Origin of the sequence: Aquisphaera insulae (genome assembly GCF_011064615.1) — a bacterium.
In the GTDB taxonomy this organism is placed as follows: Bacteria; Planctomycetota; Planctomycetia; order Isosphaerales; family Isosphaeraceae; genus Aquisphaera; species Aquisphaera insulae.
On the sequence record NZ_JAALJH010000051.1, the window covers coordinates 1 to 57671 of the forward strand.

The 57671-nt window shown below is 68.8% G+C and carries 39 protein-coding genes (1 of these 39 running past the window's edge); 18 read left to right on the forward strand and 21 right to left on the reverse strand.

Annotated features, from left to right (window positions below; all coding sequences use genetic code 11):
* Window positions 1–639: 639 nt before the first annotated feature.
* On the forward strand, window positions 640–2004 hold the full coding sequence (locus tag G6O54_RS23415) for a retropepsin-like aspartic protease (protein ID WP_165228640.1): 1365 nt from the start codon (window positions 640–642) through the stop codon (window positions 2002–2004).
* Between the two features lie 307 nt (window positions 2005–2311).
* Here the strand turns inward: G6O54_RS23415 and G6O54_RS23420 are convergent, their stop codons facing one another.
* From G6O54_RS23420 to G6O54_RS23475, 12 genes are all read right to left on the reverse strand, one after another.
* On the reverse strand, window positions 2312–5740 hold the full coding sequence (locus G6O54_RS23420) for a protein kinase domain-containing protein (RefSeq protein WP_165228642.1): 3429 nt from the start codon (window positions 5738–5740) through the stop codon (window positions 2312–2314).
* A 15-nt stretch (window positions 5741–5755) separates the two neighbouring features.
* Window positions 5756–6304 (reverse strand): sigma-70 family RNA polymerase sigma factor, encoded by a 549-nt coding sequence (locus G6O54_RS23425; protein WP_165228644.1) that lies wholly within the window; start codon window positions 6302–6304, stop codon window positions 5756–5758.
* Between the two features lie 102 nt (window positions 6305–6406).
* Entirely contained in the window at window positions 6407–8335 is a 1929-nt protein-coding gene (locus G6O54_RS23430) for a hypothetical protein (protein ID WP_165228646.1), read from the reverse strand.
* A gap of 189 nt (window positions 8336–8524) precedes the next feature.
* Window positions 8525–9415 (reverse strand): hypothetical protein, encoded by an 891-nt coding sequence (locus G6O54_RS23435; RefSeq protein WP_165228648.1) that lies wholly within the window; start codon window positions 9413–9415, stop codon window positions 8525–8527.
* 117 nt (window positions 9416–9532) lie between these two features.
* Window positions 9533–12484, reverse strand: coding sequence for a beta-galactosidase GalB (gene galB / locus G6O54_RS23440; RefSeq protein ID WP_165228650.1), 2952 nt, complete (start codon window positions 12482–12484; stop codon window positions 9533–9535).
* Between the two features lie 92 nt (window positions 12485–12576).
* Window positions 12577–14541 carry a tetratricopeptide repeat protein gene (locus G6O54_RS38555; RefSeq protein ID WP_261357717.1) on the reverse strand — a complete coding sequence of 655 codons (1965 nt, stop codon included), beginning with the start codon at window positions 14539–14541 and terminating at the stop codon, window positions 12577–12579.
* 229 nt (window positions 14542–14770) lie between these two features.
* Window positions 14771–15724, reverse strand: coding sequence for a hypothetical protein (locus G6O54_RS23450; protein WP_165228654.1), 954 nt, complete (start codon window positions 15722–15724; stop codon window positions 14771–14773).
* Between the two features lie 244 nt (window positions 15725–15968).
* Window positions 15969–16925, reverse strand: coding sequence for a hypothetical protein (locus G6O54_RS23455; RefSeq protein ID WP_165228656.1), 957 nt, complete (start codon window positions 16923–16925; stop codon window positions 15969–15971).
* A gap of 125 nt (window positions 16926–17050) precedes the next feature.
* Entirely contained in the window at window positions 17051–19951 is a 2901-nt protein-coding gene (locus G6O54_RS23460; RefSeq protein ID WP_165228658.1) for a serine/threonine-protein kinase, read from the reverse strand.
* Window positions 19952–19996: 45 nt separating this feature from the next.
* Window positions 19997–20560 (reverse strand): sigma-70 family RNA polymerase sigma factor, encoded by a 564-nt coding sequence (locus G6O54_RS23465; protein ID WP_165228660.1) that lies wholly within the window; start codon window positions 20558–20560, stop codon window positions 19997–19999.
* A gap of 384 nt (window positions 20561–20944) precedes the next feature.
* Window positions 20945–22552 (reverse strand): sensor histidine kinase, encoded by a 1608-nt coding sequence (locus G6O54_RS23470; protein ID WP_165228662.1) that lies wholly within the window; start codon window positions 22550–22552, stop codon window positions 20945–20947.
* An 89-nt stretch (window positions 22553–22641) separates the two neighbouring features.
* Window positions 22642–23334, reverse strand: coding sequence for an HAD family hydrolase (locus G6O54_RS23475; protein WP_165228664.1), 693 nt, complete (start codon window positions 23332–23334; stop codon window positions 22642–22644).
* A gap of 330 nt (window positions 23335–23664) precedes the next feature.
* On the opposite strand from G6O54_RS23475, the gene G6O54_RS23480 reads away from it, so the two are divergent.
* The 3 genes from G6O54_RS23480 (at window position 23665) to G6O54_RS23490 (ending at window position 25759) form a co-directional block, all read left to right on the forward strand.
* The gene (locus G6O54_RS23480) at window positions 23665–24678 is read left to right on the forward strand and encodes a sugar phosphate isomerase/epimerase family protein (RefSeq protein WP_165228666.1); all 1014 of its coding nucleotides are present in this window, start codon (window positions 23665–23667) and stop codon (window positions 24676–24678) included.
* Window positions 24679–24896: 218 nt separating this feature from the next.
* The gene (locus G6O54_RS23485) at window positions 24897–25235 is read left to right on the forward strand and encodes a hypothetical protein (RefSeq protein ID WP_165228668.1); all 339 of its coding nucleotides are present in this window, start codon (window positions 24897–24899) and stop codon (window positions 25233–25235) included.
* A 125-nt stretch (window positions 25236–25360) separates the two neighbouring features.
* The gene (locus G6O54_RS23490) at window positions 25361–25759 is read left to right on the forward strand and encodes a hypothetical protein (RefSeq protein WP_165228670.1); all 399 of its coding nucleotides are present in this window, start codon (window positions 25361–25363) and stop codon (window positions 25757–25759) included.
* A 24-nt stretch (window positions 25760–25783) separates the two neighbouring features.
* Here the strand turns inward: G6O54_RS23490 and G6O54_RS23495 are convergent, their stop codons facing one another.
* Window positions 25784–26542, reverse strand: coding sequence for a hypothetical protein (locus G6O54_RS23495; protein WP_165228672.1), 759 nt, complete (start codon window positions 26540–26542; stop codon window positions 25784–25786).
* A gap of 282 nt (window positions 26543–26824) precedes the next feature.
* Between G6O54_RS23495 and G6O54_RS23500 the strand changes: the two genes are divergently transcribed.
* Complete coding sequence (locus G6O54_RS23500) at window positions 26825–27016, forward strand: hypothetical protein (protein WP_165228638.1); 192 nt, start codon at window positions 26825–26827, stop codon at window positions 27014–27016.
* A gap of 110 nt (window positions 27017–27126) precedes the next feature.
* Here the strand turns inward: G6O54_RS23500 and G6O54_RS23505 are convergent, their stop codons facing one another.
* Complete coding sequence (locus G6O54_RS23505; protein WP_165228674.1) at window positions 27127–28083, reverse strand: S1/P1 nuclease; 957 nt, start codon at window positions 28081–28083, stop codon at window positions 27127–27129.
* A 139-nt stretch (window positions 28084–28222) separates the two neighbouring features.
* On the opposite strand from G6O54_RS23505, the gene G6O54_RS37400 reads away from it, so the two are divergent.
* Both G6O54_RS37400 and G6O54_RS23515 read left to right on the forward strand, forming a co-directional pair.
* Window positions 28223–30466 (forward strand): SEC-C domain-containing protein, encoded by a 2244-nt coding sequence (locus G6O54_RS37400; RefSeq protein WP_205679011.1) that lies wholly within the window; start codon window positions 28223–28225, stop codon window positions 30464–30466.
* Window positions 30467–30512: 46 nt separating this feature from the next.
* On the forward strand, window positions 30513–32270 hold the full coding sequence (locus G6O54_RS23515) for a tetratricopeptide repeat protein (RefSeq protein WP_165228676.1): 1758 nt from the start codon (window positions 30513–30515) through the stop codon (window positions 32268–32270).
* Between the two features lie 145 nt (window positions 32271–32415).
* Here the strand turns inward: G6O54_RS23515 and G6O54_RS23520 are convergent, their stop codons facing one another.
* Window positions 32416–32829 carry an immunity 22 family protein gene (locus tag G6O54_RS23520; protein WP_165228678.1) on the reverse strand — a complete coding sequence of 138 codons (414 nt, stop codon included), beginning with the start codon at window positions 32827–32829 and terminating at the stop codon, window positions 32416–32418.
* Window positions 32830–33072: 243 nt separating this feature from the next.
* On the opposite strand from G6O54_RS23520, the gene G6O54_RS23525 reads away from it, so the two are divergent.
* From G6O54_RS23525 to G6O54_RS23555, 7 genes are all read left to right on the forward strand, one after another.
* Complete coding sequence (locus G6O54_RS23525) at window positions 33073–35769, forward strand: beta-L-arabinofuranosidase domain-containing protein (RefSeq protein WP_165228680.1); 2697 nt, start codon at window positions 33073–33075, stop codon at window positions 35767–35769.
* 209 nt (window positions 35770–35978) lie between these two features.
* Window positions 35979–36551, forward strand: coding sequence for a YceI family protein (locus G6O54_RS23530; protein WP_165228682.1), 573 nt, complete (start codon window positions 35979–35981; stop codon window positions 36549–36551).
* Window positions 36552–36597: 46 nt separating this feature from the next.
* The gene (locus tag G6O54_RS23535; RefSeq protein WP_165228684.1) at window positions 36598–37494 is read left to right on the forward strand and encodes a hypothetical protein; all 897 of its coding nucleotides are present in this window, start codon (window positions 36598–36600) and stop codon (window positions 37492–37494) included.
* A gap of 456 nt (window positions 37495–37950) precedes the next feature.
* Window positions 37951–38787 carry an alpha/beta fold hydrolase gene (locus tag G6O54_RS23540; protein ID WP_165228686.1) on the forward strand — a complete coding sequence of 279 codons (837 nt, stop codon included), beginning with the start codon at window positions 37951–37953 and terminating at the stop codon, window positions 38785–38787.
* 451 nt (window positions 38788–39238) lie between these two features.
* Window positions 39239–40255, forward strand: a complete 1017-nt coding sequence (locus G6O54_RS23545; protein ID WP_165228688.1) for an aspartate-semialdehyde dehydrogenase — start codon at window positions 39239–39241, stop codon at window positions 40253–40255.
* 22 nt (window positions 40256–40277) lie between these two features.
* The gene (gene truA / locus G6O54_RS23550) at window positions 40278–41027 is read left to right on the forward strand and encodes a tRNA pseudouridine(38-40) synthase TruA (protein ID WP_165228690.1); all 750 of its coding nucleotides are present in this window, start codon (window positions 40278–40280) and stop codon (window positions 41025–41027) included.
* A gap of 112 nt (window positions 41028–41139) precedes the next feature.
* Window positions 41140–42309: a glycosyltransferase family 4 protein gene (locus tag G6O54_RS23555; protein WP_165228692.1), complete on the forward strand. Its 1170-nt coding sequence runs from the start codon at window positions 41140–41142 to the stop codon at window positions 42307–42309.
* Here the strand turns inward: G6O54_RS23555 and G6O54_RS23560 are convergent.
* Entirely contained in the window at window positions 42265–44025 is a 1761-nt protein-coding gene (locus G6O54_RS23560) for an ArnT family glycosyltransferase (RefSeq protein WP_250847031.1), read from the reverse strand. The two genes, G6O54_RS23555 and G6O54_RS23560, sit on opposite strands and share 45 nt — an antisense overlap.
* Window positions 44026–44221: 196 nt before the next feature.
* Here G6O54_RS23560 and G6O54_RS23565 point away from each other — a divergent pair, with 196 nt between their 5' ends.
* Window positions 44222–45550 carry a radical SAM protein gene (locus G6O54_RS23565; RefSeq protein ID WP_165228694.1) on the forward strand — a complete coding sequence of 443 codons (1329 nt, stop codon included), beginning with the start codon at window positions 44222–44224 and terminating at the stop codon, window positions 45548–45550.
* 87 nt (window positions 45551–45637) lie between these two features.
* Here G6O54_RS23565 and G6O54_RS23570 read toward each other — a convergent pair whose 3' ends face one another.
* The 3 genes from G6O54_RS23570 to G6O54_RS23580 form a co-directional block, all read right to left on the reverse strand.
* The gene (locus tag G6O54_RS23570) at window positions 45638–46777 is read right to left on the reverse strand and encodes a VWA domain-containing protein (protein ID WP_165228696.1); all 1140 of its coding nucleotides are present in this window, start codon (window positions 46775–46777) and stop codon (window positions 45638–45640) included.
* Between the two features lie 46 nt (window positions 46778–46823).
* Complete coding sequence (locus G6O54_RS23575) at window positions 46824–48263, reverse strand: sigma 54-interacting transcriptional regulator (RefSeq protein WP_165228698.1); 1440 nt, start codon at window positions 48261–48263, stop codon at window positions 46824–46826.
* Window positions 48264–48516: 253 nt separating this feature from the next.
* The gene (locus tag G6O54_RS23580) at window positions 48517–49509 is read right to left on the reverse strand and encodes a ribose-phosphate diphosphokinase (RefSeq protein WP_165228700.1); all 993 of its coding nucleotides are present in this window, start codon (window positions 49507–49509) and stop codon (window positions 48517–48519) included.
* A 383-nt stretch (window positions 49510–49892) separates the two neighbouring features.
* Between G6O54_RS23580 and G6O54_RS23585 the strand changes: the two genes are divergently transcribed.
* The 3 genes from G6O54_RS23585 (at window position 49893) to G6O54_RS23595 (ending at window position 54044) form a co-directional block, all read left to right on the forward strand.
* Window positions 49893–51464, forward strand: a complete 1572-nt coding sequence (locus G6O54_RS23585) for a thioredoxin-like domain-containing protein (protein ID WP_250847032.1) — start codon at window positions 49893–49895, stop codon at window positions 51462–51464.
* 190 nt (window positions 51465–51654) lie between these two features.
* Window positions 51655–52551, forward strand: coding sequence for a bile acid:sodium symporter family protein (locus G6O54_RS23590; protein ID WP_165228704.1), 897 nt, complete (start codon window positions 51655–51657; stop codon window positions 52549–52551).
* Window positions 52552–52628: 77 nt separating this feature from the next.
* The gene (locus tag G6O54_RS23595) at window positions 52629–54044 is read left to right on the forward strand and encodes a DUF1254 domain-containing protein (protein WP_205679012.1); all 1416 of its coding nucleotides are present in this window, start codon (window positions 52629–52631) and stop codon (window positions 54042–54044) included.
* A gap of 19 nt (window positions 54045–54063) precedes the next feature.
* On the opposite strand, the gene G6O54_RS23600 is transcribed toward G6O54_RS23595, so the two are convergent.
* Together G6O54_RS23600 and G6O54_RS23605 are read right to left on the reverse strand one after the other, a co-directional pair.
* Window positions 54064–56952 (reverse strand): Hsp70 family protein, encoded by a 2889-nt coding sequence (locus G6O54_RS23600; protein WP_165228708.1) that lies wholly within the window; start codon window positions 56950–56952, stop codon window positions 54064–54066.
* Between the two features lie 90 nt (window positions 56953–57042).
* Window positions 57043–57671 carry the 3' portion of an EcsC family protein gene (locus G6O54_RS23605; protein ID WP_165228710.1) on the reverse strand. It continues 421 nt past the right edge of the window, so 629 of the gene's 1050 nt are visible here — the last part of the coding sequence; its start codon lies off the right edge, out of view; the stop codon is at window positions 57043–57045.

Consider the following 57671-nt stretch of genomic DNA (forward strand, 5'->3'; position numbering starts at 1 on the left):
TCGAAGACACCCGCCGATACCAACGTTGACCCACTACTGGGTTCGATGCCGGCCGCGGCCGACGAACTGGACGCCATCGTCGCGGCGACGAGGAAGAGCCGGCGTGAGGAGTCATGGCGGATCACCCCCGGGAATTGAAGCCAAGCTCGACACCGACGTGCTGTCGGAAGTCATCAATCACCTACCGCGAACAAGCCAATGGGTGGCTGTGGAGGAGCGAAGCGACCCCACGGCTCGCGGGCATCTGCTTTCCCCCCAGGCCGTCCCCCCGGCCCCGATCGAGCGATCCATTCGCTGCCAGGAGTCGGGTCCACGGCGCGCAAGCCGTGGGGTCGCTTCGCTCCTCCGCAACAACCGGGGCGGTGCCCGGCCACCCGACGGCCCGTGAGCCTGGGTTGCGGGGAGGCGATGGCTTGCGGGCCGTGGGGTCGCTTCGCTCCTCCACAGCCACCCCTTTGCTTGCGGAGCCCATGGGGAGCCACCCAGTCGCTTGCTCGCGGGGGCGATGCATCGGCCCGATCGATCTTTCCCTTTCCTCGGGCCCGGTCGTGGAATAGAGTTATGGGGAGGACTCCGGGTCGGGCGTCCACCTCGGCCTGGTCCGATCATGCTCAAGGATCTGTCGCGGGAGCGTCGGCGATGATCGACAGTCGTTCCGTCACTCGGTTCGCGATCCTCGTTTCGCTGGGAATCGCCGCCTCCGCCGCGGCCCAGGAGCCGAAGGCCACGCCCGCGCCGGACCAGCCCGCGGCCGCCCAGGGCAGCCCGGAAGAGACCCTCAAGGGCCTGTTGCTCAAGCGAACCGGCACGACCTGGATCCTGAGCGACGAGACGTCGGTCCTCAAGGACATCCGGGACGCCCGCGACCTGTATCGCAGGGTCGCCCAGGGGATGATGAACCAGCAGCAGGTCGCGGCCGAGGCCGGACGCCAGAAGATGGAGATGGGCCAGCTCCGCGAGCAGAGCAGCCTCCTTCAACAGCAGGTGACCCAGTACGATCAGCAGCTTGCCCAGACGCCCGGCGGGAACCCGCTCTACGACGCCCAGAGGGACCAGCTCAACAACGAGCGCAACCAGGTGGTGGGCGCCCTCAACCAGTTGAACAACCGGCTCAACCAGCTCGAGCGCGAGGACCGGGATAAGGACAGGAACCGCGACCAGGACCCCGCCCTGCTGCTCAACGCCGAGGTCTCCGAGGCCCGCGAGAAATACATGCAGTCGGTCTACGACCTCCGCAAGTCGGTGGATGCGCTCCTGAGCAAGTACTCCGAACTGGCGAAGAAGCCGGAGGTCAACCAGGCGCTGGAGGCCATCTCCGCGTCCACCAAGTCGAAGCACCGGCTCGGCCCGTCCAAGCCCCTGCTCGAGGCGATCAAGCAGCTCGAGAAGGCCGAGGGCTCGGTGCAGAGCGACTCGATCACGCTGCACAAGGAGAGCGGCGTCTATCACCTCTACGCCAACCTGAACAAGGTCCCCACCAAGATGGTGTTCGACACCGGCGCGGGACTCACCACGATCTCGGCGAAGCTCGCCCAGAAGATCGGCGTCAAGCCGCTGCCGACCGATCAGCCGGTCACCCTCAAGACGGCCGACGGGACCGAGATCCAGACCAAGATCCAGACGATTCCCTCGATCCGGGTGGGCAAGTTCTCGGTCGCCAACGTCGAATGCGCCGTGATGCCCGAGGACAAGGGGGACGTGGATCCGCTCCTCGGCCAGAGCTTCTTCAAGCACTTCAACGTCGACTTCCGCCCCGATGCCGGCCGGCTCAGCCTGAAGCGGCTCCAGACCGAGACCGACGCCGAGAACAAGGCCGTCGCCGGATCCGGCACCGAGTTCGGCTCCGAGCCGTCCGCGACGGCTCCCGCCACCGGCAAGGGCACCACGAAGGGCCGCAAGCCGGCCCGACCGTCCCGGCCGACCCTCCGCGGGAAGAAGCCGGCGACGCCGAAGGCGGCGACCCCGGCCGGCTCCTCGGACGGGGCCGAACCGGCGCCGAATTGAGCGAGGCCGGCGGACTGGGCTGCGAGTCAGCGGAGACGTTCGGCCAATACTTTCAGGACCTCGTCGAGCTTCTTCTCGAGGGATTCGACCCTCGTCCGAAGTACGATGACCTCGTCCCACCGAACGATCGAGGATCCTTCTGGCTCACGATTCGGAGGGAGCGAGGCCAACCCCTGCCCCGAGAAAATCGCCTCGAGGCTCCGATTCAGAGATCCGCTTCCGGGATTCGCCATGGGATCGCCCTCGCACCCGATTCGTCCCTTTCCGACGTGTAGTGCGTGCGAAGGCGATCCGGCAATCCTCTTTTCTACGGATTTCTCGAAACCTCACGCTCGGGCGTCGAGGTCGGCGAAGCGTCCAGCTCGTCCGTCTCCCAGACCCGAACCACACCATCGGCCGAGGCTGAGCCGAGCCTGCGGCCGTCCGGGCTGAATTCCAGGCCATGGATCCGGTCGCGATGGCCCTTCAATGCAAGGACCTCGCGACCGGTCTCCGGGTCCCAGACCCGGATCACGCGGTCGCCCCCCGCGGAGGCCAGCCGCGAGCCGTCGGGAAGGTAAGCCAGGGCCAGGATCCAGTTCGTGTGGCCGGCGAGGGTTTGAAGGTGCAGCCCGGCGTCCAGGTCCCAGAGCTCGACCGTGCCTTCGGCCCCGGCCGCGGCGACGACCCGATCGTCGGGGCGGATCGCCAGGGCGTGGATCGGTTGGGCGTCCTTCGCCGGCCCCAGCGTGCGGACGAGCTGGCCGCCGACGTGGTCCCAGACGCGGATCAGGCCGTCGCTGCCGGCGGAAAGGAGGCGGTCTCCCTTGCGGGTGAAGGCCAGGGCATGGATCGAGCCGATCGGACCGGTGAGCGACCGAAGCGTCGAGCCCGTCGCGGCGTCGCGGACGGCGATCGAGCGGGGTCGGCCGTCCGCCGCGGGCATCTTCCCCGAAGGCGCCTGGACGACCCGGAGCGGATCGCCGCCGCCGGTGGCCAGGATCGAGCCGGTCGGGTCGAAGGCCAGGCTCGCGATGCCCTCCTCCGGCTCGTCCACGGCCGCGATCTCCTCGAGGGTCGCCGCGTCACGGAGCCGCAGCCGGCGGTCGGTCCCGGCGATGGCGAGGAGGCGCCCGTCCGGGCTGTACCGGACGGCCAGCGTGGCGTACCAGCCGGACGGCGGCTCGCGGCGGACCGCGCCGGTATTCAGGTCCCAGACGGCCAGCGATCGCTTCGATCCGCCGACGGCCAGCGTCGATCCCGAGGGATGAAAGGCGAGGCCCCCCACCCAGCTCGGGGCTTCCGATCCCGACGCGGCGAACGGTGACGGCGACAGCACCCGCTCGCCCGGCTCGTTCTCGAGGTCCCAGACCTTGATGCAGGCGTCCTGGCTGGCCGAGGCGAGGCGCCGGCCGTCGGGGCTGAACCGGACGCTGAAAACGGGAGCGGCATGGCCATGGAAGCTGGCGAGGGGCGCGCCTGTGCGCGCGTCCCAGATCCGGACGCTTCGATCCAGGCACCCGGTGGCGATCCGGAGCCCGTCCGGGCTGAACACCAGGCCGTCCACGCGGTTGCCGAAACCGTCGAAAGAGAGCCGCTCGGCCCCGGTTTTCGCGTCCCAGACCCGCACCCTCCGATCCTCTCCGGCCGAGGCGACGACCGGATCCCGGGGATGGAAGGCCACGGCCCGGACGACGCCGGAGTGGCCGCGGAAGACCGTCGTCGAGCCCTCCCCCGCGCCGTCCACGCTCCAGATTCGAACCGTCCCGTCCTGTCCCGCCGAGGCGAGGCTCTTCCCATCCGGACTGAACGCGACACCGAGGACCGGCCCTTCATGGCCCCGAAAGACCCGATCCGGGGCGATCGAGGCGGCCGGACCGAGCATGAGGTTCCAGAGACGGACCGTGCCATCCTCGCCCGAGGAAGCCAGCCGGGTCCCGTCGTCGGAGAAGGCGACGCCGGCGGCCCACCCCGTGTGGCCGTTCAGGACGGCGATCGTGGAGCCGTCGGCGAGGTCGTAGACGCCCACCGACCCGGCCGCGCGGGCGACGGCGAGCCGTGTCCCCGACCGATCGAACGCCAGCCCGTAGCTGGTGCCGTCATGCCCGGGAATCCGCCGGATGGCGCGGCCGGCCTGCGCGTCCCAGAGGAAGAGGCCCGCGGGCTCTCCGACGCAGGTCACCTGCGTCCCATCGGGCTTGAACGAGGTGCTGCAAAGAAACCCGTTGTGCCCCCGGAGCGTGGCCAGCTCGGAGTGGAATCGCCGCCGAAGGTGCCGCCATTCCCAGTTCCGCAGCGGACCGGGGCAATGGTCGAGGATCGCATCGGCGCGGATCGGGTCGTCCTGCTCCCAGGCCCGCTCCGCCGCGGCGATGAGCTCGGAGGCCGAGGCCCTGGCCGCCTGGCCCAGCCCCGCTTCGGCCTGAATCCGGCGCGATGCCTCGGACTGACGATCGCGCTCCGCCCGGTCGGCCGCCGCCTGCCCCCGGACCGCCAGGATGATGGCGAGCGAGGCGATCGCCGTCAGCGCCAGCGACGCGGCGACCGCGGGCCTGCGGCGAGTCCAGCGCGCGATCCGCTCCGGGAGAGAGGCCCTGCGGGCGCGGATCGGCCGGTCCGCAAGCCAGTGCTCCAGGTCCTCGGCGAGTGCCTCCGCCGAGGGATAACGGTCCCCGGGCGACTTCTCCAGGCAGGCCGCGGCGATGGTCTCGAGGTCGCGGGGGATCCGCGGGTCGATCGTCCTCAGCCGCGGTGCGTCCTGCTCCCGGACGAGCCGGAGCGTCGCCATCACCGACTCCCCGCGGAACGGCGGCCGGCCCGCCAGGAGCTCGAACAGGATGGCCCCCAGCGCATGGACATCCGCCGCGGTGGTGACCGTACGGCTCTTCCCTTCGGCCTGCTCGGGCGCCATGTATCCGGGCGTCCCGACGACCGACCCGGTCGTGGTCAGCCCGGCCGCCCCCTCGTCGACCATGGACTTTGCCAGCCCGAAGTCGGCCACGACCGGCGTCCACTGCGCGGGCGAGTCCGAGGCCCGGCCTGCCAGCAGGACATTGGCCGGCTTCAGGTCGCGGTGGAGGATCCCGTGCCGATGCGCGTAGTGGACGGCCCGCGCGATGTCCGCCACCAGCTTCGCCGCGGCCCGGGGCTCGCCCCGGAAACGGCCCATCCACGCGGCCAGGCTCGCCCCCTCGACTAGCTTCATGCTGAAGTAGTGATGCCCCTCCTGCTCGCCGATCTCGTGTATCGGGACGATGTTCGGGTGGTCCAGCCGGGCGGCGGCCTCCGCCTCGAGGCGGAACCGCATCAGGTCGTCCCTGGTCGCAAGCCGCCCGGCGCGGATCATCTTGAGCGCGATCACCCGATTGAGGCTCACCTGTTTGGCGCGATAGACGATCCCCATCCCGCCCTCGGCGATGACATCGATGAGCTCGTAATCTCCGAAATAGCGGATCGTCCCCGGGGCTGGTCGGGGCTCATCGATCGGCGGATGGCGGCGGGTGTCGGGGCTCCCCGGCGTCAGGTGTCTCGTGCTCGCCGGGAAGGGGAGGACGTCGGGCGCGTGCCGATCCAGGTGATCGAGATTGGCGAAAAACGACGCGAGCTCGGCGGCAAGCTCCGGCTCCCGGCCCATGATCGCCGCGCGGTCGGGCTCCTCGCCCCGCTCGAGGGCCTCGAGGTAGGCGGCGATCGCCTCGTTGAGCCTTCGCTCCCGATCGATTTCATCGCCAGGCAGGCTGGCCGGGACGCTCGTCATGGCTGGCTCCGCGACTCAATCCTCGTCCAGGTTCGCCCGCAGGGCCTTCAGCCCTCGATGGAGCAGTCCGGCCACGGCGGGCCGCGTGGTGCCGATGGCCTCGGCGATCTCGGCGAGCGTGAGCCCCTGGAGATGATGCATCTCCACGGCTCGCCGCTGGTTCTCCGGCAGCATGTCGAGGGCCCGGGCAACGGCGAGCATCCGCTCGTGCCGCATTAGCTTCCGGCTGGGCGAGGGCTCGTCGTCGGCGAGGCAAGCCGCCAGCCTCGAGGACGACTCGTCGAGCCCGGCCCCGATCGGGCTCTCGCGGCGGACGTCGCGCTTCCGGGTGCTGAGCCGGCGAAGCCCGTCCGCCAGGTTGTGGCCGAGGATCGCCCGGAGCCAGGCGGCGGCCTCCTCCCGGGTGCGCCCGCGCGGGTCCACGGAAAGCTCCCGAAAGGCCTCCAGGAGCGTCTGCTGGACCACGCCGGAGACGTCCAGGCGATCGCGAAGCGCCGGGCCCACCTGCGACCTTGCCAGGACGTTCAGGTAGGCCCGGAACCGCTCGAGATCATCGGCCGTCATGGGCTCGGGGTTGGAGGGCATCACGAAAGGCCGCCGCCTTCGGGTTGAGATGAGCGAGGATGCGTTCCAGTGTAATGCACCCTCCCCGAGCTTCCCAGGCAATCATCGCGGGCTGGCGTTCTGGACCGCGACGGCCGGCCGATCCTCGATCGACGACCAGAGCGGATCGACGCGATCGGCCCGGCCGAGCTCCTCGTGGATGTAGGCCAGCTCCATCCGGGCGGTCCGTTCGTCGGCGATGCTCATGGCCGGCCCTCCCGGCGAGAGCCGCTCCTCCAGCGATGCGATCGACGCCTCCGCGGCCCCGGCCCGGTGGAGGCATCGCGCGTAGGCCCGGCCGACCCACCAGTCGCGGAACCAGGCCACGTTCTGCGGCTCGAGCTTGCCGCAATAGGCGCTCGATCGCTTCCGCATGCAGGCCTCATACGCGGCGGCCGCGGAGCGATCGACGCCCGTCCCTTCCAGGGCCGCGGCCCGGATCTCCTCGGGGGGCGCGGCGATCTCGCCCAGGTTGGCCTCGATGAGTGCGTTGGTGGCCCTCGCGGTCAGCTCGTTGAGGATCGCCACGCCGTGGGAATGGGCCTCCTGGTCCTGGCCGATCTCGCGGAGCAGGCGGGCGAGCTGGGCCCTCGCCTCCAGCGCGTTCGGCGAGGACTTCCGTCCGCTCTCGGCGTGATTCACGGCCGATCGCAGCGCGGTGACCAGCTCGGTCTTCAGCAGCGCCCGGCACGCCTGGCGAACGGGATCGCTCTTCGTCGTCCGCAGGACGCGTCGGAGGACCGGCTCGGCGTAGCGGCCCTGGTCGGACAGGAACCGGAACGCCCGCTCGCGGAGGGCCGCATCCGGGCTCGTGAGATCCTCCACAGCGAGCTCGGCCTTCCGTTCGCGGTCGGCGGACAGGAGCTCGATCCGCCCGACCATGACCCGGACGATCTGCTTCGGCCTCGGCGTGATTCCCATCGGGATGAACGCGTCGGTCCAGGCCTGGGGCAGCACGAAGAGGAGGCGGATGCCTTCGGACTGGAAGTAGCTGGAGGTCCAGGTATTGACCATCGCGCGGGCTTCCTTCTCGTACAGGCCCGCCGCGGTCAGGCGCCCCGCCAGGTCATCGGCGATCGACCGGGTGAACTCGTCGAGCGGCCGGGCCTCGGTCATGGCGGGGATCACGCCCGCCGCGGATGTGCCCGGTGCGAGCAACGGCAGGTGTCGATAGGCCGCGCGGCCGTTCTCGACCCGGACGATGAAGACATCTCGGATGCCCTCGGCCAGGGTGGGCACGCTCTCGACGGCGATCCGCCCGCCGGAGCTCTCCTCGAACTTCACGGGCAGGCGGGCCTCGCCAAGTCCCCGGTAGAAGAGATACTTTTCGAATTCAGGAACCGCGGGCGTCCGCGCCGAATTCAGGGCCCGGACATAGGCGGCGTCCACGTTGCGGGCGAAGTTCCAGAGGGAATCCTCGGATGTTGCGGGGAGCGAGGGAGACTCGGGATCCCGTCGCTCGAGGAGCTCCTCCGCGATCTTTCGGGGGATGACGTCCACGTTCCAGCAGATCCGGCCGTTGGCCACCTTGTCCCCGCGCTGGGCGTGCTCCGCCAGCGACGGCACGACGCGCTGGGCCTGGGGATACCACTGCGTCCAGACCCCCTTCGGGAAGTTCACGCCGACCTGCACCCGCTGGGGCGTGTCGGTGTAGAAGTAGATCACCGGCGTCTCCCCCTTGAGGAAGATCGACGGCATCCGAAGCTGGTCTCGACTCCGGGCATGCACGAAGGGGGGCAGGGCGTGCTCCTCGTGGTACATGCCGTCCAGCGACGTGCCGTCGGAGCCGCTCATGGCGAGGAAGGTGCCCCACTCGTGGACGATGAGGTCCGAACCGGGCGCGGGCTCCGGCCGCTTCTGGCCGGTGGCCTTCTCCTTCTCCTTTTCCTCGACCCGGAATCCAGCCGGCCGGGCCGCCGGAACCAGGACCATCGGGGCCGCCAGCGCGGCCACCAGGGCCGTCCCCAAGGCCAGTTTCTTGATCGCGATCATCGGTCTCCCCCCATCGCGAGCGACACATCAAGGGCGGCGGACGCGCCGCCGAGAGTGGTCGCGGAACGATCTTCTACCCGTAGAGGCGTGGCCGGGAGGGAATCGGAGCGCGGCGGGGGGATTTTCCGGTGGCCGTGTCGGGGGATTACCGCAGACGAGGCACCCCCGATCGCCGGACGGAGCCGGCTCCTAGGGGCGGTGTTTTTCGCCTGCTCGGACCTTGACGAGATGGCCTCGGAAGGACTTCAGGCTCGTGCAGGTCGCCGCGGCCCTGTTGAGTGCGCTCAGCGTATCGGCATCGTGGATGGCATCTAGATCCGGTCGCAACTCCAGGGCACCCGGACCGAAGCGGGCTTCGAGGACCTCGAGGATGGACTTGCGGGCGGCCACCTGGGCGGCGTCGCGGGACCACTCGACCTTGAGCTTCTCGAGGAGCGGCGATTCGATCATGGCTTCTCGTCCCCCGAACAATTGGAAGAGCCTCTCGTCAGTGTATCGCAGGCCGGCGAGGATTTGCGAGACGACCAGCAGGTTCTCACGCTCCTCCGGGAGGGCGTCTCGGTCGATCCGCTCCCGGCAGCGGCGAAAAATCGGGGCGGGTGGCCCGTCGAAGTGGCAGAGCGGAACCCAGGGGATGAGTCCAACGTCGCCAGCTTCAAGCAACTCCTCGGCGGGGAGCTTCCACAGCTCGATCGTCCGCCAGGTCATCTGGAGTCGGGTCCAGCCCTGTTCGCTGCGAAGGTCGGCGGCATGGGCGGGCCGGCGGGGCCGCTTGTGGCTGAGGATCACGACGAGGACCTCGGGGAGGATGCCGCGATCGAGATAGACGAGGCTGGCGTCGCGGACGGCCTGGTCGGCGACTCGGGGCTCGGCGTAGGTTGCCATCTCGAGGATGTAGGGGCTGGCATTGTCCTGGCCGGTCCGGCGGGCTTCGAGGAAGGCGTCGGGATGGAAGCGGGGCTGGACGAGCTCGGCCTGCAAGGCGCGCCATTCGACCAGGTCGCGGATGCCGGCGAGCCAGAGGATGGCGTTACCGTGATGCTCGATGAGCCACTTGCTGCTCTTGTCGTACTCGTGCATCGATGGGCCTCAATGCGAAAGCAGTCGGCCCGCCGGCGACCGGACGACCGAGGTTCGCCAGGTCGCCGGACGGAGCCGGCTCCTTCAGCAGACGCCGCTTCGCGTCTGCGACACGCTCTATCGGGCCTGGATCGACACCTCGGCGCCTTGCAGTCCCTCGGACGAGGCCCGGACGGTCACTTTCCCCGAGGAACCCGGGACGGACCGGACGATGACCTGGCAGAGGCCGTTGTAGGCCGAGCGTCGTGTCGCCTGGAATGGCTCATGGCTGGTGGCGTCGCCGTTGCCGACGGCGACGATCTCGCCGGGGCCATCGACCGAGAACTCGACGAGGTTCCGGCTACGAGGGACCGTGCGACCCTCGCGGTCGGTCACGGCGACGTCCAGGTACGCCAGGCTCGGACCGGCCGCGAATGGACTGGCCGGCTCGGCCTCGATCTGCAGGCGGGCCGGCTCGCCCGTCGTCGAGACGCGGTCGCGGGCCCATTCCTTGCCATCGCGATAGGCGATGACCTCGAGGGCGCCGGGCCGATAGGTGACGTCGTCCCACCGCAGGCGGTACTCGAACGCCCCGCGCTTCTTGCGGCCGAGCGAGGTCCCGTCCTGGAAAAGCTCCGCCTCGTCGCCCGACGTGTAGACGTGCACGGGCGTGACCTGCCCGACGCGTTCCGGCCAGTTCCAGTGCGGTAGGATGTGGGCCATGGGGTGATCGGGACGCCAGCGGGCCTGGTAGATGTAGAAGCGGTCCTTCTTGAACCCGCAGAGGTCCACGATCCCGAAGTAACTGCTGGCCGAGGGGACCCTGAGCCGGCCGAGCTCCTCGAGCTGCTTCCGCATCGCCGCCTTCCGGGCCGGGTCGGAGAAGTTGAGCAGGTTGGTCGTGTCCGAGTTGTAGGGCGTGGGCTCGCCGATGTAGTCGAAGCCCGTCCAGACGAACTCGCCGAAGAATGCGGGATTGCGGTCGAGCGCCTCGAAGACCTCGTCCGGCGGCTGGGCCCACGGCGGGGCGTCCACGTCGTAGGACGAGACCTGGAAGTTGGCCTGCGAGTCCTTGCCCCGCTTCACCGGGAAGAAATACTCACCGCGCGAGCTGACGCACGAGGATGACTCCGAGGTGTAGATCGGCTTCTCGGCGTTGGCCGGGAAGTCGAGGATCGGCCTGTAGGCCCCGAGGTTGTAGTTCAGGCCGAAGACGTCCACGGCGGCCTGGAAGCCGTTGGTCCCGGCCTTCGGCTGGTTGCAGCCGGCCGTGACCGGACGCGTCGAGTCCTCGGCATGGACGATGTCGCGGAGCGGTTTCGCGAGCTGTGGACCGTCCTGCTCGGCGATCTCGTTGCCGATGCTCCAGAAGGCCACGCTCGGGTGGTTCCGCTCGCGCCGCACCATCGCCTGGAGGTCGCGCTCGTGCCAGGCGTCGAAGATCCGGCTGTAGTCGCCCGCCGTCTTCCCCTCCTTCCAGCAATCGAACGCCTCGACCATGACGAGGAACCCCATCCGATCGGCCAGGTCCAGCAGCTCCGGCGCGGGGGGATTGTGCGAGGTCCGCAGCGCGTTGTCCCCCATCTCCTTGAGGATCGTGAGCTGCCGCGCCAGGGCGGAGACGTTGAGCGCCGCGCCGAGGGGTCCGAGGTCGTGGTGATTGCACGTCCCCTTCAGGAAGACCTTCCGACCGTTCAGTTTCACGCCGTCGCGCGGGGTGAACTCAATCGTGCGGAAACCGAACGGCTGGTCGTAGACGTCGACCGGCTTGCCCCCCTGCTCGACGATCACGCGGGCGAGATAAAGGGTGGGCTGGTCGAGGTCCCATCGGCGCGGATGCTCCACCGTTGTCTTCAGGTTCACCGTGCCGGACTGGCCGTTGAACAGGTTCGTGGCGACGGTCTCGGTCCGGGCAACCTCGCGGCCGGGGCTGCCGTCGGGGCCGATCTCGAGGATCTCCGCGCGGACGGCGGCCGTGGTCGCCTCCATCCCCTGGTTGTCGACGGTCACGGCCAGGTTCACGGCCCCGCGGTCGTCCGTCAGCCCCGGCGTCGTGGCGAAGACGCCCCAGTGGCCGACATGGACGGGCGACGTCTTCACGAGCCAGACGTTGCGATAGAGCCCCGCGCCGGGATACCACCGCGAGCCCCAGTTGACGGTGTCCAGCCGAACGGCCAGGACGTTCTCCGCGCCGTATTTCAGGTGTTTCGTGAGCTCGAGGCGGAAGGGCTGGTAGCCGTACGGCCAGCCGCCGACCTCCTGGCCGTTGAGCCAGACCCGGGAGTTGGCCATCGCGCCGTCGAAGTCGATGAAGACCCGCTTGCCCTGGTCGCCGGCGGGGACGGTGAAGTGCTTGCGATACCAGCCGATCGCCTTCCAGGGGAGCTTGCCGGTGTCGCCCGGCAGGTCGTCGCGGAACGGGCCCTCGATGCCCCAGTCGTGGGGGACCGAGAGCGTCCGCCAGTCGGATTCGCGAAACGTGGCGACGGATGGAGCCTCGCCCGCCGGAAGGTCGGCGTTGGGGATGAGCTTGCCGGCGGAGTCGAAGAGCCGCACTTCGCGGATGCTCGCCCACTTGCCGTTCGGCAGGGAGGTGGGCCGGATCCTGAGCCGCCGAGCGGCCTGAGAGAGCTCGATCCGCTTCGCCGCACCCTTGCTGCGGCACCCAGGAGCAAGGACGTCGACGACCTGGTTCCCCACGACTCCCGCGATTTCGAACGCGTAGTCGAGATCCGGGAACTCCCAATCGATCTCGACGGAGCGGGCCGGACCCGTCTCACCCAGGTCGAGCGTCAGCCATTCCCTCGTCCCCCCGCCCGCGGCGCACCATCGCGTGTTCGGGTCGCCGTCCACCGCCAGGTCCGCGGTGTTCCCCTTGCCCGACTCCTCGCTCGACGCCGAGGCGTGGATGGTCTTCCTCGGCGCCCCCGGCTCGAGCCGAGTCGACCCGTCGGGCATGGGGCCGAACCGGGCGAACGTCCAGCCCTCGTTGAAGGACGTCCGCTCGCGGGCATTCTCGGCGAATGCCGACGTGGTAACCAGCAGCAACGACGAGACGACACACAACCACGAAAAGGGAGAGAGGCGCATGGACAGATCACTCCTGGGCGGGCGCAGGGCCGGGACCGTTCCCGGATCCTACTCCTGCCCAGGGTCGTCAACAATCCGCCGGTCTCCCTCGATCACGGCGTGCGGCGGAAGCTCAAACCAGGGTCATCGGGGGGTCCCGCCATCAGCTTGAACTGGAAATGATCCTCGTCGGTCCAGGTGAGGTGCCCGACCAGCGGTGGCTGGTCGTCCTTCCCCTTCTGGACCAGCGTCAGGATTCCATTGCCGTACGTCCGCTCCCCCTGGAACTCTCGATTCTTCCCCTGCGAGGCGACGCCCCAGGAGAAATGGCCGTCGTTCGTCAGCCGGAGCGTGATGGTCGTGTCCGCGGCCGGCTGGGCCGTCCATGTCCCTTCGAGCTTCCCCTCCTTCCCGGCGGGGGCCGCGGGAGCCGTAGCCGGCGCCCCCGGCCCGATCGCCGGCGCGGGCGGGGTCGCGGCCGGATTCGCCCCGGCGGCCTGCTTGGTCAACTGCTGGAGCAACTGGCTGGAGATCGTGTCCTTGGGCTCAAGGCGAACGACCTCCCGGAGCTGCTGGACCGCGGCCTCGACGTGCTCCTGGGAAAGATAGTGATAGGCCAGCAGGAACCGGTCCGCGGCCGACTGTGGATTCGCGCGAATGGCAGCCTCCAGGGCCCGGAGCTGCTGGGTGTAAACGTCCACCGAGGGGTAGAGCCCGATCAGCGTGGCCCAGTCCCACCCCGGTCCGGTGGATAGGACCGCGTAGATGGTCGTGGCGGCCTCGTCGAATCGCCCCAGGGCGAAGAGCGTCAGTGCCCGGAACTCGTGCAGCGAGGGATCGTTGGGGAGGACCTTCAACGCCTGGTCCGCAAGGTTCAGGGCGGAGCTGTAATTCCCCGACTTGAACGCGTCGCGTGCCTGGTCAAAGAGCGAGGTCTCCTGGTCGATCACGGTCTGCGCGGGGGCCGCCGCCGGCGGACTGATCGGCTGCGAGTAATCGAAGACCGGTGTTTCCTGCACGATCACGGCCGGCTGGCTGAGGAAATACGGGTTCGCGTAGGTCGTGTAACCCCAGTCATAGAGCGCAGGCCCCCACATCCAGGACGACAGGCCCCAGCCCAGCCCCATCCCCAGGCCCATCCCAAGTCCCCAGCCGCCCAGCCCCCAGCCCGGCCATCCCCAGCCGCCACCCCATCCCCAGCCGCCGCCCCAGCCCCAGCCGCCACCCCAACCCATGCCGCCCCAGCCCCACCCGCGGTTCCATCCCCAGCCTCGATTCCAGCCGCCACCCCAGCCTCGATTCCAACCGCCACCCCAGCCCATGCCGCGGTTCCAGCCCATGCCGCGGTTCATCCCGACACCGGCGCCATTCCATCCGCCGAAACCACGGTTATTGATGCCGCCCGGGAAGCGTGCCCCAGCAAGGCCGCCGTTCAACCTGGCGTTGTTCATGTACGGGTTTCGCCCCCCCATGCCCACGAAATTGCGGTTCGAGCCGGCGAGTCCGCCCGCACCGCCGCGACCCGGGCCCAGGTTGCCACCGTTCAGCCCTCGGTAGCCCGCGAGCGCAGGGTTCCGGTTCCCGAACGCCATGTCGCCCCCGGGCCCGCGACCCATCGCGGCGCCGCCCCTGGGAAAGGCCCCCCCGGCGCGTCCGGCCATCCCGCCGGGCATCCCGCGAACCGCCCCGCCGCCCGGCATCCCGCGCATGCCCCCGAGGTTGGCCATCCCGCGATTCGCCCCCATGCCGGGGGCACCGCGGAATCCACCCATATTCGGAGCGCCGCGGAATCCGCCCATGTTCGGCGCACCGCGGAATCCACCCATATTCGGAGCGCCGCGGAATCCGCCCATGCTCGGCGCACCGCGGAACCCACCCATCGATCCCCCGCGGAATCCGCCCATCGATCCGCCACGGAATCCGCCGCCGCCGCCTCCCCGGAATCCGCCGCCTCCTCCTCCTCGGAACCCACCTCCCCCCCCACGTCCGCCGCGCTGGGCCAGCGTCTCGGGATTCAGTCCGTGACAGAGCACCAGGGATAGTCCGACGATCACGGCGATGCGGGATGTCCAGGACATGTCGGGCTCTCCTCGGTGGGGCGACCGGATGCGACTCTCTATTAATAGGCTATGCCGTCACCAAGGGGATTGTTCGCGGGCCGACCTCGAGTCGACAAGGTGGGCGTGAAAATAGTCGCCGGCCGGCAGGACCGACCCGGACTGAGGTCGGCCGGTCCTGCACCCGGCAGATTATCCCCACCTGGCTTCCCTGCCGTCTCATGTCCTGGCATCCAGGATGCATATGTACCTAATGATCGACCCCACTCCCGGATCCCACCCCAACCACCACCCCCGTGTTGGGTGGAAAGGTGGCCGAGGTTGACGCAAGGCGTTCTTTGGCAGTTGGTGATGCAAAGAGTGTCCCTCCGTATCCCCAGACTCGGACCATCACCCTCCAGGAACCATTCACCGAGTCCCAGTAGAGCCCCAAGACCTGCGTCATGAAGAGATTGGCGGGATCGGACGAAGAGAAGGGGCCATCGTTAGAGACCGGCAAGGTCGGTGGCGACTCGTCCGGGATGAGGCTGACGATCTGGAGGGTGATGCTGGTTTGCTTCGGGTCGAGGATATCCACTTCATCTGGCACCGGGACCGAGAAGTCGATGTGGTCCCAGCCGGGGGCAAATTTGGGCACCTTGCGATACGTATATCCTGTCGTAGAGCTGCTGCTGTGACTGACGCCCCGCAGCTCGTCCGGTATCGGTTCCCCCGTCAAGGAGAGCTCGACGTTGAGTCCGGCCGGACCACCCGAGTTCTTGACCCGAAAATCCAGGTAGTTGAGGCCCTGCATGAGACCTTCGGTAATCCTGAAGGTCGAGCCGACGGTGTAGTTGGTGGCCGCATCGCCGTCCAGCGATTGGTCCGTGTCGCTGCAATTGAGGACCACGGTCGCGTTGTTGTCGACCCCCCAGATGACCACTTTCAGGATCACTGTTTCGGGATCATACTCGGTCAGGTCGAAGGTGAGTCGAAACGTATAGGATTCGCCCACCTCCCCGGCAGTGCCGCTCGCATCGAGCCAGATCCACCGGGAATGCTCGGTCTGGAAGTAGGTTTCCGATTTCTGGTCCGTGAGGACATAGGCGTTCTGCGGATGGACGATGTGGGGGCCGGAGACCTTCCAATGGGGATCGACGGAACCGGGAGCCAGGGGTGCGCCCGCGGCATCAACTCCGGTGCTGGATATGGGGATCTGCGTCATGGTCGAAGACCTCTCTCGGGAGTGGGGAATGACCATCCCTGGGGACACGCAATCCGTGGAGGCGACCCCCTCGATGGGATCCAAGGCCGGGTGCCTCACCCGTCGGACCACCGGCGGGAGGACGTTACGAGGGGGCCGCGGGGCGATACTTCGCGGCCTGGTCGGGCTTGCCCCATGCGTCATGGAGCCGGATGGGAACGGAATCGGGACACGAGCTCTCGCCAACCCTCAGCCAGGCTCCGGTTCAGGCGATGTCGCATTTGTCGTCCCTGCCGCCCCCCGAGTCCACGACAACCACCACGCCGGAGTTGGGCGGCCAGGCTGCCCGGTCTCGCGATTCGACGGATCGATCGTCCGAGGGGAGGGCATGGTCATGACCCCAGACCCGCACCATCACGTTCCACGGGCAGCCCGGGGAATTCTGGTAGAGCCCGAGCACCTGAGTCATGAAGCGATAGACCGGCGAAGGGCATTCCAGCGGCCCCCAGGAGGACGTCGGCAAGCGGGGCTGCTCGGCGTCGTCCAGATTGACGACCTCGACCGTGATCGCGGCCGTCGCCGGGGAATTCAGCTCGAAGTTGGCCGGGAGCGGGATCGTCACGTCAGAGTGGGCGCAGCCCTCGTTCGGTTTCTCGACCCTTTTCATCGCGAACGCGGCAGTTCCCCCGCGGAGCACCCGATGGACCGTCGGGATGTCGTCCCTGAGCTTCTCCGTCGCCGAGAAATGCACGTTCAGGCCGGCCGGGCCCCCCGAATTCACGACCACGAAATCGAGCGTGTTTCGGCCCGGAAGGAATCCGCTCTTGAGCTTGAAGCTCGAAGGGCTGGTGAAATTCGTCTGGGCATTGCCGCCCAGTGACTTCCCGGTGGGCTGTCCATTGAGCAGGACGGAGCCATTGTTATCAACGCCCCATTCGCTGACATTCAGGACCGTGGCGCAATAGCCGGACCTGGACAGCTCAAACTCGAGCCGGAAGACATAGGGAACGCTCGTTTCGCCGGCGGTGCCGGCCGAATCCAGCCAGATCCAGCGAGAGCCGTTCGACGCGAAATAGGTGTTCGGCGGATTCGAGAGGACGACGGCCCGCTTCGCGTGGAAGCCGGGCGGACCGAGCACGATCCTCCAGTGAGGATCAGGGGCACCGCCGGCCAGCGGATTGCCCTGGTCATCGACTCCCGTGCTGAGGATTTTCTTCGCCATGGTTGTGGATCTCATTCAGGAGTGTGGAGCGACCTTTTCGACAAACAGGAAGTCAGACGACGCAACGGCAAGGATGGCCTGCCGGCCCCGGAGTGCCTCACGCTCAGCCGCCGGCACGAAGATCGTCATGGTGGGGCCGCGGGGCGATACTTCGCGGCCTGGTCGGGCTTGCCCCATTCGTCGTAGAGCCGGACGAGTCGCCGCCGCGCCTGCTCGACCCGAAGTCGGACCGCGTCGGGGGCTCGGGAGAGGATCCCGTAGCTGTGGACCAGGATCGGCTCGGCTTCCGAGTATCTCTTGAGGGCGAGGAACGACTCGCCGTGGAGACTCTCGGAGTTCGCCAGTCGCCAGTCCTGTTCCGGGAGCGCGCTCCGCCTCGCCTGGACGGCCTCGCCCAGGACCGGCTCCGCCCTGGCGGGCTCGCCGGCGCCGAGGAGGGCCGAGCCGTAGAAGGTCAGGACGCGACCGATCTCGGATGCGGCGCGACGGGCGTCCTCCTCGGCGGCGGGGCCGTCTCCCTGGCCGGCGGCGGAGAGCCGGGTCCGGTAGACGTCCAGGGCCGTGGCCAGCAGGGGGACCGCCTCCGACGCCTTCCCCAGCTCGATCAGGGATTCTCCGAGCTGGACCTTGGCCGCCGCCGTATCGGAATGGTCGCCGCCGACCGTGGACTCGCGGGCGAGGAGGATCTTCCGGAAGATCGCCTCGGCCCCGGCCCAGTCCATGCGACGGACCAGCACGCTCGCCAGCGTGTTGAGGTTGGCCAGGACCTCCGGATGGTCGTCCGGCAGCACCCGGGCCTGGGCGGCCAGGGCGGCCCGGATGGTCCGCTCGGCGTCGTCGAACCTGTTCTGCCTGAACTGGAGGGCGGCGAGGTTGGTCTGGATCCGGAGCGTGTCCGGATGCCCTATCCCGGCGTTCCTGCGGCTCGCCTCCAGGGCCTCCGTGAGGACCGACTCGGCGTCGCCCAGCTTGGACTGGAGGATCAGGTTCCCGCCCAGGGCATTGAGCGCCGCCAGCAGGCGGGGGTGATCGGGACGGAGCCGTCGGCGGAGCGATTCGACGACCCGTCGGTGGAGCGGCTCCGCCAGGGCGGCGCCGCCGCGCTGCTGGATCACCAGGGCCAGGCCGCTCACGACGCCGAGCGTGCCGTCGTCCTCGGCCCCCCGCACCAGCTCGTTCTGCGACAGTTGCCGCCGGTACGAGGCCTCGGCCTCCTCGAGCCGACCCCGGGCGTGGAGCCACTCCGCCTCCGCCGCCAGAGCGTCGAGGGTCGAGGGGTGGCTGGGGCCGAGGACGGCGGTGAGCCTCTCGGCCGAGTGGGTCGCCAGCGGACCGGCCTCGTCCAGCCGGCCCAGGGCGGTCAGCAGCGAGGCGAGCTCCGCCTCCGTGCCGAGCCGCGTGCTGTCGTCCGCCCCGAGGAACTCCTGGCGGAGCCGCAGGCAGCGGCGGAGATGCGGCTCCGCCTTGTCGAATCGTCCCAGCGCGCGGTACGTGCTGCCGACCGCCTCGCGGATCCCGGCCTCCACCGCGGGCGGGCCCTCGAACGAGGTCTCGAGCTTGGTGGCGGCCTGGTCGAAGAGCTCCTCCACCGTCATCTGCCGGCGGTACGCGTAGTCGAGCGGCTGCTTGTAGCCGAGGAAGGTCTGCCGGAAGAACGCGTCGATCGATCGATTCGTCCACCGCTCGCCCTCGGCCTGGCGCCACTGCCAGAAGACCGCGACGGAGCCCAAGAGCAGCGAGGCGGCAAGCAACCCGGCGAGCGTCGCCTGCGCCGGACGGCGGCGACACCAGAGGAAAAGGCGGACGGCCGGGCCGGCGGGCCGCGCCTCGACGGGCTCGCCGCGGAGCCAGCGCCTCAGGTCCGCGGCCAGGGCGGCCGCCGAGGCGTAGCGGCGACGAGGCTCCTTCTCGAGGCATTTCAGGCAGACGTTCTCGAGCCGCCCGTCGATCCGGGGGTTGAGCCGCGAGGGAGGCTCCGGGGCGACATCGCGGACGCGGCGGAGCAGGTCCGCGGTCGAGTCGCCCTGGTGGGGCGGCCGGCCGGTGATCATGGCATAGAGGATCGCGCCCAGCCCGTAGACGTCGGCCGCGGTCGTCACCGCCTCGCGGAGGCCGGAAGCCTGCTCGGGCGACATGTACGCCGGGGTGCCCAGGATCGCCCCGTCCTGGGTCAGCCCCGGCTCCACGTCGAGCCGCCTGGCCAGGCCGAAGTCGCTCACGTGGGGACGGCCTTCCGCGTCCAGCAGGACATTCCCCGGCTTCAGGTCGCGGTGGAGGATGCCCCGTTCATGGGCGTGCTGCACCGCATCGGCCACGGCCGCCAGCGTCTCCGCGGCGTCCCGGAGGTCGTCGACATAGCCCTCCAGGTGGTCGGCCAGGCTCCCCCCCGCGACCAGGGGCATGGTGAAATAGCGCTGGCCGGCATGCTGGCCGAACTCGAGGACCGGCAGCAGATTCGGGTGATCGAGCCGGGAGACCACCTCGACCTCGTTCCGGAAGCGGCGGAGATCGGCCGTCCCGGCCAGTCGATCGGCCCGGATCATCTTGAGGGCGACCTGCCGATCCAGGCTGACCTGCCGGGCCCGGTAGACGATGCCCATGCCCCCCCGACCCAGCACCTCGATGAGGATGAAGTCGCCGAAGTAGCGGACGCGTGAACCGTCGGGGAACGCGGGATCGGGCTCGGCCGCGGACGGATCCTCCGCCTCGGGTGGATCGTCCACCTCGGTCGTCATCGGGTCGGGCTCATCGTCCCCCCTGACGGCCGTCGTCCCCAGATCGCTCCCGGAGATCGTCTCCGCGGGCTCCGGCGCCCTGTCCGCGCCCCTGGACCGTCGGGCGAGGCGCCTGAGCCGCGCCTGCGCGATGAAGAAGGCCGACAGCTCCTGGGCGAACTCCGGATGCCCGGCAATCAGGTCTTCGGCCGCGGGAGGTTGGCCGCGATCCTCCGCGGCCAGGTAGTCCGCGATGATCCCGTCCAGCCGAGCCTCGCGGCCCGCGGAATCCTCGGCTTCGGAAGACGACATGAGCATCGCCCCTCGTGATGGGTCGGCCTGGATCCGCCGTCCGGTTCACCCTTCAACCGACCAGCCCCGCCTCAGGTCGGCGAGCCCCCGCTTGATCAGCCCCGCCACGGCCGCCGGGGTGCGCCCCATCAGCTCCGCGATCTCGGCGAGCGACTTGCCCTCGAAGTGTCTCAGCGTCAGCGCCAGGCGATTCGCCTGGGGCAGGCGGGCGAGCGCGTCCGCGAGCTCGCGCTCCGATTCGTTCCTCTCCGCCCGCCGGGAGGGTGACGTCTGATCGGCGGCCAGGAAGGACGCGATCCTCGAGGACGACTCGGCGAGCGCCCGCTCCAGCGAGACCTCTCGTCTCGTGTCGCGCTTGGCCCGCCGCCGCTCCCGCTGCGCGTCCATCAGATTGCAGGCCAGCAATCGGCGCAGCCAGGCCACCATCTCGGCCTCGGTCCCGCCTCGGAATCCGGCGAGGCCGCGATGGGCGTCCAGGAGCGTCTGCTGGACGACGTCGGAGGGGTCGATCCGCCCCCCACCGCCGCCCAGATGGGCGTCGGCCAGGATCCGCAGGTAATTGCGGAAGAGCGCCGGATCGGGCCGCGAGAGCTGGTTCGGTTCCGCCACGATCGTCCTCCTTTCGGGAGATTAGCCGACAATCGGCCCGATCCTGGGCGCGCGAATTCCTCGCGAGTGCTCAGGGACGCCACCAGTCCTACACTAACCGCAACGGCCCGAGTTGATTTCTGTTCCGGGGCATACTCTACGAGATATTTGGGTCGAAATCCACGAGCCAGGCGATGACAGACGAGGGGGCCTAACCAAACCTCCGGGTAAGGCTGGAAAACTGGGATATTGTTCGATAAAGTCTAAACCATAACCAGCCCGAAGGGCGCGCCGAAGGCCGCCGAGCTGTTCGCGTCATGCCATCAAGGGCGCCAGATCGACGACAGATACGCATCGCGACGGCGATTTTTCGCAAGAGCGGCGGCGAGGACATCTTCTTCGGCCTCAGAACTCGGTCCGATCGAGGCCGGGGAGGCGGACCGTGAATTCGGAACCCTGACCCGGCCCGTCGCTCCGGGCGTCCAGGCCGCCCCCGTGCATCTCGATCAGGGTCTTGGCCAGGGTCAGGCCGATCCCGAGCCCCCCATCGGATCGCGCGAGCGTCCGCTCGCCCTGCGCGAACAGCTCGAACATCGCGTCGATCCGGTCGGGGGGGATCCCCACGCCGTTGTCGCGGATCGAGATGACGATGTCCCGCCCGACCGCGCCTCCGTGGAGCCGGATCTTGCCCCGTTCCGGCGTGAACTTGGAGGCGTTCGAGAGCAGATTGACGATGACCTGTTCCAGCCGCACCGGGTCGGCGAAGACCGGTGACGGGCGGGGCGGCGCGATCACTTCCAGGGTCTGCCCCCGCTCCTCGACGAGCGGCCTGACGGCCTGGGCCGCCTTCATGACGCACTCGACGACGTCGACCTCCGTCCGCTGGAGCGAGACCTTCCCCAGGGTGAGCCGGGACGCGTCGAGGAGGTCGTCGACGAGACGCGTGAGGTGATTGGTCTGGCGGTCGAGGACGTCGGTCGCCCATTCGCGATCGGCCGGATCGAGGCTGGCCCGCAGCAGCCCCGCCGCGCTGGCGATCGCTCCGAGCGGGTTCCTGAGCTCGTGTCCGAGCATCGCCAGGAATTCGTCCTTGCGGCGATTGGCCAGGGCCAGGGCGTCCTTGGCCTCCTGGAGCGCGGTGATGTCCACGACGACCCCCACGACCCCCTGGGGCGTGCCGGCCTCATCCCTCACGGGCATGGCATTGAGCAGCGTGCTGAGGCAGCTCCCGTCGGCCCGCACCACCTGGTAGATCTCCCCCAGGACGTCCCCCTCCTCCCGGGCGGCTCGAAGCAGCGGTGCCCCCGGCGGATCCACCTCGATCCCATGCCGGAAGATGCGGAAGGGAGGGACCTCGGCGCGTTCGTAGGCGCGAACGACATCCTCGCCCGGCTCGATCCCGAGCATCTCCGCCATCGCCCGGTTGCATGTCACGCTCAGGCATTCGGAGTCCTCGGCGACGAGGATCCCGACGGGCGCGGTGTCCAGCACCGTCTGGAGCTGCCGGACTCGACGCGTGAGCTGGAGGTTGAGCTGGCCGATCTCCTCGAGGCGTTGCACCCGCTCGCTCAGGTCGCGGAGCACGATCACCCGCGCGGAGACGACGCCGCGGTCATCGGCGACCGGCGTGCACGTCGCCTCCACCTTGAGGCGATGGCCGCCGCGACGGATCAGGACGCGCTCGGTAGGGCTCGGCGAGAACGGCCGGCACTGGTCGCAGTGCTCCAGTCCGCAACTCTTGCCCGGCTCGGGCGCGTGACCATGGACCTCCAGGATTTCCGCGATGGGGTGGCCGATGGCCTCGTGGCGGGCCCAGCCGGAAAGCTCCGTCGCGGCCCGGTTCAGGAGGATCACGTCCCCCGCCTCGTCCGTGATCACGACCGCTTCGGAGAGGGTCGCCAGCAAGGCCGGCAGCCAGGCAGGGATACCGCCCACCGGGATCGGCCCCGCCGAGGTCTCCCGGGCCGACGGGATCTCCGCGCCGTGGGTGTACGCGTCGGGGGGCGGAATCAACGATGTCTGCCTTTCTGAATTTCCATCGGGGATCAACCTCGTCCCTCGGTCGGTCCGCGGCCGCCGCCCGTGCCTCCGAGATCGCCTCGTCAGCCCGCCGACGACCTCCCCTTGTTGCCTGAGGCGCCGTCCTCCCAGCCCAGGAAGCGGAGGATCCCGGCGACCGGTTCGAGCCCCGTGAAGTAGACGGAATCCCCGACCCAGGGGCCGAACTCGCGTCGATGCCCGATCGCCAGGCAGGTGAGCCCCGCCTCCCGGGCCGACGCCAGGCCCGAAGGAGAATCCTCGAACGCCGCGGCCTGCGTGGGCTTGATGCCGAGCTGTCGGACCGCGAGCGCATAGCCTTCCGGATCCGGCTTGGCCGACTGGACATCCTCCTTCGACACGATGACGTCGAATGCGTCGGCGAGCCCGGCGGACTCCAGGACGACCTCGACGTTCTCTCGCGACGTTCCGGTCACGACCCCGGTCTTCGCCCGCCCCTTGAGTCGGCCGATGAGCTCGTGGACCCCGGCGTAGACGCGGGGAGAATTCCGGAGCAGGACCCTGGTCAGTGCGGCCTTTCGCCCCAGCCAGCCTTCGAGGTCCGCATCCTCGATCCCGGCTTCCGCGAAGAGGGTCCGGAGGAATTCTCGGTCGTCCACCTCCGCGGCGCGGGCCGCGATCGCGTCGGGGACCATCCATCCGAGCGCGGCGAGCGTCCGCTGCCAGGCCGCGACGTGATGGTTTTCCGTGTCCGCGATCACCCCGTCGAAGTCGAAGAGTACGGCAAGCGGCGGCATTTTGACCCTTCTGCAAGTGCAGGCCCCGCCCCCGGGGCGTGGCGACGACACCTGATTATACCAAAGGTCCCGCCCCGGCCACGGGGGTTGCAATCGGACCGCTCAGGCGGACGTCCCGGGTCGTGGCGAGCGGCCCGCCAAATCCTTGACAACGCTTAAGTTACGCCCTAATGTTGCGGATTCCAGGCCGCATCGCCGCGGTGGCGTGCGGGTCCGCCCCGAGGCGGGCGCCGGGGATCCGGAGGGCCGATCGGCCGAACCGGATTCGGACCTGGCGCGGTCCGCACGACGATCGATTTCGAGAGACCAGCAAACCCGGGAGATCGCACCATGTCACGTCCCGTGACCCTCTTCACCGGCCAGTGGGCCGACCTGCCCCTCGAGGAGATCTGCAAGAAGGCCAGCCAGTGGGGCTATGACGGCATCGAGCTGCCGTGCTGGGGCGATCACTTCAACGTGCAGAAGGCCCTCAGCGACGAGTCCTACTGCAAGGGCCGCCACGACCTCCTGGGCAAGTACGGGCTCAAGGTCTGGGCGATCTCCAATCACCTGGTCGGACAGGCCGTCTGCGACCTCATCGATGAGCGGCACAAGCTGATCCTCCCCGAGCACGTCTGGGGCGACGGCAAGCCCGAGGGCGTCCGCCAGCGGGCCGCGAAGGAGATGATGGACACCGCCCGCGCCGCCCAGAAGCTGGGGGTCAAGGTGGCCAACGGCTTCACCGGCTCCTCCATCTGGCACCTCCTCTATTCGTTCCCGCCCGTCTCCGATGCCATGATCGAAGCCGGCTTCAAGGACCTGGCCGACCGCTGGAACCCGATCCTCGACGTGTTCAAGGAGTGCGGCGTCCGGTTCGGCCTGGAGGTCCATCCGACCGAGATCGCCTTCGACCTCTACTCCGCCGAGATGGCCCTCAAGGCCCTGAACCATCGCCCCGAATTCGGCTTCAATTTCGACCCCAGCCACCTCCTCTGGCAGATGGTGGACTCGGTCGAGTTCATCCGCGCCTTCCCCGACCGGATCTACCACGTCCACGTCAAGGACGCCGCCCGGACCCTCAACGGCAAGAGCGGCATCCTCGGCTCGCACATCAACTTCGGCGACCCCCGCCGGGGCTGGGACTTCCGCTCGCCCGGCCGCGGCCAGGTCGACTTCGACGCGATCGCCCGCACGCTCAATGAGATCGGCTACGCCGGGCCCCTCTCCGTCGAGTGGGAAGACCCCGGCATGGACCGCGAGTACGGCGCCGCCGAGGCCGCCCGCTTCGTCAAGGAGCGGATGGGCTTCAAGTCCGCCGGCCGCCTCTTCGATTCCGCGTTCGCCGAGGGGCAGGCGAAGAAGTGAGAGCGCCGGCAGCGTCCCCGGCGTGAAGGCTTGCACTCCCCGGCTTCCGATGAAGCCGGGGAGGCTGTTCACGGGTTGGACGTCTCGAGCGACGACACTCGTTGCGATCCCCGCCTCACTCTGGTCCAACCTGGACCCTTGGCGATCCGGCGGGATAATAGGCAAATCCTGCGATCGGGTAGATGCACTGCGGACTGCGTTCTTTGGAGGACATGCCGATGCCGACGAAGGACGAAGAAGCGGCCACCCTGGCCAGGAAGCATTATGACATCGATCTTGGGCTGATCCAGGTCTTTCGAGTACTCGCCACTCCGGAGCTGGAAGCCCTTTCCTCGGAGCCGATCAAGCTGCTGGAAGTCAATGACCTGACCTCCGCCTCCGGCATCCTCCCCATCGGCTTCGGACCGGCACCAGGAATCGGTATTCACCATCCCACGATTATCATTGAGGTGACGCCCGAGGAATTTGACCAGATTCTGACGCAGGAACTGGCTCTTCCAAATGGTTGGCAGATCGGAAAGTTGATACCCCGAGAGACGGCCGCACCATGCCCCTGACACTGTCCGAGGCCTGGGCCGACGCATTTGCCCGTCAGGCCGATGCGGACCTCCGAGGGTGGGAACTGTATGGATTGCATCCGAAGGCCGTCGCTTCGGATTGTCACCGATTGCTGATGCTTCAGATGGCTAGCGAGAAGCTGTGCAAGTCCCACCTGATCCGGGGCGGAAGCCCCCCGGAGTCGGTTCAATCGACGCACGGTTATATCAGGAAAACACTTCCGATCATCCTCGAACGACTGCTGGATGCGTCGGGTACGCGGTCGCCGAAATATCGGAACATCCTGACGTGCTTCCGACATCTTGCCATCGAGATCGAGCTTCTCAGCCCCGCCATGAGGCGAGACGGCAGGCGACCCGACAACTGCGAATATCCCTGGGAAGCGGATGGCCGGGTCGTTTCACCCCTGGACTGGACATTCCATCCCCTCCTGCTCTTGCAAGCCCCGGCCGGCGTCCTCTTCATCAAGCTGCTGAGAGAGGCGATCACCCATTCCCTCGCTGTCACCCGTCAGGAGCCCTGACCTGAGCGAGCTAAATCGACCGGTTCATTCCCCTCGCGGCCGCCTCGGCAAGATCTGAGTCTCCCTGGCCTGCTTGCGGGCCAAGAGGTAAGCCCCGATCGCGGGGTAGATTATCCCGGGGCCGAGGAGAAGCGTCGTCAGGACCACGGGAAACGCCCCCGGGCTCCAGGCGTGCAAGCGACTTGCCCAGTCCGATCCAAGGATCGTCCGGGGAGAGTGCGTCAGCAGGCGGATCCAGAACAAGTAGTACGCAATGACCGGTCCGAAGGTGATGGCGATGTCCGCAAACATCGAGGCCAGGGCACGGGGAACGCTCACTGAGGGGCGAGAGGGGATGTCGAAATGCTCGCGGAGGATCGCCTCAACCCCGGCCCGGGCAGCCTCGCGACGCTCGCTGGGGATACTGTCCCACATCAGGAAGAAACGGAACCGACCTGGTCCCTGGAACGAGTAACCTGCCCGGCTCGGGATGATGCGCCGGATGTCGCCCCATTCACAACTTCGCCGACCGAAGGGCCCGTCGAACGTCAATCCACGCTCATCGACGGTCCTGGACGCTGGCAGGCAGCCCAGCCAGACGATGCCGGCGACGAAGGAAACAAGGACACCGCAGATAGCCGTTACGCTGTATTCACCACGTGCCCTGGGACCGGGTGTCCCCATGACGAGATCCTGGAAGGGCAAGGCCACAGCCCCGAGGAGTCCAACCGCCATCAAGGCCGCCAGCACAAGGCGAGCGATGGCGCTCACCCGGTCGACATTCAGCCTGACGACGATCGGCAACGGTTCGGGAGCGGGGTGCGAATCGTCTTTCACGGATATCATCGTGGTAGGAACCGCACGAAAGGCGGCTTCATGGTGGGGGATCGGTGCGGAGCCGGGAGCACGAGGTCGAGACGCAAGCAAGCAGCCCCGCGGCATCCCCCGCTTCGAGATTCTCTTCGCCGAAGCGACTGACTTATTCCCCTCAGGCCTGGCGGATTGGCATCGAACTCTGGATGCCGGTCTTGCAGGCACGTAGAATTCGGCTCTGGGCAAGGTGTCAACGAATCGGGAGACAAGGCCATGTCGGGCCCCATCGTCCGCCGCTACGGCTTCCCTAACTTCGAGAAGATCTTCGGCGAACGGCCGCTCACTCATGGGAAGGATGAGGAGGCCGCGGAGGGCAAGTCGGACGGGGGTGAATCCAGCACGACGCGACCCGCGAAGCAGCCCGCGGTTGGAACCGTGGAAGAAAAGACGAAGAAGGACGCCTGAGGCGAACGGCCGCCGCAAGGACCAGGGCTCACCCGGCCGCTACGAGGCCCGACCCTTCCGCCCGAATGCCGTTTTCGTTTCGTCTTCTCGGTGCCTCCGTGCCTCCGTGGTTAGCCCCTCCCCGGCTTGATCCCCGCGGCCGGCGGAGGCGGGACGGGCTTCGTCTGTCCCGGCCGGTTGAAGTGCGGCGGCGGCACGGTGTTCTTCCTCGGCGGTGAGAGGGCCTCGTTGAGGACCTCGGAGAGGCGGACGCCCGCCCGCGCCAGCCGCTCGGTGACGATCGGGAGGTTGGCGTCCTCGTAGTCGCGACCGATCCGCGAGCCGCTGCGGAGCGTGTTGCTGGTGCCGGGGACGCGGTAGGCCAGCCGCGCCGCCTCGAGGCTCTCGTTGATCCAGTCCTCGACGTCCCCCTTCGTCCAGTCCTGGGCCTCGGGCCGCCTGGCCAGGTCGAAGAGGGCGTCGGCGATGTCCCGCTCGCCGCGGTATCCCTCGCGGAGGAGGCCGGAATCCCAGACCTGGTGGAGGTTCGTGAAATCGTCGCGGAAGAAGCTGAGTTGCACGTTGTTCCCGCCGCGGTCGCGGTTGTCTCCGACATGCATCGGCTGGTGGGCATCCTCGACCAGATGCACCACGTATCGCAGGGCCATCTGCCGGCGTGGCCGGGGCGCCTTCGGGTCGGCGAGGATCTTGCGGAACTCCTCGAGCCGCGAGACGACGCAGTTGCCGCGGCAATCCGAGGGCGTGTACCGCCGGGCCGTGATGGGGACGTTCACGAAGTGCCAGCTCGCGCTGCCGGGGATGTCGCGGCTGTTCTCGTCCGCCCAGGTGGAGGCGTCGACCAGCGACTCGCCGGGCTCGAGCAGCGAGCGGACGGCCGCGCGGGCCTCGGGAGTCAGCCGCGACTCCGCCACTCGCGTCGCCGCCCGGTGCGCATTGCGACCCCAGCCGTAACCGACGCGAGGTGAGCCAAACCCGAGTGTCAGGGCCGCGGCCGCGGCCCAGATCGTCCAGCCCGGCGGCTTCCTCCGGCCCGCGGGGGGGCCCCCGCCCGTCGACCTTCGCTTCATCAACGCACCCTCATTCCAGGACTCCGTCGGCCGGCCCGTCGCGGCCCCGGCGGACAGGCAACAGCATAGGCGCCACGCCGAGGAATTTGCTAGTGTGACCCGCTGGTCTTGCAGGCGAGAACACCGAAGGAAGGACGACATGGCCCTGGTTGATCCCTACGATCCCTGCCCCTGCGGCAGCGGCAAGAAATACAAGTGGTGCTGCCACAAGGCCGAGCCCTACGTCGAGCGATCGGTCCGGCTCCAGGAGTCCGGCCAGGGCGAGTCGTGCCTCGGGCCGATCGAGGAGGGGCTCGCGAAGCTGCCCGGGAACAACCTGCTGCTGCTCAACAAGGCGGTCGTCCTGATGTCCCTGGAGCGGGACGACGAGGCCGCCGCCGCGGTCGACCTCCTCCTCTCACGGGAGCCTTCGAACCCGATGGCGATCGAGCTCCGCTCGCGCCTGTCCGTGGTCCGGGAGGGCCCCGCCGCGGCCGTCGCGCGATTCCAGGCCGCGCTCCGCGCCGCCGACGAGTCCGCGAGGAAGACGCTCGCCCCATCGGCCTTGCTGATCGCGAATGCGCTGGTCCGGAGCGTCGAGATCCCGCCCGCCCTGAAGCATGCCGAGCTGGCCGCGGAGATCGCCGAGGACCCGGAGCTGATCGGCGAGGCGAAGGAGCACCTGGCGGAGATCCGCAGGAACCCGCGGATCCACCCGTGGCTCAAGCAGCCCCTGGCCCTCTCGCCGGCCCCTTCGGGCCTGGACCCCGAGTCCGCCGACTCCTTCAACCAGGCCCTGGGGTGGGCCCGTGAGGGCCTCTGGGACGCCGCGGCCGCCGCCTTCGAGCTCCTGTCGGCGAATCGCGGGGCGAGCCTCGCCGCCGACCGGAATGTCGGGATCTGCCGGCTCTGGCTCGCCGACGATCAGGCTGCCGTCGCCGCCCTCCGCCGGTTCATCGCCGCCTCGCCCGCGACGACCGACGTGGTCGATCTCGCCGTCATCAGCGAGTTGATCGACCCGGCGAAGGATCCGGAGCAGGTCGAGGAGGTCACCATGACCTGGCCGATCCGGGATCGGCGCGACCTGATCGCCCGCCTGGTGGATCATGCGACCGTCGCCCGGGACGAGCCGGACGAGGAGGAGGAAGGGGACGACGATTCCGAGCCGGAAGACGAGTTCCTCCTGCTCGATCGGCCGAAGTTGAAGGAACAGGAGGGCCTCTCGGCGGCCCAGGTCCCCAACGTGCTGGCGGACATCGCCGTCGGCCGCGAGACCGTCAAGCTGATCGCGTTCGACGAGGGCGGACTGAACGCGATCATGGACCAGTTCTCGGCGATCGCCGGGACGGCCGTGCCTCCGTCCCACCCCAAGGTGAAGGTCACGCGTCGCGTCGATCGGGCCGAGGTCGCGGAGGGCCGGCAAGCCTACCTGCCGCCGGCCCTCGATGCGACGGAGCAGGAGCGGCTGCTCCGCGAGAAGTGGGCGGAGTACGTCCAGGATCGGTGGGCCGACGTCCCCCGGGCCACCTTCGGCGGCCGGTCTCCGGCCCAGCTCGCGAAGTCCGGCCACGCGGAGGTCATCCTCCGGGCCGCGATCCTCGCGCTCGAGACGAAATTCGCCTTCGCCAAGGCCGACTGGGCCGCCCTTCGCGCGCGGCTGAACGTCCCGGAGGAGCCGGCGATCGATCCGGCCACGGTCCAGATCGACGACGTTTCCCCCGGCCGATTCCGGTTCATCCCGCTGGGGGCGCTCGACGATGACCGCCTCGTCGCCCTCGATCGGCGCGCCGGCGAGCTCGGACAGATCGAGGTCCACCTGGACTGCTGCCGGGAGATCGTCCGCCGGGGACATCTGATCTCCGATCGAAAGGTCGCCGCGATCCGGGTCTACCCGGCCCTGATCAGCGCCGCGGTGGCCGCCGGGGATCGCCAGGCTGCATTCGACCTGCTTCAGGAGGGCCGTGCCGCGGCCCTCGCGGCGGATTCGTCGTCCGGCGCATCGGCCTGGGACATGACCGAGTTCCAGCTCCTGGTCCGCTTCGACGGGCCGGAGGTCTGGGTGCCGAAGCTCCTCGAGCTGAGCGACCGCTACAAGGGCTCGGCCCAGTTCGGCCAGGCGCTCTCCGCGTTCCTCGTCCAGTTGGGCCTGATCCGACTCATCCCGCTCCAGGATCGGCCGGGCGAATTCGCCACCGACGCCCGCCTCCTGGAGAGGCTGATCGGCCTCTACGGCCCGAAGGTGCAGTCGGCCTCGGACTACCTGGGCATCTCCGCGAGCAAGGGGGGCATCTGGACGCCCGGCTCCGAGACCAAGGGGGGCTCCATCTGGACCCCCGGGGCCGAGGCGCCGGGGCAGGCACAGGGACAGGGCGAGGACAAGCCTCGGATCATCCTGGCGCGTTGATGGCGGCGGAACGGGGATCGGATTCGACGGCGGAGGATGTTGCGGCATGAGTTCGAACACGGCGAGAGACCAGGCGCAGGCCCTGGTCCACCAGGGCTGGAATCACCTCATGTCGCAGCGGCCGCTGGCGGCCTGGGGGACCTGGCAGCAGGCCCTCCGCCTGGATGGCGAGTCCGCCGCGGCGCACCAGGCGTTGGCGACCCTCGAGGCCGCGCCGGACCTGCCCGCCGCCGCCCGCAAGGCCTATCGGTTCCGCAAGCCGGCCGACGACGCCCGCGGGCGGTGGGACGACGTCCTCCGGCATCGCGACACCGCCCAGGTCGAGGACGCCGCCCGGGCCTTCGAGGCCATCGTCCGGGACGACCCCGAGGATGCGGCCGCCTGGTTCAACCGGGCCCTCTGCCTCGCCTGGTCGGGCTCCGATCGCGAGGCGATCTCGTGCCTCGACGAGGTCGTCGGCCTTCTCGCGGATGAGGAATCCGCGGCCGGCGTCGAGGCCTGGACCCTCGCCGAGGTCCTCCGCCAGGGGGGCGGCGCCGAGAGCCTCGCCGACGACCTGAGATTCGCCTGCAACTTCGCCTGGCATCACGACGACACCCCGCGGCTGGAAGCGACCTACCCGGAGCTGCGCCGCATCCCCACGCCGATCGACCCGACGGGCTCCAACGGCCACCCCCGCGAGCTGGAAGTCCTCGAGTGGCTGGACCGGGCCCTCCCCGCCGCCGATCGCATCGCCGGCGAGTCCGACCTGCCCCGGGTCCTGGCCACGGTCTACATCACGCCCGGCTCGCTGCGGCTCTCCAGCCCCCGCGTCGAGAGCCTCGAGGTCGCCGAGGAGCGGCTCCGCAAGATGCTCGGGCCGGACGTCCAGCCGATCGAACGCCTGGCCGCCCCCCTGCCCCTGCCGTTCCTCGACGCCGACGTCTGGACCGCCCGGATGCCGGAGGGCCTGGACCCGGAGCTGGTCCATCGCCTCTCCCGCGAGATCGTCGAGTCCTACTATGAAAATCATTGGATCCATAAGCCCAGGCAGGGCCTCGACGGCCTCTCCCCCCTGGCCGCCTCCGAGGCCGCGCGGCGGGGCGACGCCGCGGCCCGCGTCAAGGTCGAGGCCGTGATCCTCCTCCGAGAGCAGCTCGGAGCCCGCTCCAGCGCGGCCGCGATGTACCAGGGCTACCCCTTCGACCGGCTCCGCCATCGGCTGGGCCTGGAGCCGACCCACGCCGGCTCGGTCGAGGCCGACGACCTGACGTGTGCCCCCCTGGCGACGCTCCAGGCCCTCGCGGCCGAGGGCCTGGAAGACTCGCGCCTGTCCGACGCCTTCCGGTCCGCCGCCGGCTTCCGCGACGACGCCCTGACGACGCGGTTCGCCGCCGAGCTCGCCCGCCGCGGCACGCCGGAGCTGACCCGGCTCGAGCTCACGACCGTGTTCGCCCCCCTCGTCCGCCAGGCCATGGGCCGGAGCGACCCGGCGGAGGCCCTGTCCTGGCTCGACCAGGCGCGGGTGCTGGCCAGCGACGCGAGCCGTCGGGATTTCGACACCTGGCGGGCCGAGATCCTCTCCCGCACGGGCAAGTCGGAGGAGGCCGCTCGGATCTACGAGGATCTCGTCGCCACCGCGCCGGCTCCCCACCTCGCCGCCCTCGATGCCGCCGAGACCTTCCTCGACAACGGCCATCACGAGCAGGCCCGCGACTTCCTCCATCGCGCCCTCGACCTGGCGCGAAGGGACCGCATCCCGGGCGTCGAGGATCTCGCCAACCGGCACCTCAACACGCTTTCGCGGAACGGCCACGGCTTCTAGCGCTCTGTCAACACTCCGAATTCGGGTTGCAGGACAGACAGGCATGTCTGTCCCCCGGGTCTAAGGCCAGGTGTGTTGGAGATTTCGGCGGACAGGCATCCTGCCTGTCCTCCTGCCAACCCGAAAATCAAGCTGTGACGGAGCACTAGCCCGCGGGCTCCGCCCCGGGATCGCATCGAAATCGCCCGAGATACTGGAGCTCTCGCCCGGGCAGGGTGACCGACTTCGGATTCGAGATCTCGGCGTTCCAGACCAGGAGCACGAGGTTGAACGGCGCGATCGAGGCCGACCGGGATTGCTGAACGACGTCCGCCAGGTAGGACGACGAGAAGGAATGCCGGCCCAGGGCTGCGGCGATGTCGTCGCCCGGCGGATCCAGGAATTCGCCGCGTTCCACGAAGTCGTGATCGTAGAACCGCTCGCCCATGTCGGCGGCGAATTGCGAGATCGGCCTGTCCTCGTCGTCCTCGTCATAGGTCTCTTCGAAGTAGGCGTCGGCCTCCTCGTCCGAGGAGAACCGGCACAACCACACGTCGACGATCTCGAACTCAGCGGCCATCGCAGCCCCTCCTCGTACCGAAACAAACCGCGGCCATCGAGTCGGAGAGCATATCGCCTTCAGGGCTGTTTTCCAGTCCCGAGCTGAGCATCGATCCGTCCACACCGGTCGTCTCGGAAGCCCCGCCGTCGAATCGACCCGGGGCGGCGATCAACCTCGTCGCCGGCCGATGCACCATTGCACCTCGAAATCCAGGGCGGACAATGCCAGGGACGGACCAACCTCCCCGAGGAGACCCACCCCATGCGACGCCGTACGTCGTCCCGCCTGACCCGAACGTCTCTCGCGACCCTGGCCTCTCTCGCCGTCTTCTGGCTCCTGCTCCCCTCCAGCCCGGCGCAGTCCTCCAGGCCGATCTACGCACGACCCGTCGAGACCGCGCGGTCGCCCGCACTCCTGCCGCTGCCGCCGGGCGCGATCGAGCCGGCCGGATGGCTCCGCGACTGGTGCCTATCGGCCCGCGACGGCTGCACCGGCCACATGGACGACGTCGCCCCGGAATTCCGCCACGCATGGGCCGCCGATTTCCAGCAGCGCGGGACGGGACTGAACTGGCCCAACGGGGCCTGGCCCTACGAGGGGGGCGGGTACTGGTTCGACGGCCTCACCCGGCTGGGCCTGGCCCTCCACGACGAATCCCTGCTCGCCCAGGCGAGGACGCGATTTCGTCCTGTTCTCGATCGCATGAACGACCGGGGATTCCTCTTCCTCTGGTGGCTGGACCGCAAGAGCGATTCCGACCGCGCGGCGCTGAAGGCCGGCGGCGACGGCTGGTCGATCTGGGCGAGCGGGCTGATGGGCCGGGCCCTTTCGGGCTATTACGCCGGGACGAAGGACCCGCACGCCCTGGAGGCGATGGTCAAGGCGTATGGCCCCGATCCCGAGGGCCTGCGGTGGATCAACAGCAACCTCTCGAACGTCGCGCCCGCGTTCGACGCGTACACCTGGAGCGGCGATCCGGGCATCCGCAGGGCACTCGACAACCTCTTCCACACGCCACCGTCCGGCTTCTCGCCGAACATCGCCCGGTTCCACGCGCCTCCGGACATGACGCCCGGGTCGGTGCTGGATAATTGCCACGTCGTCGAGTTCCTGGAAGGGACCACGCCCTGGGCGCTCGGCACCCTCTGGACGGGCGACGAGTCGTACCTGAAGGCGACGCTGGCCTGGCATGACCTGCTCGCGAAGGTCTCGATGCTCCCCACCGGCGCACCGGTCGCGGACGAGTGGTTCCTGCCCACCGGGGCCTTCCGGGGGACCGAGACCTGCGACGTCGCCGGCTATCTCTGGAGCCAGCTCTTCCTGCTCTCGCTCACGGGGGACGGCAAGCTCGCCGATCGCGCCGAGCGGGTCTTCTTCAACGCGGGGCCGGCCACCATCGCGCGTGATTTCAAGACGCACGTCTATTTCCAGAGCCCCAACCGGTTCGCCGCGGGGTCGCCGTCGTTCCCGCACGGGCCTGGCGCCTCGGGCGGAAACTACGCCGTGAAGCACATGCCGCTCTGTTGCACGGCCGCCGTCAACCGGATCGTCCCGTGGTACGTCACGAACATGTGGATGGCCACGCCGGACAACGGCCTGGCCGCGACGTGCTACGGGCCCTGCAAGGTCTCCGCGCTGGTCGCGGATCGGGTGCCGGTCGAGATCGCCTGCACGACGGACTACCCATTCACCGAAGACGTCGAGATGACGGTGAAGCCGACCCGCGAGGTCCATTTCCCGATCTCCGTGCACATCCCGGCCTGGTGCGAGCGGCCCGCGCTGACGATCAATGGGGCGGTCGTGCCCCTGGAACGGTCGTCGACCGGATTCGCGCGGATCGATCGGACCTGGAAGCCCGGGGATGCGATCGCCCTGTCGCTGCCGATGGCCCCGAAGATCGAGCAGGGCCGCGATCGGGCCCCCCGCGGACCGGTCGGCGGAGAGCACCTGCCTTCCCGGATCACGATCCGGGGCGAGGACGATCCCACCGGCGCCCCCTTCGGGTCGGTCAGCATGGGTCCGCTCCTCTTCGCGGAGGCCATTGCCGACGTGGGCGGCCCGAACACGCCCGACCCGACCGCCACCTGGAAGGTCGCGCTGGACACCCATGCCCCCGGGTTCGAGGTCGTCCGCACGTCCCTCCCGTCGCGCTGGGACTGGCCGCTGGCCTCGCCGCTGAAGGTCCGGACGCGAGTCTTCCCGGTGGACTGGAACCCGGCGCCGGGCTCGCCGACGCTGCCCGACGCTCCGATCGCCCCGACGGCCGCGGCGAGGTCCATCGAGCTAATCCCCTACGGCTGCACGAAGTTCCGGATCTCGATGTTCCCCGTAGCCCGGCGTGAGCCGGCGCTGAAGGACGTCCGCAAGATCCTCTTCCTGGGGAACAGCATCACCCATCACGGGCCCAATGAGAGCCTCGGCTGGCCGGGCGACTGGGGCATGGCGGCCTCGGCGCCGGAGAAGGACTACGTCCATCTCGTCGCGGCGGCCGTGGGTCGCATCGCCGGAAAAGCCCCGGAGTTCCGCGACCTCAACATCGCCGACTTCGAACGCGGGTATGCGAACTACGACGCCGCCGCGAAGTTGAAGGATGCGATTGCATTCGACGCCGACCTGATCATCCTGGCAATCGGCGAGAACGTGCCGGCGTTGGATTCACCCGCGGCGGGCGACCGTTTCGAGACGGCTGTTCGGACTCTCCTGGGGACGCTCCAGGGCGGGCGTGATCGGATCGTCCTGGTCCGGAGCTGCTTCTGGGCGAACGGCCCCAAGGACGAGCGGCTGTCGAAGGCCAGCCGCTCCGCCGGCGTGCGATTCGTCGACATCGGCCGCCTGGGTGCGGACCCCGCCAACGCGGCCCGCTCCGAGCGTGCTTTCAAGCACGAGGGCGTCGCCGGTCATCCCGGCGACCGCGGGATGAAGGCGATCGCCGAGGCGATCATGGAGGCGCTGAAATAGGCAGGCCAGCTCAACCACGCATGGACGGCACTCCTCCCTGATAGCGGAAGATTCCGTGGAGGCACGCAAGGCCGGGACCGTCGACGGGGTGATTCCCGCACTGGACGGGCCGGATACAGTTCCTCGGCACGGACGGCGCACGCATCCGGAGGCGCTCCGAGGCGAGCGGCCCATGCGGCGGTCCTGCCCAAGTGCTCTGAGGAACGACCATGACTCGACGGCTTCTCGAATCCGCACTGGCAATCGCCCTGGCGGCGGTGGCGGCCCCAAGTTGCTTCGGGGCCGAGAACTACACCCTGGACGCGGCCCATGCGGCGGTCACCTTCAAGGCCTCGCACCTGGGACTGAGCTGGACGTATGGACGGTTCAAGGAGATCTCCGGAGCGTTCGCCATCGACACGGCCGATCCGACGGCGACGCGGTTCGAGGTCGTGGCCAAGGCGGAGAGCCTGGACACCGACAACGCCAAGCGTGATGAGCACCTCCGCGGCCCCGACTTCTTCAACAGCAAGGAGTTTCCGGTCGTCAGCTTCAAGAGCACGTCCGTGAAGGCCGTGGAGGGCGGATACGAGGTGACGGGCGATCTCACCCTTCACGGCGTGACGAAGCCGATCGCGGTCGTCCTCCGCGGCGGCGGGACGGCCGAGTTCCCCAAGGGAGTGCATCGGACCGGCTATTCAGGCGAATTCCAGATCAAGCGCAGTGAGTTTGGCATGGACAAGATGACCGGGCCGATCGGGGATGAGGTGTTCGTCGCGATCAGCTTCGAGGGGACGCGTTAACCGCCAGCCGATCCTCCATTCCGCGTCGCCAGGTGTCGAGGTCGCCATGCCCGATCCTCTCGTGATGGCGGGGGCCGCAGCCCTTGCCGCGGCCGTTGCCGCCCTCGTTGCGTGGACGCTCCGCCGGTTCCGCCTTCCCGGCGGGGCCGCGGGAGTGGGACTCGCGGTCCTGGGCGGGGCGTTCGTCCTGGGCCTGACGCCACGGATTCCGCCCCGAGAGGCGCTGGATCGACTCCTGCTCCTGGTCATCCCGGCGGCGGTCATCGCCGAGTTGGCGAGCGAGAGGATGCGAAAAGCCGCATGGCTGCCGCGACTGGCCACCGCCGCGGTGGCCAGCCCGATCCTCCTCTTCGGCTCCAGCTATGTGACCGACCTCTCGGGTCCGGGGAGCCGGGAATGGGGACCTGCCTTCGCGTCGGCCGTCTGTGCCGGGCTTGGTGCGGTCCTCTTCCTGGTCCAGCACACGAGCGTCCGGATGGCGAGTCGGGCGGAGCGCTCCTCGGCCGCGGTGGCGGCAATCTCGGCCGCGGGCGCGGGCCTCGCGATCATGCTCTCCGGCTACGCGACCGGGGGGCAGCTCGGCATTCCGCTGGCGGCGGGCGTGGCGGCCGTTGCGCTCGTCCGCGGCCAGGGGGTCGGGGCGGTCGGCGTTTCGATGGTCCTCCTCTTCTCCCTGCTGGTCATCGGACGGCTGTTCGCCGGGCTGACGACCCTCAACGCAGCCCTGATCTTCCTCAGTCCGCTCCTGGCATGGGCGCCGGAACTGCCTCAACTCCGACGACTCGGGCCGCGGCTCCGAACGACCATGCGGGTCGCCCTGCCGGTCCTCCCCGTCGTCCTGGCGCTCTGGCTCGCCCAGCAGAAGTTCGCCGCCGATTCCGCCGGCGCGGCGCATGCACCGGGCGAGGCCGGCCTCAGCGATTACCTCGAGTTCGGCAAGTGATGGACCGCTTCTCTCCGCAAGGCTCCGATGTGCGCCATGATAACGGCGTCGCATGCTTATCCGACGTCTTTTCCGGAACTCGCCACCCTTTCCGGAACCGACGACCAGGCGCAATCCCGGCACCGATGCCCATGTCCATCGCTTCGCTGCCCCGGCCGTCCCGACTCGCCCCGCCATCCCCCTGTTTCGCGCCGTCCGACCCCGAAACTTGCTGGCATCCGCATCGAATTTCCACGCAGTGGTTCCCGAGATGGGCAATCAATGACTCCCGGTCCCGGTCTCGCAGCGTCAAAGAGCCTCGCCATGAACGTCAATACGTATAAGAATTTTAATTACGTACCGTACAGGGCGATACTAGCCGGAGGCCTCGTATGTGTCCTGGCGGGCGGAGCGAGCGGGCAGGTTCCCGCTCCCGCGCCCGTCCCGCACCGTGACGGGGTCGACCGGGGCACGCTCATGTCCGAGGGGTTCCGGCTGGGCTACCGGATCGAGGGTGAGGGGCCCAACGCGCTCGTGGTCGGTAGCGCGGTGTACTACCCTCGGGTCTTCTCGGCCGGGCTGCGGAAGCACCTGAGGCTGGCTTTCCTGGATCACCGCGGCTTCGCACCCCCGCCCGGCGACGTCGAGCTCAGCGCCTTCGCGCTCGAGAAGATCGTCGGGGACATGGAGCGGGCGCGGCAGGCCTTGGGGTTGGGACGAATCGTCGTGATCGGGCACTCGGGGCACGCGTACATGGCCCTCGCTTATGCGAAAGCTCATCCTGAGCACGTCTCGCACGTGGTGATGATCGGTATCTCGCCGAACCTCAGCGCCGCGGGGGGCGCGGCCGCCGAACGCCACTGGCGGGAGTCGGCCTCGCCCGAGCGTAAGGCGGCACTCGAGGCGAGCATGAGGCGCTCGCCCGATTCCGTGCTGGCCGCGCTGCCCCCGGGCGAACGCTTCATCCGCGGCTACCTCCGCGAAGGCCCGCGCACCTGGTACGACTTCCGCTTCGACGGGACGCCCCTCTGGGCCGGTGTCGAGGTTAACGCGCGGATGATGGACCACGTCTGGGGCGTCGTCTTCCGCGACATCGACATCACGCAGGGCCTCGACGCGTTCGATCGGCCCGTACTCCTGGCGCTTGGGAGATACGATTTCACCGTGGCGCCGCCGTCTTCGTGGGACCCGATCCGGCCGAGAATCCGCGACCTCACCTTGCGGGTCTTCGAGCGCAGCGGCCACGTACCGCCGCTCGAGGAGCCCGACCTGTTCGACGCCGAGCTCCTCCGATGGTTGGCATCCCGGCCGTAGGCGGACTCCGATCAACATCAATATAATACATCATTTTCTCACGTGATGTATCAGGCGAGAGGCTAACGCGGGGAGTTTCCGGCGGACGGCGATGGGATTGGCGGCACCGTGCGCGGTGCCCGGTGCGAGCATCCCGGGCCGCGAGCGCCCTGGGGGGAATGACGCACCGAGTTCGCCTGCGTCTCGACGACGGCTTTCGGAGGCCTTTCGCCGTTCGGCCGGGATCTTCGAGGGGTCCAAGCGGAGATCGCCCGGTTATTTCCCCCGGAGGGCTCCTCTCCCGCGGAACGGGGATTCGTGTTAGGATGAGGGACTTCTCCGACGTCGAGGGGATCGTGCGAACTCGAACGGCCCGGGGCGTGTCCGGGGGAGGATCGGCCGGGGTGCGTCCCGGCCCGGTCGACTTGTCCTGAGATCGACTGCTCGGGCGGATAGGTCAGGGAGATTGGTCGTGAAGAACGTCGCCGTCGTCGGGGCTACCGGGGCCGTGGGGGATCGGATGGTTCGGCTGCTCGAGGAGCGGAACTTCCCGGTCCGATCGATCAAGTTCCTCGCCTCCGAGCGGAGCGCCGGCAAGACCCTGACGTTCCGCGGCAAGGACCATCGGATCGAGCCGATCAGCGGGGACGCCTTCCGCGGCGTGGATATCGTCCTGTCGAGCACGCCCGGGAGCGTGTCGAAGGAATGGAGCCCCATCGCCGCGGCGGCCGGCGCGGTGGTCGTGGACAACTCGTCGGCGTTTCGGATGGATCCCGAGGTCCCGCTCGTCGTGCCCGAGGTGAACCCGCAGGACGTCGCCCGCAACAAGGGGATCATCGCCAATCCCAATTGCTCGACGATCCAGATGGTGGTCGCCCTCAAGCCGCTGCACGACGCGGCGAAAATCCGGCGGGTGGTCGTCAGCACCTATCAATCGGTCTCCGGCGCCGGCATGCGCGGGATACGCGAGCTGGAATCCCAGGCCGAAGCCACTGTCAAGGGGACGGACGTCCCGGCACCCGCCAAGTTCGCCCACCCCATCATCGGCAACTGCCTGCCGCAGATCGACGACTTCCTCCCGAGCGGCTATACGAAGGAGGAGATGAAGATGGTCAACGAGACCCGCAAGATCATGGGGGATCCGACCATCGACGTCTGCCCGACCTGCGTCCGCGTGCCGGTCCCCTATTCGCATAGCGAGTCCATCCTGGTGGAGACCGAGCGGCCGATCAGCGTCGAGCAGGCCCATGCGTTGTGGCGAAAGGCCCCGGGCGTGATCCTCCAGGACGATCCGTCGAGGCTCGAGTATCCGCTCGCCGCCGAGGCCAACGGCCGCGACGAGGTCTTCGTCGGCCGCGTCCGCCAGGACCTGGAGCGGCCCAACGTCCTCCTCTTCTGGTGCGTCAGCGACAACCTCCGCAAGGGGGCCGCGACCAACGCGGTGCAGATCGCCGAGGAACTGCTCAAGCTGGACCTGGTCCGGTCTTGACGGTCAGGCCTCGCCATCGCCCATGCGGAACATCAAGCTGACCCTGACCTATGACGGGACGGACTTCCACGGCTGGCAGAACCAGCCCGGGCTCCGGACCGTCCAGGGCGTGCTCGAGGAGGCGATCGAAGGTCTGACCCAGGCCAGGCCATCGACGACCGCAAGCGGGCGGACCGACGCGGGGGTCCACGCCCTGGGACAGGTCGTCCACTTCTACACGGCCTCGCGGCACCCCCGCGAGGTCTTCATCAAGGCGCTCAACGCAATGCTGCCGAAGGACGTCCGGGTCCTCGACGCGGAGGAGATGCCCCAGGCCTTTCACGCCACGCTGGACGCCCGTTCGAAACGCTATCGGTACGTGATCGACAACGCCGCCATCGCCAGCCCGTTCCAGCTCCGGACGAGCTGGCACGTCTCGCGGCCGCTGGACGTCGCCGCGATGGAGCGTGCGGGGCGTGCGCTCCTCGGGCGGCATGATTTCCGGAGCTTCGAGACCGAATGGCCCAACCGGACCAGCAGCGTCCGGACGATCCTCGACCTGACCGTGCAGCGATCGGAATCCCAGGTCATGATCGAGGTCGAGGCCGACGGATTCCTATATAATATGGTCCGTACGATCGCGGGGACGCTCGTCCTGGTCGGCTCGGGCAGGCGCCCGGAAGGCTGGGTCGGCGACGTCCTCCGCGCCGAATCACGCGTGGAGGCGGGGCCGACGGCGCCACCGCAAGGTCTCTTCCTGCTCAAGGTCCGATATGGTCCGCATCCACGATGACGGGTGTACGGGAGCGGGGATCGTCGGCTCCGGGCCTCTCGACGATCCCCCCTCGCCACCGCCGAAGCCGGCCTCGCCGGAGCCGGCTCCGCCCGCGCGGAAGGCCCCCAGGATGCGCATCGTCCACGTCATCACCCGTTTGATCCTCGGCGGGGCGCAGGAGAACACGCTGCTCACCGTGGAGGATCTCCACGGCCATTACGGCGACGACGTGACCCTGATCACGGGGCCGGCGGAGGGCCCGGAGGGGGACCTGTTCGAGCGGGCGCGGAAGGGGGGGCTGAAGGTGGAGGTCATGCCGGAGCTCGTCCGGCCGATCCATCCCTGGAAGGACCTGCGCGCCTACGGCAAGCTCCGCTCGGCCTTCCGCCGCCTGCGACCGGACGTCGTCCACACGCACAGCTCCAAGGCCGGGATCCTGGGACGCGCGGCCGCCTGGCACGCGAAGGTCCCGGTCGTCGTGCACACGATCCACGGCATGCCCTTCGGGGCCTTCGAGACGCCCTGGCGGAATCGGTTGTACATCCACCTGGAGCGCTGGGCCGCGTACCGCTGTCACGCCATCGTCAGCGTCTGCAACGCCATGACCGAGCAGGCTCGCGCGGCTCGGGTCGGCCAGGACGGGCAATTCCTGACCGTTTACAGCGGGATGGACGCGGACGCATTCCTGAACCCACCCCGGCAACGGGACGAGGTCCGGCGGGAGCTCGGGATCCGCGACGGCGAGATCGCCTTCGCCACCGTCGCCAGGCTCTTCGAGCTGAAGGGGCACGACGACATCATCGCCGCCGCGCCGGAGATCCTCCGGGCGAATCCGAACGTCCGGTTCGTCTGGATCGGCGACGGCATCCTCCGCGATCGGTTCGTCGCCGACCTGGAACGCCTGGGCATCCGCGACGCCTTCATCCTCACGGGCCTGGTCCCCCCGGGCAAGATCCCGGAGCTGCTCCTGGCCGCGGACGCCGTGATCCATCCGAGCCTCCGCGAGGGGCTCGCCCGCGTGATCCCCCAGGCGCTCCTCGTCGGGCGGCCGGTGATCAGTTATGACATCGACGGGGCGCGCGAGGTGGTCCTGCCGGAGACCGGGATCCTGCTCCCCCCCCGCGACCTGGACGGGCTCCGCGAGGGCGTCCTCAGGCTGGCCGGGGACCCGGAGCTCCGCGACGCCATGGGCCGGGAAGGGCGGCGACGGTTCGCCGACCAGTTCCGCCACGAGGTCATGACGCGTGACCTCCGCTCACTCTACGCGAGGCTCCTCGGGGCGGTCCCGGCGGGCCGTTGACTCCTCGCGGCCCGGCGATTCGCCGCGGCGATGCAGCAGGACGATCTCGACGGCGTGCGTCCGGCCCTTGGTCAGGCTCAGCCCGTCCACCGTCTCGATCGGCGTCATTTCCAGGGCGTACTTGTCGCTGTAGGCCGCCCGCTCCTCGGGGGTCACCGCGGACAGGAACTCGGGGCGATCGTCGAGCAGCCTCTCCAGGTCGTTGCGCTCCCGGACCGTGGCGAGCGGATGGCCGGCCGCGTAGATCACCCCGGGCTCCTGGTAATTCAGCAGGACCACGGGTCGGCCCCGTTCCCTGGAGAGATCCTCGAGACGCCGGCCGACGCGTGCCGAGATCCGAAACGACTCGGTGGCCGGGATCAACCAGCCGCCGAGCAGCCCCATGAAGAGCCCCCACGTCCCGGCGAGAGCGACGATCCCCCGATGCGTCGCCCCGCCACGGACAAGGCGAGCCCCCAGGAAGGTCCCCGCCCCCATCACCGCGGACAGGACGGCGAGCGGAATCCGTTGCGGGCCGGGCCAGCAGGCGGCTGCCGCCAGGGTGACGGTTCCCGCGATCCCGATCCCGCCCAGGAGGACCATCGCCAGCCTGCCGAGCGGCCAGCGGCGAATCGACGCCCCCTCGGCCGCCAGGGTTTCCACCATCCAGGCGACCAGCAGCGCGCAGGCCGGATAGGCCGGAAGATAATAGTGGAGCAGCCGCGTCGGCAGGCACTCCAGGAAGATCCAGGGGCCGATCATCCAGCCGAGCAGGAATGCGAGCTCCGGTCGGGTCCGCCGCCGCATCCATGCCCCGGCCGCCGCCGCCGGCACGAGCGCCGACCACGGGTAGAACGCGACGGCGGAGAGGGCGAGGTAATAACCGGGAAGGCCGCCATGCTCCTCCATCCCCGTCGTCACCCGCTGGATGATCTGGGAGCCGACGGCGAATCGGTAGAATTCGCCGCGAGTCGCGATCATGACCGCGAGATACCACGGGACCGCGATCGCCGCGAAGACGAGCAGGCCGGTCCGGACATGCAGCCGTCGCACGACCGGCGGGACTGGCCATCCCCAGCACCAGGACAGAAGGGCGGCGATCGCCAGGAGCGCAGGCCCGACCGGTCCCTTCGTCAGGAAGGCCAGCCCAAGGCACGTCCAGAAGACCATGGCGGCTCGCCGCGACGGGCCCTCGGCAAGCGTCAGCAGGCAAGCCTGCGCGGCGACGAGGAAGAAGGCGAGGGTTGCGTCGGTGGTCGCGAGCTTGGATTCGGCGACGACGATGGGGGACACGGCGAGCATCAAGCCGGCGACCAATCCTCCCCGAGGCCCGATGAGGCGGCGGCCGATCCACCACGTCAGCACGCAGGTGCCCGCGCCGGCGAGGGCCGACACGAGCCTCGCGCCGAAGGGGTTGTCGCCGGCGAGGGCCGTCGTCAGGCCCATGAGCCAGTAGACGAGCACGGGCTTGTGATAGCGCGGTGCATCGTTGAACCAGGGCACGATCCAATCACCGCGTGCTCGCATTTCGCGTACGGCCGTGGCGTATCGGGGCTCATCTCGGTCCCAGAGCCCTGTGCGAGCGTTTCCCGCCAGGTTGATCGTCAGGGCGATCAGGAAGAGTGCCGTGGCCGCGGAGGCCTGGGTCAGCCGGCATCGCCACGATCCGGGTGTCGCCGTCCCCCCTCTAGCTTCCTGGGAATCGGAATTGTCGAGAGCCGAGCTTCCTTGCTTCATGGACTTTGCCCCAGCGTCCGCGCAGCCGTCACGATCGCGACCGGAGCCGCGTATGTCCCTCGGATGGAGATCCAGTGAGCGATTGGCAGTATAATTCGGTTCCCGTTCTTGGCGAGAGCGATCGATCGACGCCCCGCTCTCCGCGCTCGCCACATCATCGGGACCATCCCCCGTCGCCCCCACTCGAGGAGGATCCTTGACCGATCCGACCATACCGACCGAGGCGTCCTGCCTGCTTCAGACCGGAGCCCTCTACGTCAGCCGCATCGGACTGGCCCGCGGCGATTCGTCCGGCCTGGTGTTCGCGGGATTCAAGAAGGGGTCCTTCTCTCTCTATTTCGGCGACGAGCCCATCTACCACTTCGACCTGGAAGGCCGATGGCAGCGGGCGTTCGTCGAGGACATCCATTACCTGAAGGCCCTCGACACCTCGACGCAGGCCGTCGACCGCGTGCGTGAGGGGTCGAACATGGTCCTTCGCCGCCGCCGGCTCGACGGCTCCGAGGTCCGGGCGATGGATCGTCGCGTGCGGACCATGGCCCTGGAGCTCCTCGCCGAACTGAGGTCGGGACGATTCCGCCACGAGGCGCCGCCGGACGGCAGGGCTCGGCCGCTCGAATCGGGCGAGTTGTTCACGTTCCTGGAGCGAATCGCCGACTGGGATGACGACTCCTGGGACGCCCATCGCGACCGGTGCAAGGCAACCTACGGGCCGCTCCCGCTCCTCCCGCCCGATTGTCAGCATGCCATCATCTTGCAGGCCACCTACGGAAATGCGCCCGGCGGGGCGTTCGGTCGAGGGCCTCACGCCGCTCACCGCGTCCGGACGCCCGAGGAGTTCCGCGGGCACCTGGGGGACGTCAAGAGCCTGCTCGGGGGCCGTCTCGAGCAATCACGGATCGCCTTCCTTGGCGGCAATGGGGCGATCCTTCAGGAGCCCCGCTGGGTGGAGGCGTACCTCGAGGCCGTGGCGGACATCCTGCCGATCGGGACGGACGGCGGCCCGGCCGCTCGCGGAGGCGCCGGCACGCCCCCGCGGCTCCAGGGAATTCATGCGTTCGTGGATCGCTTCGACGCGCCCCGCCCCTCGCGCGACGCCTTGCGAGCCTTCCGCGGCAGGCACCTCACCAGCCTCAGCCTGGGGATCGCCTCCGGCGATCCGGTGGTCAGGGAGCGACTGGGCGCGGCCTGGACCGACGAGGACCTGCGATCCTTCGTGGACGACCTTCGAGCCGCCGGGATCCGCCTCAGCGTCCTGACCCTGGCCGACGCCGGCGGGTCGGACCGCCAGCAGGAGCACCTCGCGCGGACGACCGACCTCGTCAGGTCGCTTGAGTTGGGCCGGTCCGAGAACGTCTTCATCCTGGATTCGTCGGACGTGATGGACCTCGATGAGAGAGGCGCTTCGATCGGCCGCGGCGAGGGAACCCCGGCGGCCCGGGATCGCCTCAGGGACGCGCTGGCCCCGCTTCGCGAGCGCGGGGCGAAGGTCCTGGTCTACTCCGCCGACAAGCACTGGGCCTGAGCGGTCCAGGGCGGCGCTTTCTCCGCCCGGGCTCATCCCGTCGCCGGACCGAGTCGGGTCCTGCAAGAGTCTCCGCCCCGCGGCCGGTCATCTCGAGGATCGCCGGGTGTGCCGACCACCGATGAAGCTCTCGAAGACGAACTGGCCGAGGTCTTCGGTCGAGGAGTAGGCCGCCACGCCACCGGTGACCCTGGCCATCTCCTGGACGAAATTCACCAACCCCAGGTAGAAGTAATCCTCGATCAGGGCGAAGCTCGAGATCCGGATGCCGGCATTCGCGCAGTGCCTGGCCTCGTTGAGCGTGTGGGCGGCCGTCTTCTCCGCGGGCGGATAGATCAGGACGACCTCGCGGCCCTCGAGGTGGGCGGTGGGCTCCCCATCGGTGATGACGATGATCTGCTTGTTGCCGGCGGCGTGGCGCATCAGGCGGCTGCGGGCCAGCCTCAACCCGGCGTGGATGTTCGTGAAGTGCTGCGGGACCCGGCCCGGCAGGTTGTCGAGGTCATATCGGAGGTGGACCCGGCTGTCCCAGAGGCTGACCGGCTTGGGCGCCGAGTTCAGGAGCTGCCGCTCCGTCATCGGGCTGGCGAAGGAGTAGAAGCCGATCATCTCGATCGAGTCCTGCGGATACTGCGCCCGGACCATCGCCTGGAGGGCAATGGCGACCTTCTTGGTCGTGTGGTACTTGCCGTAACGCCCCATCGACCCGCTCATGTCGATCAGGACGACCGTGGCGCAGCGGCTCTGGAACTCGGTCTCGTGGACGACATAGTCCTCGTGCCGGAGCCGGATCGGGACGCCCCCCCCCTGGCGGACGTAGGCGTTCTTGAGCGTCTCGTGCATGTTGAGGTTGGCGAGCGAATCGCCGTAGACATACGGCCGCGTGTCCTCCAGGCGGACGGTCCCCTCGCCCTTCTGCTGGCTGTCATGGCGGCCGAGCGCGTCGCGACGGAACGTCTGGAAGAGGTCGGTGAGTGCCCGGTCCTGGATCCGCCGGATGCCCTTCGGCGAGACGCGGTATTTCCCCTCCTCGTCGCGCTCGATGAGCCCTTCCTTCTCGATGAGCTGGATCAGCTCCGGGAGCTCGTCCTCGTCCACGTCGTCGAGCTGGCGGAGGACGTCGTCGCCGTGCTGGAGGATGTACTCGGACAGCTTCTCGAAGACCTCGTCGGCGGACTGGGGCCGGAACTCCTGGCCGTCCCAGCGGGAATACTCGAAGACGGACATTCCTGGCTCCTCCCGGCCCGGGCCGAGTCGATGCGACCGGCCGCGTTCAACGGCGGTAGGTCGTCCCGCCGGTCTTGACGGCCTTGTTCAGCTTGTTGTGGACGTGCAGGCCCTCGAGCAGGAACTCGCCGGCGCTGGCGGCGGCCGCCTCGCGGGCGGCCCGGTCCTTCAGTTCCGGGAGGAGCTTCGAGGCGACCTCCTCGGCCCGCTTCTTCAGGCCCGGGACGCGTCCGAGCCGTTCGAGGACGGCCCCGGTGGGGAGCATGTCGCCGAGCTCGATGTGCTGGCCGGACTCGAAGTGCTCGACGATCGGCCGGAGCTCGCGGACATCGAAATGGGCGCCGAAGATGTTCTTCACGGCCTCGTCGAGGATCCGATGGATCAGCTTGTCCTCGTGCCCTTCGTCCTCGTTCATGGTCAGCTCGAGCTTGCCGCGGGAGCTCGCCGCGGCATGGGCCAGGTCGGAGATCCTGGGGACGATGCACGCCTCACCGTGGAGGAGCGCCCGCCGCTCCGCGTTCGAAATCACGTTCTCGAGGTTGGCGATCGACATCCGGACCGAGACGCCCGACTGCTGATTGACGTGCGGGGAGGTCCGCGCCAGCCGCGAGGCCTCCTCGACCACCTCCTTGATGTAGGCGGGGATCGCCATCGCGCCGGCCGAACCGTCCCCCGCGCGGTCGAGCCAGGCGTTCTGATCGCTGATCGCGATGCCGATCTCGCGGGTCAGCGGATAATGGGTCCGGACGACCGAGCCGATCCGGTCCTTGAGCGGGGTCACGATCCGCCCGCGATTGGTGTAGTCCTCGGGGTTGGCCGAGAAGACCATGCAGACGTCGAGCTCGAGCCGGATCGGATAGCCGCGAATCTGGATGTCCCGCTCCTCCAGCACGTTGAACAGGCCGACCTGGATCTTGGGGGCGAGGTCCGGCAATTCGTTGATGCAGAAGATGCCGCGGTTCGTGCGCGGGATCATCCCGAAGTGCATCGTCAGGTCGCTGGAGAGATAACGCCCCTCCGCGTGCTTGATCATGTCGACCTCGCCCACAAGGTCGGCGATCGTCACGTCGGGCGTCGCCAGCTTCTCGTGGTAGCGACGGTCCGGGCCGATCCACTCGATGGGCGTCGCATCCCCCTTCTCGGCCACGAGATCGAGCGCGAACCGGGAGATCGGATGGAAGGGGTTGTCGTTGACCTCCGAGCCGGCGACGATCGGGATGGCGTCGTCCAGGAGGTGGACGAGCTGCCGGAGCATCCGCGTCTTGGCCTGGCCGCGAAGGCCCAGGAAGAGCATGTCGTGCTTGGAGAGGATCGCATTCTGGATCTGCGGGACGACCGTATCTTCATAGCCCAGGATGTCCGGGAAGAGAGGCTCTCCCGCCCTCAATTTCCGGACGAGATTCCGCCGCATCTCCTCCTTCACGGGGACGACCTTGTAGCCGGTCCCTCGCAGTTCGCCCAGCGTCCCGGCTCTCTCCCCGTCCATAAGCGCCTGCCTCCCCGATGTGCCCCGCCATCCTCAACGCACCCCCGGACCTTCTCATGCTAGGCCCGGAGCCGCGTGAAGTCAACGAGATCAAATCATGCAAACAAGCGCAATAGAGAGTCTTTTTGGGCGCAGCATCGGACGGGGATCGCGGGGGTCGACGTGGTCCCGTGCCGGAGGCTCGCCCGGGGCGAGCGGCGGATTGCACGCCGAGCACCCCGCGCCCATGAGGTCCGAGATCGCCTCGGACCGCTCAGTAATTGAACAGGCGGCTGACGCTTTCGCGGCGGTGGATGGACATGATGGCGTCGGCGAAGAGGCTGGCGACGCTAACGACCTTGCAGCAGGGCGGGAGCGGCTCGAAGCGATGCTCGATGGTGTCGGTGAAGACCAGCTCCTTGATGGGGCTGCGGGCGATCTTGGCCGCCGAGCCCGGCGAGAAGACGCCGTGGGAGACGCACGCGTAGACGTCCTTGCAGCCGCGCTCCTTGCAGGCGACGGCCATCTCGATGAGCGTCCCGCCGGAGATGGTGAAGTCGTCCACGATCAGGACGTTCTTGCCGCGGACGTCGCCGACGATGTCGAGCATCTCCGCGTGCTCGTCGTGGCCGCGACGGACCTTGTTGCCGAAGACGACGGGCGACTGGATCATCTCGGCGAACTTGTACGCCTGCTTGCCGAAGCCGACATCCGGCGACGCGACGACCAGGTCGGGGATTTCCTTCTCGCGGAAGTAGTCGACGAGCACCGGCATGGCGTAGAGATGGTCGACCGGGATCTTGAAGAACCCCTGGATCTGGGGGCTGTGCAGGTCCATGGTCAGCACCCGGTCGGCGCCCGCGGCCTCGATGCAATCGGCGCAGACACGGGCCCGGATCGAGACCCGCGGCTCATCCTTCTTGTCCCCCTTCGCGTACGAGAAGAAGGGGATGACGGCCGTCACCTGGGTCGCGCTGGCTCGCTTGAAGGCGTCGATCCAGAAGAGCAGCTCCATGAAGTTGTCGTTGACCGGATGATCCGTCCCCTGGATGACGAAGACGTCACGCCCGCGGACGTTCTCCAGCACGCGGACGAAGACGTTCCCCTCGCTGAAGACCTTGGTCTCGGACCGGGCAAGGTCGGCCCCCAGGTGCCCGCAGATGGCGCCCGCGAGGTTTCCGCTGGCGCTGCCGCCGAAGATCTTCAGCTCGCCGTAGGGGTCGGTCCGCTTGGTCGCATCGTCGTAGCAGATCAAGGACTTGTCCATGGCCACGGTGATAGCCCTGATGATCGGTGGGGGGAATCTCAGAAGCAACGCGTCGGAGGACTCTCTGGATCTCCTCGCGCCCGACCATGGACGCGGCCGGCCGACTGCCATCGGCCTCTCCATATCTTAACAGCCGCCTCCGCGGCTCGCCAGCGGAGGCAACGTCATCTGCCTCGAGCACTCGACCCCGCCACGTTACGATCGCCAAGGTCCCCCACTCCTCTTTTGCTCGCGGCCGTTTACAATCCCCTCGATGGATTGCCCTTGTGTCTCACTCATTGTCCACCCGCCAGGACCAGGACCCCAACATGACCCGCCGCCAAGCTCATCACGCCTTGCTCCCACTCGCGACGTCGGTGTTGATTCTTGGCCTCGTCGGAGCCATGACAGGTCTTCGCATCTTCTCTACCCGCCACAACTTGTCGGACGACGCGACGGGAACGCTTCGGCTGGTCTCTTTCCGCCAGGACGAGGGGCCGAGCCTCGAGGGGGGCGTCGGCTGGATCAACTCCGATCCGGTCAAGCTCTCGGACCTGAAGGGGAAGGTCGTGCTCCTGGACTTCTGGACGTACTGCTGCATCAACTGCCACCACGTCCTGCCGACCCTGGCGAAGATCGAGGAGAAGTACAAGGACGAGGTCGTGGTCATCGGCGTGCATTCCGGGAAGTTCAGCGCCGAGCGCGACGTCGAGAACATCCGCCGGAAGGTGGCCGAGTACCGGATCAAGCATCCGGTCGTCAACGACGCGAACATGGTGATCTGGGAGCGGTTCGGCGTCTCGAGCTGGCCGACGCTCGTCCTGATCACGCCCGAAGGCAAGATCGGCGGCGCCCACGGCGGAGAGATCGCCTTCGAGGACCTGGACCAGGCGATCGGCCAGACGATCGCGCGCTACAAGGACCAGATCAACCGGAAGCGCCTGACCTTCGCACCGGAGATGGACAAGGTGGCCAAGGGGCCCCTGCTCTTCCCGGGGAAGGTCCACGCCGACTCGAAGGGGAACCGGCTGTTCATCACGGACACCGGCCATAACCGGATCATCCAGACCGACCTGGAGGGCAAGTCCCCGCTGGTGATCGGTTCCGGGGAAGAAGGGCTGAAGGACGGCGGCTTCGGCGAGGCCCGGTTCAACCGGCCGCAGGGGACCTTCCTGTCGGGCGATCTCCTCTACGTGGCCGACACGGAGAACCACGCGATCCGCGCCGTCGACCTGAAGGAGAAGCAGGTCCGCACGATCTCGGGGGACGGCAAGCAGGCCCCGAGGAGCCCGCTGGAGCGATATGAGGGGGCCGCCGCCGGGAGCGCACTCTCGAGCCCCTGGGACCTCATCGAGATCCCGGGCTCCCCGCTGCTCTACATCGCGATGGCCGGGCCCCATCAGATCTGGCGCCTGGATCCCGCCGCGGGGAAGATCGGCGTCTGGGCCGGATCGGGATATGAGAACATCCAGGACGGCGACCCGGAGGACGCTCGGTTCGCCCAGCCGAGCGGCCTGGCGACCGATGGCGAGCATCTGTTCGTCGCCGACTCCGAGGTCTCGGGGATCCGCACGATTTCCGGGATCGCGGCCAGGAAACCGCACGTGGGCCGGATCGTCGGCGAGGGGCTCTTCCAGTTCGGCGACGTGGACGGCCATGGGCCCAAGGTCCGGCTCCAGCATTGCCTGGGCGTGGCCTACGGCGGCGGGACGCTCTACATCGCCGACACCTACAACAACAAGATCAAGGCGTGCGACCCGAAGACCCGGATCGTGAAGACGTTCGCCGGCGACGGCAAGCCCGGCGACGCCGACGCCCCCGCGCGTTTCTACCAGCCCGGCGGGCTGGCCGTCGCGGGCGATCGCCTCTACGTCGCCGACACCAACAATCACAAGATTCGGGTCATCGACATCCCCACGCGGGCCGTGCGGACGCTCGCACTCGATCTGCCAGGCTCGGCCGCGGAGGGCCGATAGTCGTCGCGTGCCCCCCCCCAGAAGAGGCGCCTCCGCCCGGCGACGAGGCCAGTCGCAATCGCCTCGCCGGCTGACTTCATCCACGACGCCATTGAAATTCGCCGCCGGAAGACCTATAACACCTGACAATATCAGTTCTTGCGTTGCCCAGGTTGTTCGGCCGGAGAAGGCCGCGGGTCATGAGGGCTCGATGCTCAAGACGGTCGTTGATATCGGAGTGCCGGTCCTCGCCGTGTCCGCGATGATCATCGTGGGCATGGGGCTCACGACGGCGGACTTCGGCCGGGTCGTGCTCCGGCCCCGGGCCGTGTGCGTGGCGGTCGCGGGGCAGGCCGTCTTGCTCCCGGTCCTCGGCTGGCTGCTGGCGCGCGGTCTCGGACTGCAGCCGGTGGTCGCGGCAGGGATGATGCTGGTCGCATCGTGCCCGAGCGGGGCGATGGCCAATCTCTACGTGCATCTGGCCCGAGGCGACGTGGCCCTGGCCGTCACGCTGACGGCGGTCTCGTGCCTGGCGGCCGGGATCACCATGCCGCTGGCGCTGGCCGTCTTGCCGATCGGAGACCTTGCCGCGGCGGGGTCGGCCGTCCCGCCCGGCTTGCTGGCGGCGCAATTGATGGCCCTGCTGGTCTTGCCCGTGCTGGCGGGAATGGGCGTCCGCCGCCTGCGGCCGACCATCGCCCAGCGGTATGGCCGAATCCTTCTCCGGCTGGGGGTCGCGGCCTTGCTCATCCTGCTGGGACTGGTCCTGATGCAGGAGTCGGGGCGATTCGCCAGCTCCTTCCCCCAGATCGCTTCCGCCTCGGGGCTGCTGGCCGTCCTGGCCTTCGGAGCCGGATGGGCGACGGGATGGGCCAGCGGCTGCGCGGCCGGGGGACGTATCGCAGTGGGAATGGCCTTCGCGGTCCGGAACGTCGGAATCGCGACGGCGGTCGCCGTCACGGTCCTCGGCCGGATCGAGTTCGCCGTCTTCGCGACCGGCTACTTCCTGGCCCAGGCCCCGATCCTGCTTCTCGGGGCCATCTGCCTGCGCCGCGCAGCATCCCTGGATCTCTACGGCGACGACATCCCGGAAGTCGCCGTCCCATGAATCACCCCGACGGTGAATCCGGCGTCGAAGCCGCCGCAAGATCTTCGGCCCTGTCTCCCCACCAAGAGGAACTGTCCGTGAATACGCAGACGACGAAGCTGGCTGTACTCGGGATCGGGCTGATCGCCATCGCGAGCGCATCGACGGTCGCCCGTGCCCAGGTTGACGAGGCGCGGTCCTCCGAGATCGGCATCGAGGCCTACGTCTACGGCTACCCCCTGGTCACGATGGAGTTCACCCGGCGGGTGATGACCAACGTCGCCGTGGCGGCGGACCATCACGCCCCGATGGGCCAGTTCTACCTGTCCCGCACGTATCCGGACGCGAAGTTCCGCGACGTGACCGCACCCAACGCCGATACGCTCTACTCGACCGCCTGGCTGGACCTCGGCAAGGAGCCCTACGTCCTGAGCCTGCCGGACATGGGCGATCGCTACTTCCTCATGCCAATGCTCAGCGGCTGGACGGACGTCTTCGAGGTCCCCGGCACGCGAACCACGGGCAACAAGGCCCAGGCCTACGCGATCACCGGACCGGGCTGGAAGGGTGAGCTGCCCGAGGGCGTGAAGGAGCTGAAGGCCCCGACAGACCTGGTCTGGATCCTCGGCCGCACCTACTGCACGGGCACCCCGGCCGACTACGAGGCGTGCCACGCGGTGATGAACAAGTACGACCTCCGGCCGCTCAGCGCCTACGGCAAGCCGTACACTCCGCCGGCCGGGTCGGTCGATCCGGCCGTCGACATGAAGACGGCGGTCCGGGAACAGGTCCACAAGCTCGACGCCGGCGCGTACTTCAAGCTGCTGGCGACCCTCCTGAAGGCCAACCCGCCGGCACGGGAGGACGCCCCCATCGTCGAGAAGCTGGCGACGCTCGGGATCGTTCCCGGGAAGGACTTCGACGTCTCGAGCCTGGATCCCGCCGTCGCCAGGGGGCTGGCCCAGGTGCCCCGGGCGGGCCAGGCGCGGATCATGTCTCAGTTCCAGAAGAGTGGCACGCTCGAGAACGGCTGGATGTTCGCGACCAGGACCGGGATATACGGGACCGACTACCTGCAACGGGCCTTGATCACCGCCATCGGCCTCGGGGCCAACCGGCCGCAGGACGCCGTCTATCCCACCTCGACGACCGACTCCGCCGGCAAGAAGTACAGCGGCGCCAACACGTACACGGTGCATTTCCCGAAGGGTCAGACTCCCCCGGTCCACGCCTTCTGGTCGATCACCATGTACGACGCGGACTACTTCTTCGTCGACAATCCGTTGAACAGGTACACGGTCAGCCCGCGAAACGAACTGAAATACAACCAGGACGGCTCGCTGGATCTCATCATTCAGAACGAGTCACCCGGCGCCGACAGGGAGGCAAACTGGCTCCCCGCCCCCAAGGGAGAGTTCGTCCTGATGATGCGGTTGTACTGGCCCAGGGTGGAAAGCCCGTCGATCATCGACGGCTCGTGGAAGCTGCCGGCGGTGAAGTTGGAGGAGAAGTGATCCGCGGCCCGCTCCGCAACTAGGCCTCGCCCGCCGCCTCATCCCTTCGAATCCTGAGGCCGACGGGCAGGCTGTCCCCGAGGGCCTGGCCCTGCTGCGAGGCGCCGAGCTCGACGAACTCGCGGACCGGGCGCACGTCCGCGTCCTCGGCCCCGAGTTGCTCCAGGCGGGCGACGACCTGCTCGCGGAGGGAATCGGAGACGTCCCGGGATCGGTCGCCGGAGAACCGCGCGATCTGGGCGAGGGCGAACAGGCCGTCCGTCGTCTCCCGGCCCGGTGCGAACGTCCGTTGCAGCAGCCCCTCGAGCCATCGCTCCGCGGCCTCCCGGTGGACGACGGTGTTCGCCGGGCCGTAGAGCGGCACCCGGGCGCCGAGCCGGCCCAGGCACCAGAGCACGTGACCGGGCAACGGCGATCGCGAGAGGTCCTTCACGAGCGCCCCGCCCAGCGCCTCCTTGACCTCGGCTTCGAGGCGTTCCAGGCTGGCGGCCACCCGCCACATCTCGGCGAGCTCGTGAGTTTCCGGCTTCGGGCGGGCGGCCTTCTTCGAGGGGCTCGTCCCCTTCTGGGGAAGGAGGAACGGAGAAACCCGACGGTAGATCTCGTCGTGATGCTGGCGGCCCAGGCCCGCGGCGACCCGGCGCCAGAGGATCCACCATTCGGCCCAGCACTGGACGTCCTTGGTGTGCTTGACCCCCTGGTGGAAGACGGGCCAGAGGGCCTTCATGCGGACGTCGTCGAGCGGATAGCCTCGCCCCGGGCGGAGGCTGAAGCCGGCGAGGTTGAACCAGCGGGATTCATGCTGGGGGCTCTTGTTGCGGGCCTCGGCCCGGTCGCGGACCGTGTCCCACCAGGCGCGGAGGGCCGACGGCGGCCACTTGTCGCGGGGGACGTCCAGCCGCTCCTCGAGCCGCTTCACCAGCCGGGACGGGCCGATATCGGAGCTGGCCGCGGAGGCCGGTGCCTCGAAGGCGTCGCGGATGGCGGCGATGGCGGCGTCGAGCTCGGACTGCTCGATGATCACCCGGTCCGTCTCCTCGTCGGCGACGGTCGCCCGCGACGACGGCTCGGCGGCCGGCCCGCGGAGCTGGATCTGGAGCCGCCAGCGGCGGTCGTCGGTCCGGGACTGGCACCAGAGTTCGATCGTCCCGACCTCGGTCACGCGCGCGGCCAGGCTCACGGGGACGCGCTCGGCCTTCGCCTTGCGGCCGACCCGCATCAAGCTCTGGAGCGGAGGCAAGGGGCGGACCGAGTCCGGATCCTCGGCGACGAGGTCCCCGGGGCGGTCGTCGGGCCGGACGGAGCTGCTCGCCAGCGGGAAGAGGACGGGCTGGCCCATGAGGAGGTCGAAATCGTGGCCGGCGATCGTCAGCTCGTCCCCCTCCTGCGCATCGCGCGGGACGACGCACATCCAGGGGCGATCCGAATGGCCGGTGTCGAGGCCGACGTAGAACGATCGGGCCGTGCCGCCGCCGATCCGGATCCCGCCGCCGCGGCGGACGACCCCGAAATAGGCCGCCCCCTGGGCGACCGCCAGGTCCAAAGAGACGTTCGTCAGCACCCGCGGGGCATACGCCGGCCCCGGATCGTCGGGGAACCACGAGGCGATGACCTCGACGATCCGATCGCGGACGATGCCCGGCGTCAACGCCCCGCCGTTGAACAGGATCGCGTCCGGCCGCGCCGGGCGGTCGTCGGGCTGATGGCCCCCCTGCCCGATCGCCTCGGCCCGATGCCGCCGCAGGAACGCCGCCACGTGCCGAGGCACGGCCGGATCGGCCACGAATGGCAGCCCGAACTCCTGGAGTCCGGACCGGGCCCCCCTCCCCGGCTCCTCGCCGCGGGCGACCGCGGGGAAGAAGCCTTCCAGGGCAACCGCGCGGACCTCCTCGCGGGTCAGCTCGGACTGGATGCTGCCGCCGATGATCCGCGAGCCGCGGCCGGCGATCGTGACCGGCCAGCGGTCGGGCGTCGCCCCCGCCCCGCCGCCGCTGCCGTCCCCCAGGAGCTTCTCCTTGGCGGTCCGGCAGGCGAATCGGAGGGCGCTCCACTGCTCGGTGTCGAGCCGCGTCCCGCCCAGCTTCTTCTCGACGTGATGGGCCAGGGCGAGGTCGATGTTGTCGCCGCCGAGCATGAGGTGATCGCCGACGGCCACGCGGCGAAATCCCGGGCCGGTGGGGGTCTCGACCACGGTGATCAGGCTGAAGTCCGTCGTGCCGCCGCCGATGTCGCAGACCAGGATCAGCTCGCCCGCGCGGACCTCTCGCTGCCAGCGGTCCTGGTGCGAGACGATCCAGCAGTAGAAGGCCGCCTGGGGCTCCTCCAGGAGCGTGATCGAGGTCAGCCCGGCCCGCTTCGCGGACGCCACCGTCAGCTCGCGGGCCGCCTCGTCGAACGAGGCCGGGACGGTGAGGATCACCTCCTGCTGCTCGAGCGTCCGCGTCGGATCGTCCTTCGCGAAGGTGAAGTTCCACGCGTCCCTGATGTGCGCCAGGTAGGCCGCGGAGGCGTCCACCGGCGAGACCTTGCGGACCTCCGGCGGCGAGCCCCAGGGGAGGATCTCCGCCTCGCGATCCACGCCGCCGTGGCAGAGCCAGCTCTTGGCGCTGCTGACCAGCCGCGATGGGACGCGGGCGCCCTGGATCCGGGCGTATTCGCCGATGAGCCGATCGCCCCCCTCACTCCACGGCAGATGGGCCGCGCCCGGCGGCAGCTCCGGCCCCCCCGCGAGGTACAGGAACGACGGCAGCATGCTCCGAGGCGCCGTCTCGCCCGGCGCCACGAGCTGGGGCACGTCGAACATCCGGATGTCGGCGGACGGCCGCTCGCGCCCCTTCGTGTCGACGTAGGCCACCGCGCAGTTCGTGGTGCCGAGGTCAATCCCCACAAGATACCTGGATCGTGACATTCCGCGTTTCCCAAGCCGAGCGACCACGCCAACCGACAATCGAACCATCATACGGCCGGCGCGGTCCGGCGGGAACGCGGCCGCCCGCGATCAGTGGGCGCCGCGGGCGAATCGCTCGACAACGGCGGTCGCGATCGTCGCGGCCCGAAACGTGTCCGTGTCTCGGCGGGCGGCCCGCGAACCGTCCGCCAGCCCCTCCGTAGCCGGCGACGGGAGGACGGCGGCGCCGGCCCTCGCCAGCAGGGCGGCCGGGAAGACGAGGCCGAAGCCCACGACGTAGCCCGACGAGTAGACGGCCCGCGAGACGCGCTCGCGGAGCGGGATCGCGGGGAGTGTCTCCGCGGGAGCGATCTCGTCGACCTTGGCGTGCTCGCGCAGCCAGCGTTCCTGGAAGGTCCGCTGGGCAGCCTCCTCCACCCCGGACAGGAACTCGTTGTCGAGGACCACGCCGAGTGCCGCGCCCAGGAAGGGGATCCCCTCGCCGATCTTCTGCTCGACGAGCGACGAGGCCACCTGCTCGGCGAAATCCCCCGCAAGCTCGCACTCGATCCGAGGCTCGGCGATCGTCTCGAGGTCCCGCTCGTCTTCTTCGGGACAGTCCTTCTCCTCGATCTCCCGGATCAACCGGCGGGCCTTCAGGCGTTCCTCGGGATCGGCCAGGAGCGACAGGCCGATGATCGCGAGGATCAGCGTCTGCGACGTCGAGGCGTCGAGCTCGT

What these genes read in the sequence shown, in the direction of transcription:
- G6O54_RS23415 (WP_165228640.1), top strand. Translation starts at nt 640, where the DNA reads ATGATCGACAGTCGTTCCGTCACTCGGTTCGCGATCCTCGTTTCGCTG.
- G6O54_RS23420 (WP_165228642.1), bottom strand. Translation starts at nt 5,740, where the DNA reads ATGACGAGCGTCCCGGCCAGCCTGCCTGGCGATGAAATCGATCGGGAG.
- G6O54_RS23425 (WP_165228644.1), bottom strand. Translation starts at nt 6,304, where the DNA reads ATGACGGCCGATGATCTCGAGCGGTTCCGGGCCTACCTGAACGTCCTG.
- G6O54_RS23430 (WP_165228646.1), bottom strand. Translation starts at nt 8,335, where the DNA reads ATGATCGCGATCAAGAAACTGGCCTTGGGGACGGCCCTGGTGGCCGCG.
- G6O54_RS23435 (WP_165228648.1), bottom strand. Translation starts at nt 9,415, where the DNA reads ATGCACGAGTACGACAAGAGCAGCAAGTGGCTCATCGAGCATCACGGT.
- galB (WP_165228650.1), bottom strand. Translation starts at nt 12,484, where the DNA reads ATGCGCCTCTCTCCCTTTTCGTGGTTGTGTGTCGTCTCGTCGTTGCTG.
- G6O54_RS38555 (WP_261357717.1), bottom strand. Translation starts at nt 14,541, where the DNA reads ATGTCCTGGACATCCCGCATCGCCGTGATCGTCGGACTATCCCTGGTG.
- G6O54_RS23450 (WP_165228654.1), bottom strand. Translation starts at nt 15,724, where the DNA reads ATGACGCAGATCCCCATATCCAGCACCGGAGTTGATGCCGCGGGCGCA.
- G6O54_RS23455 (WP_165228656.1), bottom strand. Translation starts at nt 16,925, where the DNA reads ATGGCGAAGAAAATCCTCAGCACGGGAGTCGATGACCAGGGCAATCCG.
- G6O54_RS23460 (WP_165228658.1), bottom strand. Translation starts at nt 19,951, where the DNA reads ATGTCGTCTTCCGAAGCCGAGGATTCCGCGGGCCGCGAGGCTCGGCTG.
- G6O54_RS23475 (WP_165228664.1), bottom strand. Translation starts at nt 23,334, where the DNA reads ATGCCGCCGCTTGCCGTACTCTTCGACTTCGACGGGGTGATCGCGGAC.
- G6O54_RS23480 (WP_165228666.1), top strand. Translation starts at nt 23,665, where the DNA reads ATGTCACGTCCCGTGACCCTCTTCACCGGCCAGTGGGCCGACCTGCCC.
- G6O54_RS23485 (WP_165228668.1), top strand. Translation starts at nt 24,897, where the DNA reads ATGCCGACGAAGGACGAAGAAGCGGCCACCCTGGCCAGGAAGCATTAT.
- G6O54_RS23490 (WP_165228670.1), top strand. Translation starts at nt 25,361, where the DNA reads ATGGCTAGCGAGAAGCTGTGCAAGTCCCACCTGATCCGGGGCGGAAGC.
- G6O54_RS23500 (WP_165228638.1), top strand. Translation starts at nt 26,825, where the DNA reads ATGTCGGGCCCCATCGTCCGCCGCTACGGCTTCCCTAACTTCGAGAAG.
- G6O54_RS23505 (WP_165228674.1), bottom strand. Translation starts at nt 28,083, where the DNA reads ATGAAGCGAAGGTCGACGGGCGGGGGCCCCCCCGCGGGCCGGAGGAAG.
- G6O54_RS37400 (WP_205679011.1), top strand. Translation starts at nt 28,223, where the DNA reads ATGGCCCTGGTTGATCCCTACGATCCCTGCCCCTGCGGCAGCGGCAAG.
- G6O54_RS23515 (WP_165228676.1), top strand. Translation starts at nt 30,513, where the DNA reads ATGAGTTCGAACACGGCGAGAGACCAGGCGCAGGCCCTGGTCCACCAG.
- G6O54_RS23520 (WP_165228678.1), bottom strand. Translation starts at nt 32,829, where the DNA reads ATGGCCGCTGAGTTCGAGATCGTCGACGTGTGGTTGTGCCGGTTCTCC.
- G6O54_RS23525 (WP_165228680.1), top strand. Translation starts at nt 33,073, where the DNA reads ATGCGACGCCGTACGTCGTCCCGCCTGACCCGAACGTCTCTCGCGACC.
- G6O54_RS23530 (WP_165228682.1), top strand. Translation starts at nt 35,979, where the DNA reads ATGACTCGACGGCTTCTCGAATCCGCACTGGCAATCGCCCTGGCGGCG.
- G6O54_RS23535 (WP_165228684.1), top strand. Translation starts at nt 36,598, where the DNA reads ATGCCCGATCCTCTCGTGATGGCGGGGGCCGCAGCCCTTGCCGCGGCC.
- G6O54_RS23540 (WP_165228686.1), top strand. Translation starts at nt 37,951, where the DNA reads ATGTCCGAGGGGTTCCGGCTGGGCTACCGGATCGAGGGTGAGGGGCCC.
- truA (WP_165228690.1), top strand. Translation starts at nt 40,278, where the DNA reads ATGCGGAACATCAAGCTGACCCTGACCTATGACGGGACGGACTTCCAC.
- G6O54_RS23555 (WP_165228692.1), top strand. Translation starts at nt 41,140, where the DNA reads ATGCGCATCGTCCACGTCATCACCCGTTTGATCCTCGGCGGGGCGCAG.
- G6O54_RS23560 (WP_250847031.1), bottom strand. Translation starts at nt 44,025, where the DNA reads ATGAAGCAAGGAAGCTCGGCTCTCGACAATTCCGATTCCCAGGAAGCT.
- G6O54_RS23570 (WP_165228696.1), bottom strand. Translation starts at nt 46,777, where the DNA reads ATGTCCGTCTTCGAGTATTCCCGCTGGGACGGCCAGGAGTTCCGGCCC.
- G6O54_RS23575 (WP_165228698.1), bottom strand. Translation starts at nt 48,263, where the DNA reads ATGGACGGGGAGAGAGCCGGGACGCTGGGCGAACTGCGAGGGACCGGC.
- G6O54_RS23580 (WP_165228700.1), bottom strand. Translation starts at nt 49,509, where the DNA reads ATGGACAAGTCCTTGATCTGCTACGACGATGCGACCAAGCGGACCGAC.
- G6O54_RS23585 (WP_250847032.1), top strand. Translation starts at nt 49,893, where the DNA reads ATGACAGGTCTTCGCATCTTCTCTACCCGCCACAACTTGTCGGACGAC.
- G6O54_RS23590 (WP_165228704.1), top strand. Translation starts at nt 51,655, where the DNA reads ATGCTCAAGACGGTCGTTGATATCGGAGTGCCGGTCCTCGCCGTGTCC.
- G6O54_RS23600 (WP_165228708.1), bottom strand. Translation starts at nt 56,952, where the DNA reads ATGTCACGATCCAGGTATCTTGTGGGGATTGACCTCGGCACCACGAAC.